The organism is Sulfitobacter sp. HGT1 (assembly GCF_013282155.1).
Classification (GTDB): Bacteria; Pseudomonadota; Alphaproteobacteria; order Rhodobacterales; family Rhodobacteraceae; genus Sulfitobacter.
On sequence record NZ_BLWI01000003.1, the window covers coordinates 1 to 57,671 of the forward strand.

Annotated in this window: 49 protein-coding genes and 1 pseudogene (1 of these 50 running past the window's edge); 26 read left to right on the plus strand and 24 right to left on the minus strand. The window is 56.6% G+C overall.

Annotation, left to right across the window (positions count from 1 at the left end; genetic code table 11):
* The 8 genes from HGT1_RS03695 to HGT1_RS03730 all read left to right on the plus strand — a co-directional run.
* Positions 1-261 (plus strand): hypothetical protein (locus HGT1_RS03695; protein WP_176248649.1); only part of this gene is annotated, 261 nt, incomplete at its 5' end.
* Positions 262-342: 81 nt separating this feature from the next.
* Positions 343-4,734 (plus strand): strawberry notch-like NTP hydrolase domain-containing protein, encoded by a 4,392-nt coding sequence (locus HGT1_RS03700; RefSeq protein ID WP_176248650.1) that lies wholly within the window; start codon positions 343-345, stop codon positions 4,732-4,734.
* Positions 4,731-5,753, plus strand: a complete 1,023-nt coding sequence (locus HGT1_RS03705; protein WP_007120939.1) for a toprim domain-containing protein — start codon at positions 4,731-4,733, stop codon at positions 5,751-5,753. The genes HGT1_RS03700 and HGT1_RS03705 overlap by 4 nt, the downstream gene beginning before the upstream one ends.
* 331 nt (positions 5,754-6,084) lie before the next feature.
* Positions 6,085-6,999 carry a DUF2493 domain-containing protein gene (locus tag HGT1_RS03710; RefSeq protein ID WP_007120938.1) on the plus strand — a complete coding sequence of 305 codons (915 nt, stop codon included), beginning with the start codon at positions 6,085-6,087 and terminating at the stop codon, positions 6,997-6,999.
* A 376-nt stretch (positions 7,000-7,375) separates the two neighbouring features.
* On the plus strand, positions 7,376-8,560 hold the full coding sequence (repA, locus tag HGT1_RS03715; protein WP_176248651.1) for a plasmid partitioning protein RepA: 1,185 nt from the start codon (positions 7,376-7,378) through the stop codon (positions 8,558-8,560).
* Positions 8,560-9,531, plus strand: coding sequence for a plasmid partitioning protein RepB (repB, locus tag HGT1_RS03720; protein ID WP_007120936.1), 972 nt, complete (start codon positions 8,560-8,562; stop codon positions 9,529-9,531). Before repA ends, repB begins: the two co-directional genes overlap by 1 nt.
* 170 nt (positions 9,532-9,701) lie before the next feature.
* Positions 9,702-10,754 (plus strand): helix-turn-helix domain-containing protein, encoded by a 1,053-nt coding sequence (locus tag HGT1_RS03725; protein ID WP_243254683.1) that lies wholly within the window; start codon positions 9,702-9,704, stop codon positions 10,752-10,754.
* 629 nt (positions 10,755-11,383) lie between these two features.
* Entirely contained in the window at positions 11,384-12,670 is a 1,287-nt protein-coding gene (locus HGT1_RS03730; RefSeq protein ID WP_007120934.1) for an ATP-binding protein, read from the plus strand.
* A 163-nt stretch (positions 12,671-12,833) separates the two neighbouring features.
* On the opposite strand, the gene HGT1_RS03735 is transcribed toward HGT1_RS03730, so the two are convergent.
* The 4 genes from HGT1_RS03735 to HGT1_RS03750 form a co-directional block, all read right to left on the minus strand.
* The gene (locus HGT1_RS03735) at positions 12,834-13,562 is read right to left on the minus strand and encodes a hypothetical protein (RefSeq protein WP_007120933.1); all 729 of its coding nucleotides are present in this window, start codon (positions 13,560-13,562) and stop codon (positions 12,834-12,836) included.
* Between the two features lie 206 nt (positions 13,563-13,768).
* Positions 13,769-14,323, minus strand: a complete 555-nt coding sequence (locus HGT1_RS18215) for an ankyrin repeat domain-containing protein (RefSeq protein WP_208855124.1) — start codon at positions 14,321-14,323, stop codon at positions 13,769-13,771.
* Positions 14,324-14,674: 351 nt separating this feature from the next.
* A complete protein-coding gene (locus HGT1_RS03745; RefSeq protein WP_176248652.1) occupies positions 14,675-14,833 on the minus strand; it encodes a hypothetical protein in 159 nt (52 codons plus the stop codon).
* 9 nt (positions 14,834-14,842) lie between these two features.
* A complete protein-coding gene (locus tag HGT1_RS03750) occupies positions 14,843-15,814 on the minus strand; it encodes a LysR family transcriptional regulator (RefSeq protein ID WP_176248653.1) in 972 nt (323 codons plus the stop codon).
* 67 nt (positions 15,815-15,881) lie between these two features.
* On the opposite strand from HGT1_RS03750, the gene HGT1_RS03755 reads away from it, so the two are divergent.
* The 9 genes from HGT1_RS03755 (at position 15,882) to HGT1_RS03795 (ending at position 27,588) form a co-directional block, all read left to right on the plus strand.
* Positions 15,882-17,399, plus strand: coding sequence for an ABC transporter substrate-binding protein (locus tag HGT1_RS03755; RefSeq protein ID WP_176248654.1), 1,518 nt, complete (start codon positions 15,882-15,884; stop codon positions 17,397-17,399).
* 69 nt (positions 17,400-17,468) lie between these two features.
* The gene (locus tag HGT1_RS03760; protein ID WP_176248655.1) at positions 17,469-18,386 is read left to right on the plus strand and encodes an ABC transporter permease; all 918 of its coding nucleotides are present in this window, start codon (positions 17,469-17,471) and stop codon (positions 18,384-18,386) included.
* Positions 18,387-18,391: 5 nt separating this feature from the next.
* Positions 18,392-19,300 carry an ABC transporter permease gene (locus tag HGT1_RS03765; RefSeq protein ID WP_176248663.1) on the plus strand — a complete coding sequence of 303 codons (909 nt, stop codon included), beginning with the start codon at positions 18,392-18,394 and terminating at the stop codon, positions 19,298-19,300.
* An 11-nt stretch (positions 19,301-19,311) separates the two neighbouring features.
* On the plus strand, positions 19,312-21,324 hold the full coding sequence (locus HGT1_RS03770) for an ABC transporter ATP-binding protein (RefSeq protein WP_176248656.1): 2,013 nt from the start codon (positions 19,312-19,314) through the stop codon (positions 21,322-21,324).
* Entirely contained in the window at positions 21,321-22,505 is a 1,185-nt protein-coding gene (gene dapE, locus HGT1_RS03775; protein WP_176248657.1) for a succinyl-diaminopimelate desuccinylase, read from the plus strand. Before HGT1_RS03770 ends, dapE begins: the two co-directional genes overlap by 4 nt.
* Positions 22,502-23,797, plus strand: a complete 1,296-nt coding sequence (locus tag HGT1_RS03780) for a CapA family protein (protein ID WP_176248658.1) — start codon at positions 22,502-22,504, stop codon at positions 23,795-23,797. Before dapE ends, HGT1_RS03780 begins: the two co-directional genes overlap by 4 nt.
* Before the next feature lie 62 nt (positions 23,798-23,859).
* The gene (locus HGT1_RS03785; protein ID WP_255200087.1) at positions 23,860-24,174 is read left to right on the plus strand and encodes a hypothetical protein; all 315 of its coding nucleotides are present in this window, start codon (positions 23,860-23,862) and stop codon (positions 24,172-24,174) included.
* Positions 24,175-24,257: 83 nt separating this feature from the next.
* On the plus strand, positions 24,258-25,133 hold the full coding sequence (locus HGT1_RS03790) for an SH3 domain-containing protein (RefSeq protein ID WP_176248659.1): 876 nt from the start codon (positions 24,258-24,260) through the stop codon (positions 25,131-25,133).
* A gap of 82 nt (positions 25,134-25,215) precedes the next feature.
* Positions 25,216-27,588 carry a mechanosensitive ion channel family protein gene (locus HGT1_RS03795; RefSeq protein ID WP_176248660.1) on the plus strand — a complete coding sequence of 791 codons (2,373 nt, stop codon included), beginning with the start codon at positions 25,216-25,218 and terminating at the stop codon, positions 27,586-27,588.
* A 347-nt stretch (positions 27,589-27,935) separates the two neighbouring features.
* Here HGT1_RS03795 and HGT1_RS03800 read toward each other — a convergent pair.
* From HGT1_RS03800 to HGT1_RS03810, 3 genes and pseudogenes are all read right to left on the minus strand, one after another.
* Positions 27,936-28,568: pseudogene (locus HGT1_RS03800) on the minus strand (tyrosine-type recombinase/integrase).
* 263 nt (positions 28,569-28,831) lie between these two features.
* On the minus strand, positions 28,832-30,148 hold the full coding sequence (locus tag HGT1_RS03805) for a type II toxin-antitoxin system HipA family toxin (protein WP_007120932.1): 1,317 nt from the start codon (positions 30,146-30,148) through the stop codon (positions 28,832-28,834).
* Positions 30,138-30,470 (minus strand): helix-turn-helix transcriptional regulator, encoded by a 333-nt coding sequence (locus HGT1_RS03810; protein WP_050770458.1) that lies wholly within the window; start codon positions 30,468-30,470, stop codon positions 30,138-30,140. Before HGT1_RS03810 ends, HGT1_RS03805 begins: the two co-directional genes overlap by 11 nt.
* A gap of 560 nt (positions 30,471-31,030) precedes the next feature.
* On the opposite strand from HGT1_RS03810, the gene HGT1_RS03815 reads away from it, so the two are divergent.
* The 7 genes from HGT1_RS03815 to HGT1_RS03845 all read left to right on the plus strand — a co-directional run bounded on the left by HGT1_RS03815 (position 31,031) and on the right by HGT1_RS03845 (position 39,697).
* Positions 31,031-31,369 carry a DUF736 family protein gene (locus tag HGT1_RS03815; RefSeq protein WP_007120930.1) on the plus strand — a complete coding sequence of 113 codons (339 nt, stop codon included), beginning with the start codon at positions 31,031-31,033 and terminating at the stop codon, positions 31,367-31,369.
* Between the two features lie 460 nt (positions 31,370-31,829).
* Entirely contained in the window at positions 31,830-32,495 is a 666-nt protein-coding gene (locus HGT1_RS03820; RefSeq protein ID WP_040701892.1) for a DUF6088 family protein, read from the plus strand.
* Between the two features lie 549 nt (positions 32,496-33,044).
* Positions 33,045-33,221 (plus strand): hypothetical protein, encoded by a 177-nt coding sequence (locus tag HGT1_RS03825; protein WP_007120927.1) that lies wholly within the window; start codon positions 33,045-33,047, stop codon positions 33,219-33,221.
* 512 nt (positions 33,222-33,733) lie between these two features.
* Positions 33,734-34,456, plus strand: coding sequence for a helix-turn-helix domain-containing protein (locus HGT1_RS03830; protein ID WP_007120925.1), 723 nt, complete (start codon positions 33,734-33,736; stop codon positions 34,454-34,456).
* The gene (locus HGT1_RS03835) at positions 34,449-36,377 is read left to right on the plus strand and encodes a relaxase/mobilization nuclease domain-containing protein (protein ID WP_007120924.1); all 1,929 of its coding nucleotides are present in this window, start codon (positions 34,449-34,451) and stop codon (positions 36,375-36,377) included. The genes HGT1_RS03830 and HGT1_RS03835 overlap by 8 nt, the downstream gene beginning before the upstream one ends.
* Positions 36,378-36,392: 15 nt before the next feature.
* Positions 36,393-38,306 carry a type IV secretory system conjugative DNA transfer family protein gene (locus tag HGT1_RS03840; RefSeq protein WP_007120923.1) on the plus strand — a complete coding sequence of 638 codons (1,914 nt, stop codon included), beginning with the start codon at positions 36,393-36,395 and terminating at the stop codon, positions 38,304-38,306.
* Between the two features lie 404 nt (positions 38,307-38,710).
* Entirely contained in the window at positions 38,711-39,697 is a 987-nt protein-coding gene (locus HGT1_RS03845) for a LysR family transcriptional regulator (protein WP_007120922.1), read from the plus strand.
* Here the strand turns inward: HGT1_RS03845 and HGT1_RS03850 are convergent.
* The 6 genes from HGT1_RS03850 to HGT1_RS03875 all read right to left on the minus strand — a co-directional run bounded on the left by HGT1_RS03850 (position 39,694) and on the right by HGT1_RS03875 (position 45,267).
* Entirely contained in the window at positions 39,694-40,950 is a 1,257-nt protein-coding gene (locus tag HGT1_RS03850) for a TRAP transporter large permease (protein WP_007120921.1), read from the minus strand. The genes HGT1_RS03845 and HGT1_RS03850 overlap by 4 nt on opposite strands.
* Before the next feature lie 12 nt (positions 40,951-40,962).
* Positions 40,963-41,535 (minus strand): TRAP transporter small permease, encoded by a 573-nt coding sequence (locus tag HGT1_RS03855; protein ID WP_007120920.1) that lies wholly within the window; start codon positions 41,533-41,535, stop codon positions 40,963-40,965.
* On the minus strand, positions 41,535-42,500 hold the full coding sequence (locus HGT1_RS03860) for a TRAP transporter substrate-binding protein (RefSeq protein WP_040701884.1): 966 nt from the start codon (positions 42,498-42,500) through the stop codon (positions 41,535-41,537). The genes HGT1_RS03855 and HGT1_RS03860 overlap by 1 nt, the downstream gene beginning before the upstream one ends.
* A gap of 73 nt (positions 42,501-42,573) precedes the next feature.
* Positions 42,574-43,326, minus strand: a complete 753-nt coding sequence (locus HGT1_RS03865; RefSeq protein WP_007120918.1) for an SDR family NAD(P)-dependent oxidoreductase — start codon at positions 43,324-43,326, stop codon at positions 42,574-42,576.
* Between the two features lie 49 nt (positions 43,327-43,375).
* The gene (locus HGT1_RS03870; protein ID WP_007120917.1) at positions 43,376-44,419 is read right to left on the minus strand and encodes a transketolase family protein; all 1,044 of its coding nucleotides are present in this window, start codon (positions 44,417-44,419) and stop codon (positions 43,376-43,378) included.
* On the minus strand, positions 44,416-45,267 hold the full coding sequence (locus HGT1_RS03875; protein ID WP_152467648.1) for a transketolase: 852 nt from the start codon (positions 45,265-45,267) through the stop codon (positions 44,416-44,418). Before HGT1_RS03875 ends, HGT1_RS03870 begins: the two co-directional genes overlap by 4 nt.
* 384 nt (positions 45,268-45,651) lie before the next feature.
* Here HGT1_RS03875 and HGT1_RS03880 point away from each other — a divergent pair, with 384 nt between their 5' ends.
* Both HGT1_RS03880 and HGT1_RS03885 read left to right on the plus strand, forming a co-directional pair.
* Positions 45,652-46,284, plus strand: a complete 633-nt coding sequence (locus HGT1_RS03880) for a tyrosine-type recombinase/integrase (RefSeq protein ID WP_040701957.1) — start codon at positions 45,652-45,654, stop codon at positions 46,282-46,284.
* A gap of 315 nt (positions 46,285-46,599) precedes the next feature.
* On the plus strand, positions 46,600-47,418 hold the full coding sequence (locus HGT1_RS03885) for a hypothetical protein (protein WP_007121049.1): 819 nt from the start codon (positions 46,600-46,602) through the stop codon (positions 47,416-47,418).
* 139 nt (positions 47,419-47,557) lie between these two features.
* Here HGT1_RS03885 and virB11 read toward each other — a convergent pair whose 3' ends face one another.
* From virB11 to HGT1_RS03940, 11 genes are all read right to left on the minus strand, one after another.
* Positions 47,558-48,538, minus strand: coding sequence for a P-type DNA transfer ATPase VirB11 (gene virB11, locus HGT1_RS03890; protein ID WP_007121048.1), 981 nt, complete (start codon positions 48,536-48,538; stop codon positions 47,558-47,560).
* Entirely contained in the window at positions 48,535-49,968 is a 1,434-nt protein-coding gene (locus HGT1_RS03895; protein ID WP_007121047.1) for a TrbI/VirB10 family protein, read from the minus strand. The genes virB11 and HGT1_RS03895 overlap by 4 nt, the downstream gene beginning before the upstream one ends.
* A gap of 2 nt (positions 49,969-49,970) precedes the next feature.
* Positions 49,971-50,702 carry a TrbG/VirB9 family P-type conjugative transfer protein gene (locus HGT1_RS03900; RefSeq protein ID WP_007121046.1) on the minus strand — a complete coding sequence of 244 codons (732 nt, stop codon included), beginning with the start codon at positions 50,700-50,702 and terminating at the stop codon, positions 49,971-49,973.
* A gap of 4 nt (positions 50,703-50,706) precedes the next feature.
* Positions 50,707-51,378 (minus strand): virB8 family protein, encoded by a 672-nt coding sequence (locus HGT1_RS03905; protein WP_007121045.1) that lies wholly within the window; start codon positions 51,376-51,378, stop codon positions 50,707-50,709.
* A gap of 19 nt (positions 51,379-51,397) precedes the next feature.
* Positions 51,398-52,411, minus strand: coding sequence for a type IV secretion system protein (locus HGT1_RS03910; protein ID WP_007121044.1), 1,014 nt, complete (start codon positions 52,409-52,411; stop codon positions 51,398-51,400).
* Positions 52,412-52,831, minus strand: coding sequence for a hypothetical protein (locus HGT1_RS03915; protein ID WP_254702678.1), 420 nt, complete (start codon positions 52,829-52,831; stop codon positions 52,412-52,414).
* Positions 52,831-53,598 carry a type IV secretion system protein gene (locus HGT1_RS03920; protein WP_007121042.1) on the minus strand — a complete coding sequence of 256 codons (768 nt, stop codon included), beginning with the start codon at positions 53,596-53,598 and terminating at the stop codon, positions 52,831-52,833. The genes HGT1_RS03915 and HGT1_RS03920 overlap by 1 nt, the downstream gene beginning before the upstream one ends.
* A complete protein-coding gene (locus HGT1_RS03925) occupies positions 53,595-54,707 on the minus strand; it encodes a transglycosylase SLT domain-containing protein (protein ID WP_007121041.1) in 1,113 nt (370 codons plus the stop codon). Before HGT1_RS03925 ends, HGT1_RS03920 begins: the two co-directional genes overlap by 4 nt.
* 199 nt (positions 54,708-54,906) lie before the next feature.
* Positions 54,907-57,297 (minus strand): type IV secretion system protein B4, encoded by a 2,391-nt coding sequence (locus tag HGT1_RS03930; RefSeq protein WP_007121040.1) that lies wholly within the window; start codon positions 57,295-57,297, stop codon positions 54,907-54,909.
* Positions 57,272-57,550, minus strand: coding sequence for a type IV secretion system protein VirB3 (locus HGT1_RS03935; RefSeq protein ID WP_007121039.1), 279 nt, complete (start codon positions 57,548-57,550; stop codon positions 57,272-57,274). The genes HGT1_RS03930 and HGT1_RS03935 overlap by 26 nt, the downstream gene beginning before the upstream one ends.
* A gap of 15 nt (positions 57,551-57,565) precedes the next feature.
* On the minus strand, positions 57,566-57,671 hold the 3' end of the coding sequence (locus tag HGT1_RS03940; protein WP_039965702.1) for a TrbC/VirB2 family protein. Its footprint extends 176 nt past the window's final position; the window shows 106 of its 282 coding nt (coding positions 177-282); the start codon falls outside the window, past its right edge; it ends in the stop codon at positions 57,566-57,568.

The window sequence follows — 57,671 nt, forward strand, 5'->3', positions numbered from 1 at the left end:
CCAGCGCATCGCGAAGGCGCTTTTGTCGTGACGAAGTTCACGATGATGGACAGCTACCCCGAAAAACGGCTTCAAGCTGCGGGAATGGACGACCTCATCGCGCAGGTCACCCATTTTGCGATGGAGCATGGCGAAGGCTGCCGTGCGTCCGTGCGGTGCCTCGCGGCCAGAAAGCCGCCGGGCTTCAAGAAGGCGACCGAGGATCTCTATTTCAACCTCGAGGACCGCACCGCTGAGAAGTTCAGTCGTCCAGCCGCCTGACATCCCCAAACCCACAAGTACAGGCGATCCGGATAAGCTGGATCGCCTCCTTTTCCTGCTTTCAGACATTGGAGACACGACATGAATGCACATCCCAAAACGGCTGCGCTTACCGACACTATTTACGCAAAACCGCCCTCATCTGAGACGGCGCATCGCCTAGTTGCCGCGGCAAACAGCCTTCTGCAGCATTTCGAAACTGGCAAACCCATCGATGCCAAAACGCTTCGTACGACGATGGAGGATGCCTTCAGCGCAAGTGACACAAACGGCGCATGGGTCTGGAAGGACGCCTATGATGCCGTCGAGATCGCCCAGATCATGATGATTGCGCGCTACGGCGCATTGATGCGAAAGCAGGCCGCCTCCCCTGCCCAGTTTCTCAGCATGGTTGAACGCCTTTCCGCGCTTGCGCCCTCACACACGCGCCGTTCTGAAGACAGTGTCCGTCTGCAACAGTTCTCGACTCCCCTGCCCCTCGCAGCGATTGTTGCTGAGGCCGCAGGGTTTCGCGCAACTGACCTCGTTCTTGAGCCGTCTGCGGGTACCGGCATGCTTGCCGTATTCGGGCAGATTGCTGGCGCAGTCATCGCCCTCAACGAACTGGCTGAGGTACGACGCGGTGTGCTGAGGTCGCTCTTTGCTAATGCTCTGGTTTCTGGACACGATGCCGCGTCCATCGACGACAGGCTTAATCGTGCGATTACACCTTCTGTCATCGTCATGAACCCGCCCTTCTCTGCCGCCCAACATGTCGACGGCAAGTTCCGCAAAGCAACCAGTCAGCACGTTCTGTCAGCTTTGGCACGCCTTGCCCCCGCTGGACGCCTCGTTGTGATCACAGGCGAAAGCTTCGCACCCAAAACCAAAAGCCATGAGTCGACCTTCAGAAGCATTGGCGAAGTCGCCGACGTTGTCTTTTCGGCAGCCATTGCTGGCAAGGTATTTGCGCGGCACGGGACGAGTATCGATACACGTCTTACGGTCATCGACAAACGATCCGCTGGCGAGGACGTGGCATTGACTGACGCAGAAGATGTCTATCATCCGCTCTGCGAAACCACAGGTGATCTGTTGGCCGCTGTTTTGGCCAATTGCCCGGAACGGCCCAGTGTGATGCCCCCCTGCCCCACTGGCGTGCGTCAGACCGCTGCAAAACCTGCGACACGGCTCAATCTGCACGCGCTGCGCGCTGCTGCTCGCCAGGAAACCCGTGATCTCGCTGCAGAGCGCGCCAAGCATCCGTTCGACAGCGTTGATGCGTGTCCGCTTGTGTATGAACCAAAGGACTGGACCGATCCCCAAGGCTCGTTGCAGGACACGGTGTACGAGGATTATATACTACAAGCCTTCGAGATTGAGGGTGCTGCCACCCATCCAACGTCACTGGTGCAGTCCGCAGCTATGGCGTCTGTCCCGCCGCCGCTGCCTACCTATCAACCCCTCCTTCCCACTTTATTGAAGCGTGATGGTGTTTTATCGGCGCCGCAGCTTGAGAGCGTCATTTATGCGGGCCACGCCCATGCTTGTCATCTGAAGGGTTGGTTCAAGCCAAGTGAGATTGCCGGTCAGCTGGTTGCCGCGGCTGAAACCGATGAAGGTGCCTTTCGCCTGCGCAAGGGCTGGTTCCTTGGGGATGGCACTGGCTGTGGCAAAGGACGGCAAGTCGCCGGCATCATCGTCGACAATTGGCTGAACGGCCGGAAGCGTGCGGTCTGGGTCTCAAAGAGCGATAAGCTCATTGAGGACGCCAAACGCGACTGGATGGCTCTGGGTGGGCGTGAGAGCGATATTGTCCCGCTGTCGAAGTTTCGCCAAGGCAGCGATATCCGACTAGCTGAGGGCATCTTGTTTGTCACCTATGCGACGTTGCGCTCCGCAGAGCGCGAAGGCAAAGCCTCTCGCCTTGATCAGGTGGTCACATGGCTCGGTGAAGGTTTTGACGGAGTCATCGCATTCGATGAAAGCCACGCCATGGCGAATGCCGCTGGTGAGAAATCAGCACGCGGTGACAAGAAGGCATCACAGCAAGGTCTTGCGGGGCTGGCATTGCAGAACGCCGTTCCTGACGCGCGCATCCTCTACGCTTCCGCCACTGGCGCGACCGTTGTCGGCAATCTCGCCTATGCATCCCGTCTTGGCCTGTGGGGCACAGGCGATTTTCCCTTTGTGACCCAAGCCGAATTCGTGTCCTCCATGGAAGCGGGTGGCATTGCGGCGATGGAGATGATTTCGCGCGACCTCAAAGCCTTGGGGCTCTATCTCGCGCGGTCGCTGTCCTATGCTGGTGTGGAATACGACATGCTGGTTCATGATCTGACGCCAGCCCAGGTCGCAATCTATGACAGCTATGCGGACGCGTTTCAGATCATTCACAACAATCTTGAAGCAGCGCTGGAAGCTTCAGGCATCTCGTCCGAGGGCGGCACATTGAACCCGCAAGCGAAATCCGCAGCGCGATCAGCGTTTGAAAGCAATAAGCAGCGCTTTTTCAATCACTTAATCACAGCCATGAAGTGCCCGTCTCTGATCAAAGCCATTGAGGGAGACCTCGCAGCAGGTCATGCCGCTGTCGTGCAAGTCGTCTCAACCAGCGAAGCGCTGATGGAACGTCGTCTCGATGGCATCCCCCCTTCTGAGTGGCATGATCTACAGGTCGACATCACACCAAGGGAATACGTCATGGATTATCTGGCCCATTCCTTCCCGACACAGTTGTTTGAGCCCTACACCGATGAAAACGGGGATCTGCGATCCCGTCCCGCGGTGGATGCGAGGGGCACGCCAATCATATGCCGTGAGGCCGAACAGCGGCGGGATGATCTGATCGAGCATCTTGGCGCATTGGCACCTGTGCAAGGAGCGCTGGATCAGATCCTATGGCATTTCAGCGGGGATGTGGTGGCAGAAGTCACAGGACGCAAGCGCCGGATTGTGCGGACGTTTGAGGGGCGCCTGAAGGTCGAGAATAGACCTGCCTCCTCCAACCTCGGCGAAACCCAAGCCTTCATGGATGATACCAAGCGCATCCTGGTCTTTTCAGACGCAGGTGGCACCGGGCGCTCGTATCACGCGGATCTTGGTGCGAAGAACCAGCGGTTGCGCGTGCACTATCTGCTGGAGCCGGGCTGGAAGGCTGACAACGCGATTCAAGGTCTAGGACGCACCAACAGGACCAATCAAGCGCTGCCGCCCTTGTTTCGCCCCGTTGCCACAAACGTCAAAGGCGAGAAGCGATTTTTGTCCACAATTGCCCGACGCCTCGACACGCTTGGTGCGATTACAAAGGGCCAACGTGAGACCGGCGGACAGAACATGTTCCGCGCCGAGGACAATCTTGAAAGCCCCTATGCGCGCGCGGCACTGCGCCAGTTCTTCTACAAACTGCGCGCAGGTAAGATCGATGCCTGCTCTTTCGCGCGGTTTCAGGAAGTGACGGGGCTAACCCTTGATGATGCCGACGGGTGCATGAGAGAGGTCCTTCCGCCCATCCAGCAGTTCCTCAATAGGTGTCTTGCGTTGAAGATTGGCATGCAGGACGCAATCTTTGACGCCTTTGGCGAACTGCTCTCCGCGATCATCGAAGATGCGCGACAGGCGGGTACGCTAGATGTTGGTCTTGAAACCCTGCGCGCCGAACGGTTTGTGATTGTCGATCGTAAGGTCATTTTTGAGCATGAAGCGACGGCCGCGACGGCAACAGCGCTTACGATTGAACGAACGGACCGCAACGAGCCGCTGACGCTCACCAAGGCGAAGTCCATTTGCGCCAGAACGCCAAATGCAAAGCTCTGTTGGAACGCCAATTCAAAGCGTGCGGGCCTGATGACGCAGGCGCCAGCATACATGGATGAGGATGGTGTTCCGATCCGTCGGATCAAACTGCTACGTCCAATGACCTATGATTTGTTCGAATTGGGTGAGTTCAACATGTCAAACTGGCAGGAAGTCGATGATACGACGTTTGAACAGGTCTGGCAGGCCGAGGTCGATGCCGTACCGGAGTTCACGACTTCCAAAATCACGCTGATCTGCGGCCTTCTCCTGCCGATCTGGGATCGTCTGCCTGCCGAAAATATGCGGATTTACCGTCTGCAAACCGAGGACGGTGAACGCGCTATCGGGCGGTTGGTATCTCAGGAGCAGCTGATCAACGTTTATGCGAGACTTGGGCTCGACAATGACATCCAAATGGAGCCCGATGAAGTTCTGCGCGCCGTGATGGAGACCCGTGCCACACTGAACCTCGTAAACGGCTTCCAACTGCGCCGCTCGCTTGTCATGGGCCAGCCCAGATTGGAAGTCATCGGTGCCACGGGCGCGATGCTCGCCGAATTGAAAACCATGGGCTGCTTTACCGAAGTGATCCAATGGAAAACGCGGGTATTTCTACCCTCAGAAAACACTGATGCATTGACTGCCCTCTTGGCGCGCTTTCCCGTTGGCATCGCTGTCGGTGACACGGCGCAATGACGGGGCGCGTTTCGGTTGCTGAGATTGCAGCAGACCTTGGGGCGCGAGCAGAGAGTTTCTGCCGCGCCTATTTCGCGGAGGGACAGCGTCAGGGCAATTATTGGCAAGTTGGCGATACGTCAGGTGCCGCGGGCCGCAGCCTTGTTATCCGCTTGAACGCGGGAGATGGGCGCAAGCCGGGTGGCTGGACGGACTACGCCACAGGTGAATTTGGTGACCTCATTGATCTGCTGCACGCCAAGCTTGGATCACGATCCCTGCATGAAACCCTTCTTGAGGCTCAGCACTTCCTCGGAAACGCGCCGCTTCCCGAAAAACGGACGTCCAAGAGGAAGTTGAAAGATGATGGTGCGGCCGAAACCAAACGCATTGCATCAGCACGCAAGCTCTTTGCTACTGGCAGGCCTGTCTTTGGAACTGCGGCAGCGGCCTATCTGCACCGACGCGCTCTCATGCGCTTCGGGCCTGCCTTGCTCTTTCACCCACGGGTCTACCTGCGAGGTGATGACTTAGACTCAAATCATCCGTGGCACTCCCCTGCCCTTCTGGCGAAGATCACGGACAATCAAGGCAACATTACGGGATGTGCTCGGACATATCTCGATCCGACGATTGGCGGGATTGCAGATCTGCGCAATCCCAAACGGATACTGGGACAGCTTCATGGCTACGCAATTCGGTTTTGGGCAGGGTCTAATCTTGGCGATTTGATCGTCGGCGAAGGTCTTGAGAACACGCTGTCAGTTGGCACAGCCCTTCCTGAGTTCAACCTCGCCTCCTGTCTGACCGCAACGCATCTTGGCCTCTTCATTCCACCGTCAGGCATCAAGCGCATCTGGATCGCACGAGATAACGACGTGGCGGGAGAACGCGCTGCGCAAACTCTTGCATCCAATCTGGGATTATCGGGCATTGAGTGTAGGCACTTGGTCCCAGAGCTTGGTGATTTCAACGAAGATCTGTTGGCATTTGGCAGAGTCGGGCTTCGCAACACGCTTCTTGCAGCCATGAAGGGATAAGTGTCTGAGAATATGAGGTAAAGCGTAGTCTTTGGGGTGTATTTTGTCAGTGGCAGGCGTTCCAAAACGTTCAATCCGATCCCGTTTGGATAAGGGGAGCGATGGGCCTACGGGTCGGAGCTGAGTGCTCCTCGCTCAAACCGCAATGCGCCCCCATCAGAAAATTCCCCTGCCCCGCCAAAGAAAGAAGGCGGGCCATTCCTCGCGAAACAATTTTCTGCCGTGTGCGCATTCTCCGCTGCGCTGCGATCCAAAGGGATGCGGTCCGGTCGCCGCCGGCCCTGTTATCGCCCAATCCAAATCGGGTCAGATCAAACAGAGGAACAAGACCATGCCCCTTCAAGACAAAACCAACCCCGAAGATCACGGCCTCACATCCGCAATCCTCGACCACCTCGCTCTTCATGGCGCAAAGCCCGGACCAGATGAGACCGATCATCGCCCCCTGCCCCAGCCGGATCAGGTCGAACTCGCCATGGCGACGCTCTTTGACACCACCATCAGCCTGCTCGACGACAGTCAGTTGGAAGACAACCTCGAAGAAATGCTCTGGTCCCTCACCTCGCTGTTTCATCGCCGCCTCACCCATCTGCAAAGGCGTCTTGATGACAATGAATGCGATGTCCGTGAAAGCATGAGCGCGCAAGACGGCTCCGAGGTCGCCTCGGTCGAGCTGGAACGCCTGCAAATGATCGGGTTGAAGCTCTGGGACCACCGCGACGCCTTCGAGCAAATGCGCGATCTGGCTTGTGACCACTTCTCAGCTGCGACAGGTTCGCCTTGGATGCCCCGAACCGGATCAAAGGTTTCGCACAGAGGTCTGACATCCGCAGTCGTAGACAGTCGGGCCTTTCTGTCAGCCAAGCGCCGCAAAGAAACCGAAGTGCATTGCCCTGAAGGCACCCGCATCGCGTTCTCAGGCGGGGACTATCAAGCCTACGATCTCATTTGGGCCGTTCTTGATGCGACGCATCAGAAATACCCTGACATGGTCTTGCTGCATGGTGGTACGCCCAAAGGAGCCGAGATGATCGCAGCGCGTTGGGCAGATGCACGGGGTGTAACGCAGGTGGTGTTCAAGCCCGACTGGAAAAGCCACGGCAAAGCAGCCCCCTTCAAGCGCAACGACAAGATGTTGGAAATCCTACCTCAGGGTCTCATCGCAACGCCAGGGTCAGGGATCACCGAGAACATCGTCGACAAAGCACGCAAGCTCGGGATCCGCGTGAAGAGGATTGGGGTGTAGGGTTGTGTGGATTGACTGAGTTAGGCGTCTCGCTTCAGCGTCAGTCGCCTCCCCCGCCCTTTCAGGCTCGGTGATATTGATCCAGAGTCGCTATTGCGAAATACCGTTCCGTCGTCGAAAAAACTTATGACGTTAGCCTCTTGGCCCAGCCAGATGGCCGCCAAATCCGATCGCCAGACAAATGAAGGACGCCCTCCAATGAGTTTACAGCTGTAAACTTCGACTGATTTGGTGGATAGTCAATAGTGTCTTATCTTGCGCGTTGCGCTATGATAGACACTAAATGTAAGAAAACCGTTGACTTAGAGAGGTGAATCGCACCTTTTATCCCCAAGTGGCGCGAAAAAAGCCACATTGAGCAAATTGGGGCAACCAGATGATTCCCGCGACACCGAGCGTAACAGACAGACCATCAGAGTTGGCAACGGATATATCCGAGCGGCTAAACCGTGCGATCAGTGAGCATCTGCTCTCTGCATTCGCGCCAGACAACACAAAATCCCTGCGCCTTTTTTCGGCCCCAGAGGCCGCCGAATTACTAGGCGTGTCGGGCCAGTTCATGCGTAAAGTCCACGGCGAAGGCACGATACCAGAGCCAAAAGACGTCCGCGCTGGCCGCCGATACTACAGTGCCCAAGAGCTGTGGGAAGCCCGCCAAATTCTTGAAAAAGCGTCTCGAACAAAGGGCAGATACGTCCCTGGCCGCAAAGAAGGCGAACGACTGCAAGTCTGGCAGCTGATGAACTTCAAAGGCGGCAGCAGCAAAAGTACATCGACAATTCACCTTGCGCACTACCTAGCCCTTCATGGCTACCGCGTGCTGGTGGTCGATTTGGATCCGCAAGGATCGCTGACGTCTATGTGCGGCATCAATCCAGAAATCGAATTCGATGGCCTCACCGTCTACGATGCGATCCGCTACGATGATCCGGTGCCATTTTCTGACGTCATTATGCCCACGTATTTTCCGGGACTGTCGCTTGCTCCAGCACGCCTGCTGCTCTCCGAATTCGAGACTGAATCAGCGGTAAACTCAAACCCTGACCAACCTTTCTTCCTGCGCATCCGCAATGCATTGGCCCAGGTAGAAGATCAGTACGACATCGTCTTGATGGACAGCCCTCCACAGCTGGGCTTTCTGACGATCTCCGGCATGGCCGCCGCAACGTCCCTTATCGTCCCTTTCACGCCCTCAATGCTCGACGTGTCATCCACGGCCCAGTTTCTTGAGCTTGCCGGTGCCTATATGGGTGTCATCGAGGATGCGGGTGCCGAGCTTCAGTATGATCACTTTAAGTTTCTGATCACCCGCGACGAGCCAACAGATGTGCCGTCACAACAGTTGACCTCATTCATGCGCGCGCTCTTTTTGGACCGCGTGATGACAGCCACTGCGCTCAAAAGCACCGCAATCAGCGATGCCACGATGCTCAAACAATCAATCTACGAAGTCGTGCGCTCAGAGATGACACGGGCGACCTATGACCGCGCCAAGCAATCCATGGATGCTATTGGCAGCGAGGTTGAAGCAATGATTCACCAAGCATGGGGGCGTAGCTGATGGCACGTAAATCACTTCAGGATCTAAGCGGCATTGCCAAGACGATTGCCAATTCCAGCCCGCAACCCAAAGATCGAACCACCAAACCCACAGCACCCGCCTTGGGTGCCCTGCAGGGGTCGCTGTCAGCCATTCGCGAGCTTGACCCATCGCTCATTGATGACTGGGGACCCAAAGATCGCCTTGATGGGTTTACAGCTGTAAACTCTGAAGATGATGGCGACGGCTTTGAAACCCTTAGATCCAGCATCAAAGACGACGGCCAACAGGTTCCGATTTTGGTTCGCAGGGCAGGGACCGAGGGTAGGTTTGAAATCATCTATGGCCGCCGAAGATTGCAGGCCTGCCGAGAGCTCGGCCTGAAAGTCCGCGCCAATGTTCAGGACCTCGATGACGCAACAGCTCTTCTCGCCAAAGGCCTTGAGAATGCGGCACGTCGCAACCTGTCGTTTTACGAAAAGGCGCGGTTTGCCGCCGTCATACGGGCGGCTGGTCACGATACCAAAACCATCCGCCAAGTTCTCAGCCTTTCCGCGTCTGGGCTATCCCACCTGACCAAGGTCACGGACAATATTCCCGACGATGTTGGCGATCAAATTGGAGCCGCTCCAAAGTCGGGACGGCCGAAATGGACCGCCTTGGCAGAAGCCTTCGCATCCAAGAAGGTAAATGCAGCATCATCCTTCGCAATCCTGTCAAAGTTGAACGCCGAGCTATCGTCAGATGACCGCCTTGAGCAGCTTATGAGAGAGATTACGCAGCGCGGCGCACGTCCAAGCGAGGGCAGGGAGGCAACACCGGTCCCAGGCGTCACAATTAAGTCGGGGCGCGGATCAATCGCGATGTCCATCAAGAGGGCAGGGGAGAACGCAGCATTTGCTGAGTGGCTCGACCGTGAGCTCGAAGGCATCATCAAGAAATCCTACCAGGAGTTTACAGCTGTAAACCCTGCGGATGACACCAGAGGCTAGAGCAACAAAGGAGGACGTAAGCAAAGAGAAACCCCCGAAACCGAAGCTTCGAGGGCTGAACGTATTTCTACGCTTCTCAGATTAGACACCTGAATCGTAGCAGTCACCGAATCGCTAAGCAATAAAAAACGCTCTTGGGCGAACGGGAAATCTTTGCCTGCAGGCAAATCATGAGAACAATTCAAGGAATGGCTCCTGCTGGAGCACACTCGTCGCACAAAGCGACGGGGCAGGGAGGTATTGCCCAAAACAAATGGCAACTCCTAAAGGTAATCGAAGACATCAGAGAGCCGCTTGGCTTAAAAGGCACATCCATCTCTCTCCTCAGAGCGATGATCTCGTTCCTGCGTGTAGATCAAGTCGATGCAACACGCGACGACGGGCATATTTGCTTTGCTTCAAATGCCTCCCTCGCAAAACGCGCCCATGTCAGTATTCAAACCGTTGAGCGTCATATTGCGAAACTGGTGTCCTTGGGCCTGCTGACGCGGCGATCGAGCGGCAATGGCAAACGCTGGGCCCGCCGAGACCGTCAGGGCAGCATTGTCCTTGCTACAGGCCTGTCACTTCTGCCGCTCGCAGAGCGTTACCCTGAATTCCTGCGCATGGCGCAAGATCACCAGGATCATCAAAACGAACTGGGACGGCTCAGAGACATGTGCTCAGCCGCCCTGAGCAACCTCAAAGCACATCTCATGCACGTCAATTGGGATGAAGGCTTGCTCTCAAAAGCACGCAATCTATTGAGACGCCAGCCAGACAAGCAAGCTTTAAGCGATCTTCTGGATGAAATCACTGTGGAAATCTCGAAGATAAGCTCTGCAAAACCAGATGATTTGAGGGCCACTGACCCCGAAATTGAGGGGCACAAAGAGACTTCCAAGACTCAGTATGTTAAAGAAGAAAATTCTTTTCAGATAGAAGTAGGCCAAGATGAGATGGAGCGCGCCTACCCAAGGCTCTGCGCAGAACTCAGGTTTGCTAAGAACCAAGAAGACTGCCGTCGCTTAATGGATGACATTGCTGGATATCTCAACCTTGGGAATACTTGGTTTTCGATTAAGGATCTTGGTCCAGCGCTCAGTTTCATGATCTTAGGATATCTTTTGGAACGCACAGAGACGATCAGCAATCACCGTGGTTACGCGTTCAAATTGTCCCAAGACCTTGCGAATAAGAGCCTTAATTGGCGTACGCTCCTGAAGAAACCGAGGTCAAAATAGGACTGATAGCATGACTGCGTTCTGGTATTTTGTACTATTACCTTCGCAATGTGATGAATTTTGCGTTTCATTTCTGCTGGAACGATTTCAATGCCTTAATCGTTTCGCTTTCTCAGACTTTCGTTTCATGGTTCTCACAGACTAGGCTGTCATGGATTTCAATGCTGCGCACCCAAATGCGGCCGCGAGGTAATCCGCAAAGGCGTTGCTCAAAAAGCTGGGAGAACGACCAGTTCGCACTCTTTGAAAAGCCTTATCGAGGGCGAGCAATTGTAAATCTCGGAGAAGGGCGTACAACCAGTTATGGCATCACAGGAGCATCAGTGGACCGCGCGCATTTCGCCGCGCCCTACACTCAATGCCCTTCCATGTTTTACCACTAGAAAATTCTTGGTGATCTTCGAGAAATATCGCTCACGTGACCTGGCTAAGCCGAGAGAGCGAGTGAATGTGAACTTTACGAAATTCCCAGAAAACCTGTGTTCTAGGCAAACTGTAGATGCACTAATGAACAAATGGTGAGGCATCTAATAGACAAATGGTGGAGCCTCTAATATGCATTCTGTAACAAGGAAGCGGACCTCTTTTTCGGTTTGGGCTTCATCAGGCGAGAGAGAGACCAAAGGTTCATGACTGATACAGAAAGATATCTGCCAAGGCACCTCATCCCAGAGCTTGAAGATGCACTTGCATCAGCACGTGTGGTCAACCTCATTGGTCCAAGGCAAGTTGGCAAGACAACACTTGTACGAGACTTGTTTGGCAATGGCCGTTTCATCACATTGGATGACGCAGCTGTCTTGGCGGCCATTGAAGCGGACCCGGAGGGGCAGCTTACCAGCTTAATGGAAAATTTGAACGGCGAGCCGCTTATCATTGACGAGGCCCAGCGATCCAAAAAACTAGCTCTCGCGATCAAGAGGGTCGTCGATACCAATCGGCGTAAGGGGCAATTTGTACTTACCGGCTCCTCCAACGTATTCACAACCACTGATGTGGCTGACTCGCTTGCGGGGAGAATGCGAACACTTAAGCTCTGGCCCCTATCCGTCGCTGAAGTCAAAAAGGCACCCGTCAATCGCATCATGGATTGGGCGATGCAGGACGAACCGAAACTAGGGCAGGTGGGTGATCCAGAGCAGGTCAGTCGAGGAGACTACATAGATCTCATCCTAGAAGGTGGTTTTCCAGAGGTGAGAGAGTTGTCAATCAGATCCCGTCAGCGGCAATATCGGGATTACATTGACGCAGTGGTGGAGCGCGATGTCGCTGATATCATGCCGGTTCGAAAACCGGATGCGTTGCGTATCCTGATAGATCAGATGGCGGCACGCTCCGCGCAGGAAATCAGCACGTCCGAGCTTTCCAAACTGACGAAACTGCAACGGGTTACCGTCGATCAATACCTTGATATTCTGCTACGGCTGTCAATGTTGACCAAGCTGGGTGCCTGGACATCAGGCGAGGGCAAGCGGGAGATCAAGAACCCTAAATACCATTTTGCAGATACGGGCATCGCCTGTGCCCTTCGGCGTTTCACCCAAGATACTTTTACTATCGACAACACACCGCAGGCGCTTGGCGGCCTGCTAGAAAGCTTTGTTCTGAACGAGATCCAGCGTGCCGTCCCAATGCAGGACGCTGACTACCGGCTCTATCACTGGCGCAGTGCAGACCAGCGGGAAATTGACATCCTGATCGACGGTGGCAGCCACTTGGTCTGCGTTGAGATCAAGGCGTCTGCATCAGTCACTGGAGATGATTTTAAACACCTCAAATGGTTTTCAAAAGACGGGCCTGGTCGTAGTAAAAAATGCACGGGGATCGTGTTCTACCTAGGCCAAGAAAAGCTCACCTTTGGCGACAGGAACTTCGCCCTTCCGGTGAGCGCGCTTTGGAGCACGATCAATTTTTGATTATGTTTCAAATGCCCTGATCCCCGGCTTGATCTGTTTGCTTCGTGTCATCGAGATTGCAAATGATCACTGGTCTGCCGCAAAAATAGATGATGCGAAGACGCTTACGCAAAGCAAGGAGGGCAGGGGGCTCAATTTTGATGCCAACAGCTTGAGTGAAGCCTTAGTGGCGATGTGGTACGTCGACCATACCGTCGGTTTCCAGTTGCAGACACGCCCGCCACAATGGCGTTTTCCAGTAGGTGCGATCTGTTAGTCTCCCACCGTCGGATGTTTCCTCCAGAAAACCAATCCAGCTGAGTGGTTGCAGGACATGCGTGAAGATGAACCCGGCGTGGTCATAGTATTCCCGATCAATCACATGCGCACGTTTTTCGAGACCATAGAGTGTCTTGACGAGATGCGCTTCTGTGAGGCCTTGTTCGGCCTCGACGTTGATGATGTTGAGGAAGATGTCCCAGTTTCCGGGAGCTGTGAACTCTGATCGGGCATTTCGCGCGTGACTATATTCGAACAGGTAAGTTTCTGAGATCTTCGCGAAGAACGCACCACGCTGGCTGGCAAGGTCTTGCGCCTTTTTTGAAACCTGGAACTTTCCCTTTGTATGACGCCCGAACTTGGCGACAGTCATCAAATCGTGGACGACCATCGCGTGCGGCACGTCCCATTCGTTCAAGACTTTGTTGAGTCGCATCAGTTCATCAGTATGATATTGCGGCCAGGGCGAATGATCTGCCATCCAATGGGCAAACTTGCGGTTGAAGGCCTTGATTTGCGTAAGCCCAATCCCGCCGTGCGCTGCGGCATATTCGAATGCGTTTTCCATCGCTTTCAGAAGGCGGGAGTGATCGAGTACTGGATCACCATCAGCAATGTCATGGAACTTAATCATCTGGTTGCCTACCACTTTGGCCGAGCCAATGTCGATTGAAGCAAAATTTGAAGGTTGCCTACTTCAATAATCAATCGTCTGACTCATGCAACCAATGATTGTTGCTTGCTGTAACCGTAGACCGGCCATTCGGCGCGGTCGCAACGAAGGGGAAAGAAGCGGACGAAGGGTGAATTCGCTGCGGGTGCGCTAATAGCCGCTATTGGTCAGACTTCGAAATTTGAAATAAAATCGGCTGATCTGATGTGACCGAGATTCCGCGCCTCGTCTTCGGCGTTGGCATCGTCGTCACAAAGCGTCGTAACGGACCTGTCTGAACCAGCTTCAAGAAGCATGCGCATCGCCGTTTCGTCGTCCCGCATTGCCGCCAGATGCAGCGGCGTCCAACCGTTGATCCCACGTTGATTTAGATCGGCTCCCGCCTCAATCAGTAGTTCAAGGATCCGATGTCTGTTTTGAACCAAGTCGTCGAGGCATTCCATCAACGGTGGAAAGCCTCCCGTCTTTTTAGGGCTTAGATCTACGCCCTTTTCAATCATCCATTTAACAGATGCTACAGACCCGCTTCCAACTGCGTGACAAATCCAGCTGCTGTTAAGCCAGCTATCCTCGCCGTGTGGAAAACTGTCGACCACTTCCAACGCAAATTCGAGGTTAGACAAATCTCCCTCTGCAAGCCAGGCTCCAACCTCCAACAGTTCTTTGTATGAAGGGTCATCCTCCTTCTTAAATCCGTAATCTGCCCAACCTGTTCTGGCCATTTGTAGACTTGTCCCTACCGACGAATATGGTTCGATTTCAATTTATCTACTTTTGATAACAGACATTCGTGCGTAGCGCAGCATTGGTCAATTTGGGCTCTTCAGTAGCATTCGCTGCGCGAACCACGAGTGGCCGGTTGGAGAAACAGCGCCTTTCGCTGCGCGACCCACGAACTGGTAAGTTGCGGACAATGCGGCCAATCGTTTTTCGCACTTCGCTGGCGCAGCATTCGTTCAAAGACGCGGCACACTCAACGCTGCGGCGCAGTGTATGTCGCCAAACCGGTCGTTGACAGCCGCCAATATCACTCAATCGGAAACCCAGCTTTCGCCGCAGCTCGAACCTAAAACTCAGATGCGGACACAACTGACCTCGTCCGCCAGTTCTGGAATGATCGCTTGCGAGTCAAAACGCAAAACGTTCACTCCGATGCAGGCCGATTGCTGATACAATTCACAAGTATCGTTCACCGTGCCAGCTTCGATACCAATGCATCCATGCAGCTTCATCCTACACTTCTAGGCGAATTGAGTCGTGCGGATGCCGGCCTTGTTGGCAGCCTCGGAAACGACTGTGCGCAGCCATTGGTGTCCAAACTCTTTGGTCCGGGTTTTGTGCCAGACCTGAAAGATCTTGCGCAGCGGTGCCTCGAATGGCAATTCGGACATTTGCAGGCCAAAGGCTTGCTCGGCATGTGGTGCCAGGATCCGGGGCAACGTGTAGATAAGGTCCGTTTGCGCGGTTGCGCTGAGGGCTGCGGAATAGTGCGGGACTCGCAGTTGAATATTCCGTCGAATGCTCTTCTTTGCGAGGGCTTCGTCAATTCGGCCATATTCAGCGTCGAGCGTCGTGAACATGATGTGACCAAACTGGGTGTACTGTTCCAAGCTCACTTTGGGACCGAAACTTGGATGTGAGGCACGTGCTGCACAGACGAAATCACTGGCCCCGAGCAGCTCACGGTCGAACCGTGAAGGTGTGTCGAAATCCTGGATAATCGTCATGTCTATGGTACCGGAATCGAGGTCGGAATAGGCATCGCTCAGGCTCTTGTTGATCTCAAGCGTGTGCAGAAACCTTAAGGATACGTTCGGGGCCTGATCTGCTGCCATGGCTGTCAAACCGGGCACCAGAAGTGTCGAGAACAAATCGTTCATGCCAATCCGATAGGTGGCCTGCAAGTTTGCCGGATCGTTTACCTCTTTCACCGTCAGAGCATCTTCGAGCATTTTCAGGCTGGCTTCGATGGCGGGGGCCAGCTCGCGGCAACGCTCGGTCGGCTGCATTCCGTCTGCCGCGCGAACAAACAGGTCATCGTCCATCAGATCTCGCAGTCGGCGAAGAGCGTGACTCACGGCGGGTTGGCTCAATCCGACTGAGTCCGCAGCCTTGGTCACACTGCGTTCTTTCGCGAGGGCCGCGAAAACCTTTAGCAAATTCAGATCAATAGAGTTGATATTCTTTTGGTGCATGAGAGTGATATGAAACATTCATTTGGCTGATGTAATGCCCGACTCTTAAAGTCTTCGCAACCACACTCAACAAGGGAGATTCTGAATGTCGATCAAATCCATACTGCTAGCCTCGGCGCTTGCGTTCTCAACTGCATTGCCAGCCTTTGCGGACAAGGCGAATGATACGCTGGTCGCTGCGTTCAACAAAGAGGTGCAAACGCTTGACGGTCTGTATTCGACTTCCCGCGAGAACCTGATCCTGTCATACCTGACGTCTGACCAGCTGGTAGAGATCAATTTGGAGACCGGTGAATACGAAGGGGCCTTGGCCGAAAGCTATACCTGGGTCGACGATCGCACCATCGACTTTACCCTGCGCGAGGGGCTGACGTTCCATGATGGCGCGCCCGTGACGGTCGAAGACATTGTCTATTCCTTCGACTGGATCGCAGATGAAAACTCGAAAACACGGCGCGGTGCATTCATTCGCGGTTGGTTTGATAGTGCTGTCGCCGTGGATGACCGCACGGTCCGGATCACGGCAAAGAACCCTTATCCGCTGATGCTGCGCGATATCGCTGTTTTTGTCCTGACCCGCAAGGCTGGCAGCTATGCAGACGGCAACCCCGATGCTCTGACGCAGAATTTCAATGGAACTGGTCCTTACAAGGTGGTCAGCTTCGACATGGGCGCAGGCGTCACGCTAGAGCGTTTTGACGGCTACTACAGTGGCGGGCCGAAGGCAGCCGGATCGATTGAGAATATCGTTGTACGCCCGATCCCCGATTGGGGCACTGTTACGGCAGAGCTGCTGTCCGGCGGCGTGAATTGGTCGTTCAATGTACCGGACGACACCGCGAAGGATCTGGGCAACCTGCCGATGGTGGATCACACAACCGGCGTTTCGACCCGTGTGTCTTTCTTTGTGTTGGATGCGGCTGGCGTGTCCGATCCCGAAGGCCCGCTGACAAACAAACTTGTCCGTCAGGCACTGAACCACGCGGTGAACCGCGAAGAGATCGTGGAATTCCTTGTGGGCGGCTCGGGCCGGGTGATCCATTCGACCTGCAATTTGGGCATGTTCGGCTGCGATGTCGATGTGACCGAATACGACTACGATCCCGAACGCGCCAAGGCCTTGCTGGCTGAAGCGGGCTATCCAGATGGGTTCGAATTTGAACTGACGACCTATCGCGAACGCCCAATTATGGAAGCGGTGGCTGCTGATCTGGCCGAAGTGGGCGTGACCGCCAAAATCAACCACGTTAAGTTGTCGGCATTGTCCAAGTCGCGGGCGGAGGGCCAGCTTGAAGCCTTCCAGAACGCCTGGGGCTTCTATGCCACGCCGGATGTGGGGGCGATCTCGAACTACTATCTCGAAGGGTCGAACCGCAACCTGAACCATGATGCCGAGGTTCAGGGCTGGTTCAAGGCGGCACTGGAAACCGTGGATCAGGACGAGCGCGCGGCGCTCTATGCAAAGGCACTGAAGAAGGTTGCTGATGAGGCTTATCTTCTGCCGATCTTCCAGTACTCGCAAAACTACGTGCACAGCGTGGATGTGACTTTCGATGCGCCGATGGACGGTCTGCCGCGCCTCAACGAAATGAGCTGGAAGTAACCCCGCTCTCATGATGGGGCGCGCGCGAGCCGCGCCCCATCCTCCTTGCCTCCCACAGGAGCCTGTCCGATGCTGAAATTCATTCTCAAACGTCTGGCGCTTGGTCTGGCGGTCGCCTTCACCGTGTCGCTTGCCACCTTCCTGATGCTCAACCTTGCTGCTGATCCGGCGTCCATGGTCGCAGGCGAAGATGCCACGCAAGAGGCCATCGAACAGATCCGTGTGCAGTATGGTTTTGACCGACCGCTGTACGTTCGGTTTTTCGAATGGATTGGGCAATTGGTCACCGGCGATTTCGGTGACAGCTACTATTGGAAGCAGCCTGTGTTCGACCTGCTGATCGACCGGGCGCCCGTGACGCTGACCCTTGCCGCAGGCGCGCTGACAGTGACCGTCGTTCTTGGCCTGACGCTGGGCGTGCTCGCCGCGCTGAAGCCGAACGGCTGGCTTGATCGCTTCGCGCTCAGCTTTGGTACGGCGGCGCAGGCTGTCCCGAACTTCTGGTTCGGTCTGATCCTGATCATTCTGCTCGGGGTAACCTTCCCGATCTTCCCGGTTTCGGGCGACAGCACCTGGATGCATTTCGTGCTGCCCTGCTTCGTCCTTGGAACTTCTGCTGTGCCGCAGGTGCTGCGCCTGACGCGAACAGGCATGATCGAGGTGCTGGGATCGGATTATATCCGCACCGCGCGGGCCAAAGGGTTCCGGCCGCGCCAGATCCTGTTTCGCCACGCGTTGCGCAACGCGCTTTTGCCCATCGTCAGCGTGATCACCATCCAAATCGGTTACAAGCTGGGTGGTTCGGTCATCACCGAAAGCGTCTTTGCACTCAACGGTCTGGGGAGACTGGCTTACGAGTCGATCCTTGGGGCCGACATCCCGACCGTGCAAATGCTCGTCTTTTTCTTCGCCCTCGTCTTCATCATCCTGTCGATCCTGGGCGACATCCTGAACGCGTGGCTTGATCCGCGCATGCGCGTGGAGTGAAGCCAATGCAGACGACCGCCAACGCAGTGGCCGCCATGGCCGACGACATCATCGACCTGACGCCGAAAGAGCGGATGATCCGCAAGGCAAAATCCCATCTCGGATTTCAGTTCGGTGCTTTCATCGTCATCTCCTTCGCGCTTATCGCGATTTTCGCACCGCTCTTTGCCCCGCACGACCCCTACGTGCAGGACCTCGCCAAGCGGCTTGTGCCGCCGGTCTGGGCCGAGGGTGGTTCGTGGGAGCACATTCTGGGCACCGACCATCTAGGCCGAGACTATCTGAGCCGACTGATCTATGGCGCACGGGTGTCCATGGGTGTGGGCTTTGGTGCAGCGACGTTGGGGTGTATCATCGGTGTCACCATCGGCCTTGTCGCGGGCTATCTGGGCGGGCGTGTCGATCAGGCAGCTTCGTTCCTGTTGACCTGCCAACTGGCGCTGCCGTCACTGCTGCTCGCTATGGCTCTGGTATTTTTCGTGGGCTCTTCCGTAACGACGCTGATCGTGGTTCTGGGAGTGTTGCATTGGCAATACTACATGGTCGTCACGCGCACATTGACCCGGCAGATCCGTTCGCTGGAATACGTGTCAGCCGCACGGTCCATCGGCTCCAATGATCGGCAGGTGCTGTTCTACGAAATCCTGCCGAACCTGTTCAACCAGATCATCGTGGTGTTCTCGCTGGAGATGGCCGTGGTCATCATCCACGAGGCCTCGCTGTCCTTCCTTGGCGTGGGCGTGCAACCTCCGACCGCGTCCTGGGGCCTGATGATCGCCGAGGCCAAGACCATGATGTATTTCAAACCCTATCTCGTCGTGATCCCCGGCGCTGCGCTCTTCCTGCTGGTCCTCGCAGTGAACCTGCTGGGCGACGGCATTCGCGACATCACCGCCCCCGAAAGCCGGAACTGAGGAGACAGACCATGACAGCCCTTCTGGAAGTCCAAGATATGTCGGTCACGCTCAAGCTGGCCGAAGGCGAAATGACCGCCGTTCAGGACGTGTCCTTTACGGTTGATCGAGGCGAAACACTGGGGATCGTCGGCGAAAGTGGATCAGGCAAGTCGGTCTCGTCCATGGCGATCATGGGGCTCTTGCCGCGTGGCACGCGGACAGACGCCACCACGTTGCGTTTGGGCGATGTCGACCTGCTAAGCGCGTCCGAAGACGAAATGGCGCGGATGCGGGGCAACAAGATCGCGATGATTTTTCAGGAGCCGATGACCTCACTCAACCCTGTCTACACAATAGGGCGGCAGATGACCGAGCTGATGCAGTTGCACAAGGGCGTGTCGGGGGCGCAAGCGCGCGCCAGGGCTGTGGACCTTCTCGAGAAGGTCGGGATCACTGCTGCCGAAAGCCGATTGTCGCAATATCCGCACCAACTGTCGGGCGGCCTGCGTCAACGGGTGATGATCGCGATGATGCTGATGAACGATCCCGAGTTGATCATCGCCGATGAACCGACAACGGCGCTGGACGTCACCATTCAGGCGCAAATCCTGAACCTGCTGAAGGACCTGCAGAAAGAGCTCAACATCGCGCTTATCATCATCAGCCATGACATGGGCGTTGTGGCGCGCGTGTCTGACAAGATCGCGGTGATGTACGCCGGACAAGTGATCGAGACCGGACCAGTGTCGGATGTGCTGCACGCACCGGTACATCCCTATACGCAAGGATTGCTGGAAAGCATCCCCGTGCCAGGCCAGATCGAACCGGGCGGCGCACTGGGGTCGATCCCCGGTCTGGTGCCCTCGCTCAAGACCCGGTTCAAAGGCTGCCGTTTTGCCAATCGCTGCCAGCGCGTGCATGACAATTGTCAGCAGGGGCCGGTTGCTCTGCAGGAGGCAGGCAGCGGCCAAGCTTATCGCTGCGTTCTGACGCCTGCGCAGTTGCGCGATGGCACCCCCAGTCTTTCGGCCCGCGACGCGGGTGATGGAAGCTATGGCAAAGGCATCAATATGGATGCGTCACCTGTGTTGCAGGCCATAGACGCCGGATGCACCTTCCAGGTCAAACAAGGGATGTTTTCTGCCGCCAAACCTCTGCGCGCGGTGGACAATATTTCGCTCGATCTACGGAAAGGCGAGGTCGTCGCCGTGGTTGGGGAATCCGGCTGTGGCAAGTCCACTCTGGCGCGGATGTTGCTGGGGCTGCAAGAACCCACGGCGGGCAAGATCATACTCGGGGGACAGGACATCGCGGGGCTGTCGGATATGGAACGCTCCCGCAAGCTTCAATCGATCTTCCAGGACCCCTATTCCTCGCTGAACCCACGCCGCACGATTGGCGAGATCATCCGCCGTCCCTTGCATCTGCACGGCGTCGGAAACGTGGCAGAGCAACGCGCCAAGGTCGACACGATCATGGAGCGCGTCGGGCTGCCGCGCAGCTTCTATTACAACTATCCCAACCAGCTTTCGGGTGGCCAAAGACAACGTGTGGCCATCGCCCGTGCCCTGATCCTCAATCCCGAAATCGTGGTTTGTGACGAACCCACCTCTGCGCTGGATGTATCTGTTCAGGCACAAATCCTGAACTTGCTTCTGGAACTGCGCGCCGAGATGGGCCTGACCTATCTGCTTATCACCCATGACATGGCAGTGGTCGAACATATCGCGACCCGTGTTGTGGTGATGTATCTGGGCCGCGTCGTCGAGGTGGCGGACACGCACACGCTGTTCTCGAATCCACGCCACCCCTACACAAAAGCACTGCTGAAATCCGTGCTGACCCCTGAACCCGGTGCAGGCGTGCCCAGCGTCGATCTGGGCACAGCCTATCCCAACCCGATCAACCCGCCCTCAGGCTGTACCTTCCACCCGCGCTGCGAATTCGCCTCGGACATCTGCAAGGCAAAAGCGCCCGTGTTGGAAAGCCTCTCAACGACACATCAGAGCGCATGTCACATGCTTGAAGAGGAAATGGCATGAGACCGCTTTCTGCGCCCGTGATCGAGACAACGGTTGATCCGGTCAAACTGACGGCGGACCTCGTGCAGTGTCAAACGGTGACGCCGGCCGAAGGTGGCGCTTTGCAACTGCTGGACAAGCTACTCAGCGCGCATGGCTTTGAGTGTCACCGTGTTGACCGGAGGGGCATTCCCAACCTCGTGGCGATCTGGGGAGATGGCCGCAATGGGCAGACCTTTGGCTATAGCGGTCACACGGATGTGGTTCCGATCGGGGACCGCGATGATTGGTCTTGTGATCCATTCGGTGCCGAAATCCGGGACGGCATGCTCTACGGGCGCGGCGCCACGGATATGAAGTCGAGCGTCGCCGCCTTTTGCGCCGCTGCTATCGAGTTTGTAGACAGCACGCCTCCTGACGGACGGTTGATCTTGGCGATCACCGGAGCCGAGGAAACCGGCTCGCCCGACGGCACCCGTGCGATTGTCGACTGGATGGAGGCCAAGGGCCTGCAGGCCGACCACTTCCTTGTCGGTGAGCCCACGAGCGTCAAGAAAATTGGCGACGCCATCAAGATCGGGCGGCGCGGTGCTGTGACCGTCTACCTGACGGTAACCGGGGTTCAGGGCCATACAGGTTATCCGGAAAAAGCGGTGAATCCTTTGCCCGCTCTGGTCGATCTTTTGCATGTCTTTGAGGGCAGCACGCTGGATGAGGGAAGTGAGAACTTTGCTCCGTCCACACTGGCCATCACGACCGTCGATACGGGCAACCCGGCGCGCAACATCATTCCTGGGGCTTGCAAAGCCACGGTCAATATCCGCTTCAATGACAATTGGACATCAGACGCAGTGCTCGACTGGGTGGCGGAGCGCGTTGCACGGGTCGCCGATGAACACGGCGTCACAATTACGAGTGACCACCATGTGTCGGGCGAGTGTTTCTTTTCTCCGCCGGGTGAATTCTCCCACATGGTCCAGCGGGCGGTGCAGGCAGAAATTGGGCGCATTCCAGAACTAACGACCACAGGCGGCATCTCGGACGCGCGGCATCTTGTATCCCATTGCCCAGTCGTTGAGGCTGGCTTGACTGGCGAGACCATGCATATGGTGGATGAGCGCGTGTCGGTCGCGGAGGTCAACATACTCAAGTCGATCTATTCCCGCATCCTGCGGGATTACTTTGACGGAGGCGCATCATGACCACATTGGCCCTGACCGGAGACAGCATTTTGCAACGCCGTCTCCTCAGCATGACAGATCCCGAGATCAAACCGCTGTTCGATCTGATCCGGGGTTGCGATGCGGCGTTCACCAACCTCGAAGTCTTGCCCAATGATTTTCACGGCGATCCGGCCTTTGACAGCGGCGGCTCACATTTCGGCGCGCCCTCCTGGGTGCTGGATGAGTTGATCGAGGCAGGTTTTGGCATGTTCTCCACAGCCACCAACCATACGCTCGACTATTCCATTTCCGGTCTTGAATACGCGCTTGATCAGCTCGACAGGCGCGGGCTCTGCCATGCCGGTGCTGGCAGGCACCTCGAAGAGGCCCGCCGCGCCGCCTATTTTACCACCCCCAAAGTGACGATTGGTATGGTGGCTTGCGGATCAACCTTCACCAAAGGGCAAGAAGCCGCGCGCCAGACCCACGCGATGCAGGGACGCCCCGGCCTCAATCCGCTTTGGCCCGATAGCACATATGAAGTGACACCTGATCAAATGGCCGTGGTTCAGCAGATGGCCGAAGGCTTGGGGCTAGAGAAATTCCGCCAGTTTCGCATTGGCACAGGCTTTGCCTTCGAAGCGCCAGATGGGATATTCCCGTTCAACGGCATGAATTTCCGTGTTGGTGAGTGCACTCGACACGTCCGCCATCCCAATCCTAAAGACCTGGCTGCGATCATTCGTTGGGTCGAAGAAACGAAACTGGCCTCTGACATCGCTATGGTCAGCATCCATGCCCATGAACACGCCAACGAAAAAGATGAACCCGCCGATTTCATCGTAGAGTTTGCCCATGCCGTGATTGACGCCGGCGCGGATATCGTCGTTGGCCACGGCCCGCATCTTTTGCGCGGGATGGAACTCTACAAGGGCAAGCCGATCTTTTACAGCCTCGGCAATTTCATCGGCCAGAACGAAATGGTTCGCCAGCTTCCAGGCGAGTCCTACGATCGCTTTCGCGCCGATGACCAGCTGACACCCACCAAACTTTACAAGCAACGCACGAAGGATGATCAAAAGGGGTTCCCGTCCGACATTCGCTATTGGCAAACAGTGGTCCCCATCTGCCGCTTCGAGGGCGACACCCTCGCAGAGGTCACGGTACATCCCGTTTCGCTTGGACTGGGAGAAAAGCGCCATCGCCGAGGACGACCACGGCTTGCAAGCGGACAAGAGGCCGAGAGCATACTGAAGAGCTACGCGATGCTTTCTGAAAGGTATCAGACCAACGTGAACGTAGAGCCGGACGTTGCCACTGTTTTGATCTGAGGCCGCAGTGGAAAGAACCAAGTCGGACAACCTTATTCAATCGAACCAAAAGGAGACGAAAAATGAGAAACATCTTTCTAATGGGAGCATCCGCAATTGCGGTCTTTGGTCTGGCAGGGTGTGTGGACATGACTGACGACGTCGCCCAAGAAACCAGCGCCTTGAGTGCATCAGAACAACAAGCCCGATCTGTCTGTGTCCGTGACGTTCGTGGCGTGACAGGCAACAATGATGTGGTGGCGCAAAGCTCTGCGTTCTCCGAAGCCGGCACCCAGGTGATCCTGCGGGTTGGGGGCACAGGAACATGGAATTGCATCGCATATCGTGACGGAACGACAGCCGGCATTATGTCTGTGGCGAACGAGGGAACCTTGTAGGGGCCAATCCTGACTGACACGGAATGGTTGAAACGATAGACGGCTATGTTCCAAGAAAAATTGCCCTATCAGGAGGAGATGAAATGAAAAAATTTCAGTTTCTTGTGTGCGTCGTGACTCTTGCGTGGGGTCACATGGCCCTTGCTCAGGAGGCGGTTGTGAAAAGGGTTCAATTCCCAGCCGGACAAAGCGGCACCTCCATCAGTGAAAATCTGACAGGGTATCAGTCTGTCGAGTATCTGCTCGGCGCCCGTGCCGGACAGAGTATGGTTGTCGAATTGGCTGCGTCTAACCCCTCGACCTATTTCAACATCTTTGCTCCAGGGGATCGACCCGGGGAAAGCGCGGCGATGTATGTCGCGGCAACGAATGGGCTGCGCTACGACGGTGTTCTGCCGAGCGATGGCGACTACCGGATACAGGTCTTTATCAATCGCAATGCCGCCCGCCGGAACGAGAGCACAAAATACACGCTAAACGTCAGCATCGGAGGCAACGCACCACAGCAGGATTACGCTGACGGATTGTCTGGTGGGCCTGACTTCTGGGAAGTCGTCGGAGTGTCGCAAAGCCTCAACGTCCGCGCAGCGCCCTCCACCAGCGCCCCCGTGCGGATTGGTCTGTTGAAGGGCACGGTCGTTCGCAACTTGGGATGTCGCCGCAATGAGGGACGTGTTTGGTGCCAGGTCAGCCAGCTTGGTGGTGGTGTGACGGGCTGGACAGCAAGCCAGTATCTGCGCGAGGCAACGGCGCCAACGGCGACCGTATCACCTGCTGAGCAGGCCTGTCTGAGGGCTGTAACTGTCGAGACAAATAATCCCGATGTCGTTCTGCTCAGCTCCGCCTTTTCCGAGGCTGGCACGGAAGTCATGGTGGGGGTTGGCGCGCAGCGCGCGCCTTGGCAGTGCATCGCCTATAGCGACGGCTCGACGACGCGGCCCATGTCGATGCAAAACTGAAGCACGCAAGGAATTGTGGCCTGGCGCGCCGTATTGCGCGTTGGCCACGCCCCAAATCAAGCGCCAAACATAAGGACAGCGATTGGAAAAGCGACGGCCCCACTTATTTAAAAGAAAACCTGCGCCGGGCACTCTCGCGGCACTGTTTTTCGGTATGCACTCTGCCAATCGCGAGACATACACGGGGGCCTTACGCTGCTCTATCCTTCTCATTCTTGCATGCATCTGTCTGCCGATTACAGCGAGCGCTGTACTGGCACAGCCGTCGCCTGACTGGACGGGACGCTGGGATACATTCTGGCGCGACGGCGCGGCAGTTGTCGAGTTGGAGGTCGACGGCACCTCAGTCACCGGTACGTATGAGCCAGGCAGTGGCCGGATCGAGGGGCAGATCGAAGGGCAGGTTCTGCGCGGCCGTTGGTTCGAAGATGACGTCAGCGGAGGCCTGATCTTCGGGATATCGGACGATGGGCAAAGTTTCACCGGGCGCTTCGACACCGGGGAGTGGTGGAATGGACGCCGATCCGACCCGGCAGGTGAGCGCCTGGTAACTGGCGATGGATCCCCGAGGCAGACGCTCCAATCGATCGTCGCATCGGTGAGTGATTTCCTGGTCGGCGGAGATGTGGATGCCTTGCGCTATACCCGGACTCTTCTCGAGTTCGAAGGAGGCGAAGCACCGGCGAATACGCTGCGCCATCGCCAAGCCCTGCTTTGGGATATCATCGATCTGTCGACCTTCCGGGTCTACGATGCGCCAGCGCGTCCCGAGACCGACACCGCCACATTCACAATTGCGCTCGATGGGACCGAAACAACCTATGATTTGCGGTTCGTCCAAGCGAGCGATGGCGGTTGGCGGCTCGTTGTAGAAGACGCCGAGACGCTATCCGCCACCGTCCGGCGCTATCTCAACGCACTTGGACAGCCTAATGTAGCATCAGCCAAGGCCGCCATGGCGCATTCCCCGCGTGGCGTCATGCAACGGTTCTTGTTCGGGGTACATGATTGGGAGGGACCGGGACGGGACGCCGTGTTGTCGACGCTGGACCTCTCCATGCTGCCGGACCACCTACACAAGGCCGAGGGACCATTGCTGGCGGACTATCTGAAGAATGTTCTCGACCGCGCTGGCTTCATTTTTTTGCAAGAAGTTCCGAACAACCCAAACCGGACAACGCCCTACGTCCACTATGCGCATCCCGTTGGAGACATTGTCATCGCGCGCATGCCGACAGAAGGCGAAGATGCACCCGGTCAATGGGCCTTCGATGCAGAAACACTGCGCAACTTGCCTGCGCTCTATTCAGCCATGCAAAGCCTTCCGCTGGCCGAAGGTATCCCGCCGAGCGAACCTCTAACACAGTTTTTCTCGCTGCGAGAGCGTATCCGGGACGTCTCCCCGGGTCTGTTGAACCGAGCCGCGGTAATCGAAAACTGGCAATGGATCGCTATCGCGGCGATGGTTGGCGTGGTCATCGTTCTGGTTGCATTGCTGGGTCTTTTCATTTCAAAGGCACAGGTGGACGAAGACGCAGCCAAGACCGGCGCATCCCAGAAAAACGGGTTGGTTCTGGCGGCAAGGCTCACTATGTGGAGTCTGATCCTTGTTTGGGGTTTCAGCCTGGTTGGGATCATTGAGACGCCGCTCGCTGCGCTGCACACGCTCGTCTCTGCAGCGGCAGTCATTGGCGCGACTTGGTTCGCGGTTCTCGCGACCGGCATGATCGGAGCCTTTTTTCAGCGCAGAGCCGCCACCACAGTGAGTTATGCCGACGAAATCGTAACAGCGATGGCGATCGGCATCATCAAACTGGCCTTGATTACGGTCGGTCTGCTTCTGCTCGCAGAAATTGTCGATCTGCCCTACGAAGGCGTTCTGGCGGGTTTGGGTGTTGGCGGCCTGGCCCTGGCGTTTGCCGCCCGCGAGACGGTGTCCAACGTACTCGGCGGAATACTCCTCCTGACCGACCGACCGTTCCGGCGTGGCGACCTGATCGAAACACATGGTCAACTCGCAACGGTCGAGACAGTTGGCGTACGATCCACGCGGCTGAAGCGGCTCGATGACACCGTGATGATCATTCCAAACGCACAGTTGAGCGATCAGGTCATCGTGAATTGGGGATTGCGCGAACGCCGCCGTATCGACCTCTCGATTGGTTTGACCTACGACACCCCGCGTCAGAAATTGGATCAGTTCATCGAAGAGCTGCGCGCCGCAATGTTGCGGCAACCAAGCGCTGATGCACAAGACTGCTTTGTCGGGCTAAAGGACTTTGGAGAGTCCGCTATTGAGATCGAGTGCCGTTGTTTTGTATTCGTCTCGAACTACGACGAGCAGGTGGCAGTGCGCTCTGGCCTCGTTGCCGACATCGTCGATCTGGCCAAGCAAGTTGGAGTGGGCTTCGCTTTCCCGACAAGGACGATCCATCTCGTCAACGAGAAGGCGTGAAGCAACTCGGGAGAGCTAAGTTTTATTGTTTCTACTTTGGTCTGTTATTTCCGCACAGGGTATCATCGGTAGGGAGCGATGGAACGCTGATCATCGAAGGCGGCTGTTTTAAATCTGCGTTACAGACACGAACGGCGCGATTGCGAACCGTATGTCTCGGTCAACAACCTCAATGCGGATGGTCAGATTAGGACCGATCCATGTAAGGAAATGTCCGCAAAGCGCACCTCGCCCCGTTCGAGCATTCCGCAGCATTTGTCGATTTGGGCTCTGCACCGACTAACGTTGCATGAGATACTGATATCCGCATTGAAATGGCGAACGGCAGGACCGCTCGCCAAGTTGCACTAGATGTGAATTCGTTCTGCGATGCTCAGGGCATCTTCGAGTTCCACGCCAAGATTCCGAACAGTACTGTCAACCTTGGTATGACCAAGCAGCAGCTGGATTGCGCGAAGGCTACCTGTTTTTCGACAAAATCTCCGCTGCCTTTGTCCGGCAGAGGGAGTGCGTGCCGTATCCGCTCGGCTCGAGGCCAATCGCAGTTACCAATCACGAACGTGCCGACCATACTGGCGGGTTGAGATGTGTGGCCGGTCATGGAAACGGCTTGGGAACATAAATGGGCACGCAAACATCTCAGGGGATTTGACCCAGGATATCACGGTTTCCCGCGTGTTTTCCGTCAGTTCGAACTGCACAGGTCGCTTGGTCTTGCTCTGGATCACGGAAACGCGTTCCCGAACGCGGTCGTCCTTTTCAAGGTCTGACACGGCCAGTTTCACAAGATCACAACCGCGCAGCTTGCTGTCGATGGCGAGGTTAAACAAAGCCAGATCGCGGAGATAACCCGCCAGTTCGAGCCGCGCTCGGATCGCCCAGACCTGTTTTGGTAGGAGGGGACGTTTCTGGCCGATGATACGTCCCTTGTTCCAGGCCCTGCGTTTTGGGGTGACGGCGGGTAGTTGGACTCTTGGCATGATATGCCCTCCAATCCTCCCTCCATACCCAGACATCAACACAGCGCTGACTCTGAGAACGTAGCATCTGTTTGGATGACCGCTTCGGCTGCTGCGGTGCCGCAAATGAACTTTCGCTTATGCCGCATATTTTGCGCTGCGTGCGCCCGCAGCAGGATTTAAAGACTTCCGCTGTGGGCTCTTCTGTAGCATTCGCTGCGCTATTTACGAACGGCTGCTTTCGCTTACCGTAAAGGCCAAATACCTATCGAAACGACCCCTGACTAAGCTAGCAATTGCCCTCGCGACCCTTCAAATTGATCAGTCAGAGTATCATGATCCGAACTCAAGCCTTCGATACAGTACGGATTCAGGAATTGTCGCCCGCCAAACAGGGCTTTGTCTGTTGCGCTGAGGTCTGCGAGCTCACAGACCGCGTCCCATTTACGGGCAATCGTGATAATCTGTTGCGTGATGACCTCGATTGCGTCGTCGTCGGTGAGTAGGAAATCTGGTGCGGCGGTTAGACAACTGGCCAAAGTGCTCATCCGATTGTCGCCCTTGATTAGCATCGCCTGCGTCGCTTCATTCCCGGTGCGGCCTTGAGGGCAGATGTCATAAGCGGGGGAGAGCGTAAGCATTTCGCCGTCCCAAAAGGCTGCATGATTGCGGGCGTGATCGTCCGTATTGCCACACAGCACGTTAAAGCAGATTCGGCCAAACAGCTCTCGCAGCGTCTCCTTGGGCTTGGCGAAGCGGTGACGAATGATCTCGGCCAGATCCTCGTAGGAGGCATAGCGCGCCATCATCTCATCCAGCCCAAGGATTGTAAGTGCAGACACCATCGCTTTGCGATGCCAGTCCTCACCTGCGCGGGTCCGGTCAAAGCGCTCGATCAAGAGCACGTCTTTGCCGCCAGCTTCAATCATCGAGACGGGCGCGACGTCTAGGCCGCAGGCAGCCGCGAGCTTCATCGCGATGAATTCCGCTTTGACGACGCTATAGAGGTCGCCGCTTGCCGAGAATTTGGCGATCAACTTGCGATCTCCGCGATCGATCAGCGCCTTGGGCCGCGCGCCACCGATTGATGTACCGTGATTGAGCGCCTGATCTAGGCCAAGCGTCAGGGGCGCGCCTTTTTCAATGAGACTGGCTGCCTCGATGAGTTCCTCATATGTGGCTTCGGATTTCCGGCGCGGCACATACTGCGTCGCCGACGCTTGGAAATCGAGGGCACCGATGCGGTCAGAACCGGATGCAAGCAGGTAGGATATTTCTGTGATGTTGCCGACTTCGGCTGTACTCGCCTTTGCGCCCACCAAACGATTGATGATGACACGCCGCCCCCATGCATCCGGAGAGCCGTCGCGAATGCAGCTGGCCATCGAAAGACCGGCCTGAGGTTCGATGATGCCTCGACGCAGCGGGAGTTCGGGTGCGTATATCGGTATTGCATCGGTGCGCTCGAGGTAGCTTGCACCGTAATTGAATACGAACCGGTCCGCATCTTGCGTGATGCGCCCTGCAACGACAGGGGCGGTGCTTTCGGGCAGCCATATCCAGACAAAGGCCTCCGAGGCTTGGGCAAAATTAGAAGTCATCGTCGACCTCTTGCTTGGATGCCCGGACGCTCTTTGGCAGGAGTGTTAGTTTTTCATCAAGGCGGGCATTGTGCATTGCCAGCGTACTGTCATCGGCATCAAACAGACGCACGCCAACAAGCGCTGCGACCTCGAAGACCGTGCCGATCTCAGGGCCGGGTGCACCTTTTTCGATGTTATACAGTGTCGTGCGGCTAATGTTTGCACGGTCCGCAAGGTCTTGCGCTGTCATGCCGCGTTCCGTGCGCGCGACGCGGATCAGCTTGCCGAAGGTAGACAAAGCTTGCTTCGTAACCCGTGAGTAACTTCTTTTGCGTTTCATGTGCGCTGCCATTGTCTGATTAGATGAACGTGAGATGTCTTACGTCCAGTATATTGGACAAGTATTATCAATCTGGCGTCGAGTCAAGATGTTGTCCAGTATTCTGAACGTAATGAAGCGAATGTTCAGGTAAGTGAACGAAACTGGTCTTTGGTGCATCCATTCCAGCAAACCGGCCCCACCAGAGCTTGGGGGGAGATGGAAGAGAGCGAGATGTGTCGTTCCCAGGTCTGACGGAGGCAGGGTCTTTTGATCGGCGCGTTGTCAGTCAAATTGGAAATGAAGATGCCTTCCCGCAATTTCTTTTGTCAGTGTTCACTATCAGCGACGTGGCCATAGGCTTTCTCCTGATGTGTTGAGTTGCTCGATAATTCTGGTCGCAGCTGTCGCCCCGTCCACAAAGGTTGTCCCCGCTCTTTTTCCCCTGTCCCTGCGGGCCATTCTTCGCGGAACAAAAAGAGCGGGGCCTGCCCCTCTCCGCTGCGCTTCGCCTTCGGTATGTCCGGGCCTTGGCCAGCTGCAAGGTGACCATCATTGCAACGCAAACAAGGAGAAAAGCAATGACCACGAACTGCATCAAATTCACCAGCGACGACATCGAAACAGCAAAAGGTATCGGCTCAATTTCAACCCTGACATTCGACCTCGACATCACAGTCGAGCCCGTTGCCAGCAGCAACCCTATGGCACCAACGCATCGCGTCCTCGGCCGCTCCCCTCGCGGCAAACTGGTTGAATGCGGTGGCATCTGGAAGAAGCAGAACAAAGACACCGGTTCTGACTACTTCACCCTGACGGTCCGCGATCACGCCTTCAACGCCAACCTTGGCAAGGCCGCGAGCCAGGATGACATGTCTCTGCAAGCCATCATCCCCTGGGGCCCAAAAGAGGCCGCCTAACACACGGGCCAGACCGCTTCGGCGGTCTGGCCACTTTCCCGCACGGCAGAGAGCATTGCTCATGTGGAATAAGCGGCTGATATGCGCAGTACATTTTCTGCAAAGCGCGCGGGGGTCGAATAGTTGAAGAGATGTTTGATTATTGTTCTCGATCAAATTAACCAGGCAAAAGGCAGGAAACTGTCGGCGACCCGTAATGCTGTGTGCAGTGCGAGCGCTGCGGTGACCCAAGCCCCAAAGGCAAGGTTGCAAGCCGCAGTTACAAGCTTATCTCGGAGCAGCTCTTTTTTACTGAGTTATCTGCATGACCGAGTGTGCTGCGGTACGAACCAATTTTACCGATTGTGACAGCATCAAACCGATATGGATGATCTGGTTGCCAATTTGAAAGCCATCGTCGTTTAAGGCGGTACATCAGCTTGAACTCGCTTCTGTCCGAATTTTGCGGTATATTTCGGACATGATCGGATCTGCACAATTGAAAACTTTGCCAGACCGCCTACGCGCTCGTGTAGATGACGCGCCGCGACAAGTGTGGACGCCAGCTGATTTTGCCGACATCGGGGGTCGCGCAGCTGTCGATAAGGCACTGCAGCGCATGGTCACGTCCGGTCAGCTGCGCCGCATCCAGCGCGGGCTCTACGACAAACCATCCCAGAATGCGCTGACAGGCAAATCTACCGTACCAGACTACCGCGCCGTCATCGATGCAATCGCGCGTCGCGATCAGGTTCGCTGGTTGATCGATGGTATGACGGCTGCCAACACGCTCGGCCTCACCAACGCGGTGCCGGCCAAAATCGAAGTGCTTGTTGATGCGCGGTTAAAGCCTGTCACTCTAGACAATCAAAAGATCGTCTTCAAACAAGCGGCACCTAGTCGGCTGTATTGGGCAGGGCGCCCTGGCATGTATCTGGTGCAGGCCTTGCACTGGCTTCATGACGTCATGTCGAGCGACGAAGAACAGGCGGCTGTTCAAAGCGCAGTGCGTCGCCTGCTAGCCAGCCACGAAACTGGCCCGGCACTGTTGGACGATCTGAAAAGTGGTTTCGCTGCTACGCCAATTTGGATGCAGGACATTTTGCGTGGGCATCTGTTTGGTGCGGCTGCGGGTGATCGAGGCTGAGCATGGAAGGTTTGAACGCCTCGCTCTCTCCAGATGATGAAATGGCCGCTCGGATGATCGGTGATTACCAAAATGCTGAGGCCATGATCTTCGGTGAGGCTCCATCCTTTGATGCAATCCTGGCGTCGACTGGGTCTCTCGAGGACCAATTGAACCAAGCTTGATCTTGTGGCTTTGAAGCTGTCGTTCGGTTTTTTGGAGCGGCTTGGTTGAGATCAGGTGAGCAGCAACTTCGTATCTGAGTGTGGGATACCGTCCTCTTTCGCCTGCAGGAAAACTGGTGAGAGACGGTTCAATTCTTCACCGTGTTGTGCTCTTCCCATTGACCTGTTGGCCCATCAGATCGCTAGCCCGGAGGCGAGCGGGCTGCAACGCTTGGGCAAGGTTTCTGGACGGCTGGCGCCTTGCGCGCTGCTTTGCATCGCCCACAACAAAAATCGCCCTTCACGTGCTCCATTTCATTGCGCCCCAAGTTGGGTGCAGCCCGCTCTGATGCCTCCGGTCTTTTCCACGATCCGTCCAACGACGATCAATGGAAAGGATCACAACATGACATTCGAACAATCTCTCGACCTCGCAGAACTGCAAGCTGACATGGCCTTTGAAACCTACCTCTCAGCCTTTGAGGAGGGTGACCATCCTGAAGTCATAGACAGCCTCGCAACCGAGGCTCTGATTGCCCAAGATCGCTGCGCAGATTTGCGCTCTCAGGATCTGGCTCATTGAGCCAGATACCCCTGCGGATTGAGTGATCCGCAGGGGAGGGCGACCTCCTGTGGGAGGCCCCAGACAGGCAGTTGTAGAAGCTGACACCGACGCGGTCGGGCGTCAGCTTTTTTGCTGTTTTCATGTTGATCACTCGATGCGCCTTGGGGGCGCATATCCTTGCGTATTGTTTTGTATGTGAAGGCCCGCGCTCGCTTTGTGCGAGCTGCCAACAGGGTCAGTCAGAATGTTTCTGATAGTTGGTGTGGCCTCTGGGAGGCGGCGTGAAGCGCATAGAAATTGAACTCATGCAAAAAGATAAATTGCACAATATGTATTATTGATATATGAAGGAAGGAGAAGAAAAGGACGTTGGCAGGATATGCCACTTGTCTGCGACATTTGTCCGAGGGGTCTGAGAGCGTGCCACGCAAGAAAGAATCCACCAACACGCGCGAACGCGCTTGCAAGCAAGCGCTGCCTCGCACGCGCCGCCGGATATTTGATTTTGAATGTAGCGAGGTGCACTTGTGATGAAGACAGGAAGACCAAAACGCCTCAAGCTGGAGCAGCGCATTGAGCTGGCGCGGCGCTATCATGCAGGTGAAACCCCAAAGGTATTGGCGGAAGCCTATGGCGTCTCTCGCAGGCATGTGACGCGGCTTGCAAAGGAAGAGCAGGGCGAAGGACTGGCGGTGCGTGATCCCTCTGAACGGGTCAGTTTCCGCGCCTCAGCGTCAGAGCTCGCAGCCTTTGATGCAGAGTGGCAGACACGTGGTTTCGCCAACCGCTCCCAAGCCCTCAATGCAGTGCTGCGCGGACGGTGTGGGTTCCTTGATGTGCCGCGCGATCTAGTTGCTGAATTCTGTGCCAGTTGGCGACAAGCCAAGGACGTCAGTGATGCTGGTTTGGCGCTCGCAAAGGCTGTGCATCGCGGCAAGATTTCCGTGTCGCTTGAGGACCGCGCATTGCTTGTAGACCTGCTTGATCTTGCGCAGTGCATGAGCCGTGAGCTCGGCCAGATGAAGTATGCAGCGCAGGTCCGACGCAAGCAGGATTGGCCGTTAAAGGAAGAAGGGGATGCCACCCTGCGGGCGCATCCAGATGAGACTGCGCGCGTGGCATCGGGACTGAGATTGGTGGCAGGGGAGGGTGGCCGCGAAGGGGTGCGGGAATCGGCTGCTTTGGTTCCGAACGGCGGGTCTGCGCTGCAAGCGGGCGCGATCGTGATTGATCGGAACATCTCCAATGGCTGATCCGCTCGCTCTTTACAGTTCCGTCATGGGGAAGCTCTGGGAGGATGAGCGGATCCGGGGCAAAGCCGCGGCGCGGATTGATGCGCGTATCGCGGGCCGGCGGCAAGGGCGCAGCTTTGGGCGCGTCGGATCCATGTCGGCGCGCAACGTCGCCAAGGCTGCCAGTGGCCAGAGCCAGGCGGCTGTGTTCAAGCGGATCAGGGCAGGGGGGTGCAAAACACAAGCCTCTCTTGGCAATCAGCTTGCCTATATCAATGACAAGGCCGTCTACACTTATTCGACCATGACCAATGCGCTGACGGATGACGCGGTGCTGTCTGAAGATCAGAAGTCAGATATCATCGAGGCTTGGTCGGAGACCTGGCGCGGATCGACCAAGCTCGGGTTCACCTCACACATGCTGCTGTCGTTCCCGACAGACGTCACCGTCGATCAGGTGCGCGACATCGCGATGGACTGGACGGAGCATTTTTTCGAGAGCGGTGAGTACGGTGATCAGTGGGATTACGTTCTCGCCGTACATGACGACCGCGCCCACAAACATGCGCACATCATTCTGAACAACCGTGGGCTCGATCAGGGCACATGGTTTTCTTGCTGGGCTGAGGGCGTGATGTCGCCGCAGCTAATGCGCGAAAAGCAGGCCGAGATCGCAGAAGGCTATGGCGTCATACTCGACGCGACGACCCGTCTCGAGCGGGGTATCTTTGAGAAGCCAGCGGGTCTTGCTGAAATCTACCGCGCCAAAGAAGAAGCGCGCTTGCCGCGCGAGATCATCATGACGGCCGAGGAATCCGCCGTCGCACAAGCGCAGGTCGTGGGCTTTGCCAAAGACTACACAGAGTTTGCCGAGCTGCTGGACCGCATGGACCAGCGCCATCTGGCCCGCGCCGTGCGCGGTATGGCCGCCAATCTGGGCACTGGCACCCCTTGGACATTCACCGAAGGAGAGATCGATATGAAAGACATCAAAACCGTTGGTGATGCCATCGACTATTCCGAGCGCACGATCGAAGCGTTGCGGCTGAAAGCCGAAGAGCTTGATGTAACCGAGCGCGCCGCGTTTGAAGCCAAGGCCGCTCCCGTCATTGCGGACTTGTCACAGATGGTGCCCGATCCAGAACTGCGCGCGCGGTTTGGCAAGCAGCTTGAAGAGCCCTATCCGCCCGGTGCTGGAAACGAGGTGCTGACCGCAGCGCTGCAGTCTGGCAATGACGACGCTTTGAAAGATGTCCTAGCGCAAGCCGATGAGGCGGGCATGGATAGCAATGAGTTGGTGGCGCGGATTACAGCTGGCGGCACGAAGAATTACGGCATGGCGCAAGACTGGGTTGAGCGGGACATGAATGCCGTCCTCAGCAAAGATGGACTGACGGTCGAGAGTGCGAATGATGAGCAACTCGATGGGGCGTTGGAACGTGTCGATGGGGTGATGGAAGCCCTGACCGAGCGGGCCAAAGAACTCGGTGTCGCAATCGGGTTGAGCCTTGCAGAGGAAGAGGCGGCAGATCTGCCCTTGATCGATGAGGATGATCGCAGCCCCAATACCTATCTGCAGGATCTGGCGGATATGTTGCGCGATGGGCAGTTGTCAGAAGTTCAGGAAGAAACTGTTGAGCGCACTCTGCAGGCTGAGCTGTTCAAAGAGCTGGGCGAGGAAGGCCTCGGCGAGCTGCGGCGCGGGAACTACGAAGTCCTCAACGACGTGCTGCCGGGCAAGATCGATCAGATCACCGTCACACAAGAATTCCTAGAAATGACCTTTGAAGAAACCGGCGACCAGGTCTTCACTGATCGTGCATCCAGTCTGCAGCAGGACAAGGCAACCGAAGTGGCGCAGCTCAAAGGGCAGCAAGAGGCGCAGACCTTAGGCAAAGACCTTGGGCGTGATCGTGGTCTCGACGACGAGATGGAATTCTAGAGCGAGGATGAACACATGAACAAAGCATTTCCTCTTTGGGCCGCACTGCCCTTTGGCGCAATCTGCGGTGCGATCCTCGGGACCATTGTCGCAAGCTTCTATTTGGCATTGGCGCTGCGAACGGGGTTTGGCAATTTCGACATGCTGGCTGTGTGGAACGCCAGTCCTGGATTGCGCGCGGCACACCCTGAAGCCTTCAAGGTGGCTTACGGTGCAGTTGGCTTTGGATCCATCGGGCTCGGTGGCCTTGCACTTGCTTGGACCTGGAAGAAAGAACGGGATGACTACGGTTCGGCCCATTGGCAGACCAAACCAGAGCTTATGAAAAACGACATGCTGCATAAGCCGGGGAAGGGGTTTGTTTGCGGCAAGCTCGGACTGCCAAAGTCAAAGGGCGGATTTATTTCTTCTGCGGCAATCCCGCATGTGATGATGGTGGCGCCAACGCGGGCGGGTAAAGGTGTGGGCTTCGTGATCCCAAACCTGATGGCCTTCGCAGGATCTGTGGTGGTCCTCGATGTCAAAGGCGAGAACTTCGAGAAAACATCCCGCTTGCGTGCACTCAATGGCGATGAGGTTTATCGCTTCAGCCCGTTTGATTGGTCCAATGCCACGCACCGTTACAACCCGCTGTCGCGCATCGCCAAAGCGCCAACCTTTGCGCAGCGGTTTACGGAAGTCAGCATCTTGGCTGATCTGTTCCTCGATAAGGACAACAAGACGCTGGATACGTTTTCAGAGGCAGGCAAGTCGATCTTTGTGGCAGCCTGTCTGCTGGCGATCCAGCGCGGCACAGCAAACCTTGGCGAGGTGAACAAGATCGTTGCGGGTGGTGAGTACAAGAACGCCCAATACAAGACTTATGCCGATGAGGCGGAGGAAGCTATTCTGCGCGAACTTTGGACCAACGCGGCCAGCGCGTCATCGCGGTTGCTGACCTCAAATATTCAGGCGCTGATGACGGCGGGCTTGAAACAGTGGGACAATCCGGCGGTCCGCTCAGCCACTCAAGTCAGCGATTTCGATTTCGCGACGTTCCGCAAAACACCGCAGTCACTCTACATCGCGGTTTCAGAAGACCACATCGCGACGCTGGCACCACTATTGCGGCTGATGTTCGCGGACTTGATTGCATCGATCCGTCTCAAAGAGCCAGAACAAGATGAGCCGTGGCCAGTCATGATGATGATTGATGAATTCCAGCAGATGGGCGCAATGCCGTATTTGGAACGCGCGATCCATTCGCTGGCGAGCTATGGGGGCAGGGTAGCGATGATCGCGCAGTCGCTGGCATCGTTGGATCGCATCTATGGGTCCGAGGGCCGTGAAAGTTTGGAGAACGGTGCAGGGCTGAAGCTTTACATTACGCCGCGGGATCAGCGCACGGTAAAGGAGGTTTCGGTGGCTGTGGGCAGCACGACACGGGAAGCGGTGACGCGGATGTACGGGCGGAACAAAGGGATACTTGGTGCGACGTCGACATCTGCCCGATTGGAGGAGCGGCCGCTGCTATCGGAGACAGAGGCGCGGCTGATGGATCCCGACGAGGTAATAATCTTGGCGTCGCCGCAGCATCCGATCAAAGCGCAGCGCATCAAGTACTACGATGATCCGCTTTTTAAGGCGATGGACGCCAAACAGAAGGACAAGCCGTTTCCTTATCCGCCAAGTGTGGAAGGTGTTGGGCCATGGGGTGTTGGGAGTGACGAGAACAGAGCGCAGGGGGCAAATGAAACCGGGGGCCATCCGCCGGCGCGAGATCGTGCGGAACGGCGCGAGGCGCGGGGGATGCGGGTGATGGGTGAAGGGGTTGAGATGGAACAGCAGCCTGCGCCAGAGGCGCTCGAGCGAGAGGCGGATGTGCCGAAGGCTTGGGAGCAGACGCTGGATATGCGGGAAGAGCTTATCGAGGAATTGTTAGGGTACTAGAGGCTGTTGTCGCGAACAACAGCGGACGTTGGAGCAAGCCGTAGCGGATTCACAATTCGAGCCCGAGGCGGTCATTGCTATTTCTCGCTGCGCGCGCTCGCAGCAAGAAAATCGCTGCATCAGCTTTGCTCATGGCGCTGCAAGGCGGCGGGAAAACCGGCCATTGGTGCAAGGCGCAGCAAAGATTGAGGCGGCAACTCACAGGTTGCGAACAAAGGGTGAATTCACTGCATGCGCGACAACGGCCGGTCGATGAGCATCGCGACTGCATTAGATGTAGGTCGGGCAGCGCTCCACGAGATCCCAACGTATTGGCCGCCCCTTCGTTTGTTAGGAGTGCTACTCGACAATTTCAGCCCATCTTAATAGACTCTACTCTCTAAGTCCTCAGGGTCCGGCGTCAAATGCGTGACATAAACATCAGAGCAACCGAATACTTCGAATCCGTGGCGCGGCTCGGGACGGTTACGAAGGCCGCGCAGGAACTCGGCGTGTCGCCATCGGCCGTAAGCCAGCAACTACGAATCCTAGAAGAGCAATTTGGCGTCAAACTTTTTCGCCGCGAAAAGCGACGGCTTATTCTGACACTGGACGGAGATCGTCTGTTTCAAACCACGACCCAGGCCTTCAGTGCCATCCGAAACGCCCGAGGCGCGATCTCGCGCCAGCGGGATACACGCAATCTGACCCTTCGGGTCAGCCCCAGCTTCGGCGTTCGTTGGCTTGGTCCAAAAATCGCAAATTTTGCGACAGAAAATCCCGACTGGAACATCCGCATTGACGCAACGCCCGACTTCACCGCATTCGATACCGAGGCGGTCGATTTTGACCTGCGCTACGGTTTGGGCGGTTGGACGGGCCTGACAGTCAACAACGTCATACATGATCTTGTGCTTCCGCTGTGCAGTCCGGATTACCTTGCTTCGTTGCAGGAACACTCCGACGATCCGCGCGAACAGATCAAGGCGGCGCGCCTGATCGACAGCGTGAAGATGCTGTATCGTTGGGATCTATGGCTTGCTTCGAACAAGATCGAGATCGAGGGCCTGACATATCCTTTTCGCTTCGACCGATCCTCGATGTCGATTGAACTGGCAAAGCAGGGCGGCGGGCTTGCGCTTGACAGCGTGACGCTCTGCCTGCCGGAATTACAGCGCGGTGAGCTTGTACCGTTCTCGACGAATTTCGACGTTATAGATTTCCCGGCCTATTGGTTCGTTTGTCCGCCACGCCACTTCAACCGCCGTATCGTGAGCCGATTTGCGAGCTGGCTTCAGTCCAGTGCAGACGAGCACGAAGCCGGCGCGCGCAAGTTTCTGACCGGCTTGGGGTGCAGCTTTCGGCCCGAATCCGGGCCGGAACTGATCGATGTGAAACCTTGGGGTATTTAGTAAATCGTCAAGGCGGGTACGTAAGAGATGAGCAAAAGGACCACGATTGCCACACCGTAGAACGGCAGCAACCACTTCACGGTCTGGCCAATACTCGCACCCGAGATCGCCGAGGATATGAACAAAGTCGTGCCAACAGGCGGGGTGTAAAGACCGATCGCCAAGTTGACGACCATCATCAGACCAAGCTGCACAAGGTCCAGACCGATCGCATTGCCGATCGTGACGAATAGTGGGCCGAGAAGAAGAACTGCGGCAGGCAGATCGAGAAACGCGCCAACGATCAGCATCACCACATTCAAGGCAAGGATAACCATCCAGGGTTCTGAGAAGGTCAGTTGTACCCATTCAGCAAGCTCCTGTGGGACTCGCTCGGCTGTCAGAACCCACTGGATCGTCGAGGATGCCATGATGATGATCATGACTGCGCCGGTCATCAGCCCGGTGTCGACCGAAGCCTGCCAGATTCCGCGCCATGTGAGGTCGCGATAGACAAGACCGGACACCAGAAGTGCGTAGGCCACCGCCATGACGCTGACCTCGGTCGGCGTGGCGACGCCGAAGCGCAGGGTGCCGATCACGAAGATAGGCATAAGCAGCGCGGGGATCGCTGCGAAAATCTGCGACTTAAACGCCCGGAATCCGCCTTCGAGCGGCGAGCGCGGCAGGTTCTTTATTCCCGACACCACGGCGACTGCCGCGAACATACCAACGCCGAGCATGACACCCGGCAGGATACCGGCGATGAACAGGTCAACGATTGAGACATTGGACACGAGGCCAAACAGGATCAGCGGAATAGACGGCGGGATCAGGACCGACACGGTTGACGAGGCCGAGTTGATCGCGGCCGAAAACCCGGCCGGATAACCTTCTTTCTTCTGCACCGGGATCAGCGCATTACCAAGCGCGGAGGCATCGGCCACCGCCGAGCCAGAGACGCCGCCGAACATCACCGAACCGATGATCGAGACCTGGCCCAGACCCCCTTTGAAATTGCCGACAATCAGTCGTGCGATATTGACGAGATAGACGCCGAACTTGCCCGACATCATCAGGTTGCCAGCGAGGATAAAAAACGGGATCGCCAGCATCGGGAAGCTTTGTGTCGGCGTATAGAGTCGCTGTGCGATCACCGCCATCGGCTTGCCGTCGAGCCAGAGCGCAGCAGCGACCCCGCCCAGCATGGCATGGGCGACAGGGACCGAAATTGCCAGCAGAATGAAGAAAATCCAGACGAGGGGAGCGGTCATGATGGTCTCCTTTCAGCTCAGGCTTGCGTGTTGGGGATCGTGATTGGCAACATCTTCGCCGGACAGCGCCCTAAAGAGGTTAAGCGCGGCAATGAGCGCCATGGCCGCGAAAGCGTAGACAAGACTCGAATACCCCCACACCTGCTTTATGCCGAGGGTCGACAGGGTCTGGAACTGCGAGGCCTTCAGGATTGGCTGGCTACTCCAGAGAACACTGATGGCAATGATCAGGATAATCGCTTGGATGATCAGATTGAGCCCGAGAAGCGCCCGGCCTTTCAGCAGATCAGAAAGCAGCGTGATCGCAATATTGCGCCCGCGCGCTGAAGCAATCACGAGCCCACCAGCCACCAACCAAGGCAGCAGGATCGCATGTATTTCAGAAGCCCATGGGATGCCGGAGCCAAGAGCGTAGCGTAGGATCACATTGACGAGAAGTGCTACGAACATTGACGCGAGACAGGCTGCCACGATGATCCGGCCGCTCCAGTCCAGTACGTTAGTAGCCCCGCGAGCCAGGCTGAGGAAGGGGCTGTTCTGCCCCTTCCCGCCATTCTCCGGGGACTTGCGGTCCCCGGCGGACATCACAGGCCCGCCGCTTCGCGTAGTGCCGCAACGAGCTCAGGGTACTGCTCCGCGTACTGGTCGTAGACGGACTGCGTTGCTTCTTGATATGCCGCCTTGTCGGCTTCGGCGAAGATCGCGCCTTCGGCTTCCATCGTCGGCCGAAGCTCCTCGTCAGAGGCCAGTACCAGATTTCGTTGAAGCTCGCCAGCTTCGGCCACGGCGTCGGTGACACAGGTTTGCGTCGCCTCGTCAAGGCCCGACCACCAAGCCAGACCCGCGACGACCGGCGTGGATTCGTACTTGTGGCCGGTCAGCGTGACGTAGGGGGTAATTTCGTGCAGGTTGGCCGAGTAGATGTTCACAAGCGGGTTTTCCTGCCCGTCAAAGACGCCGGATTGCAGCGCGGTCGGCAGTTCTGACCATGCCAGAGGAGCTGGAGATGCACCCAGAGCCTCGAAGATGTCGACCGTCATCTGATCGGGGGGGGTGCGGATCTGCATGCCCGACAGATCAGCAGGGGTTGGAACGCCCTTCTCAGTATGAGTGACGTTCCGGATGCCGTTGTCCCAGAAACCCAAAACCTTGAGGCCTGCGTTGTTGGCGCGTGCGTCGATCATATCACCGACCTCCCCGTCAAGCACGGCCCAAGCGGTCGGCAGATCCTTGAACAGGAAGGGCAACCCCAAGAGGCCCACTTCAGGTACGATCTGGCTCATTGCGCCTTGGCTATTCGCAGTGATGTTGATGACACCTGCCGTGGCAGAGGTTAGCATCTCGGAGTCGTCACCCATCGTAGCAGAGGCTGCCACGTTCACGGTGTGCTCGCCGCCCGTGCACGCGGTGAAAAGTTCGGCGAACTTCTCTGCTGCGACATAGCGCGGATTGCCTGGGTTGGAGCCGTGGGCGAAGATGATCTCGTCCGCTTGTGCGGTGCCCGCGATTATGGTCGTGGTGGCCAGAACGGCCATTAGTGTTGTCTTCATTGTAGGTTCCTCCCTTTGAGAAGACTTCAGGTTTTGGCGCCATTCCTCATGACGCCGGCTTTTAGCTCGGGGATCAGTGGATCAAAGAGCCTCCGTTGACGTCGACCTCAGTGCCTGTGCAGTAGGCGGAAAGGTCGGACGCAAGAAACAAGGCGCAGCCGGCGACGTCTGACGCCGCTCCGGCTCGGCCCATGGGAATGCCGTCCAGCACCATCTGTTGCTGATCAGCGGTCAGCTTACCTGCTGTGATGTCAGTGGCGATGAAGCCGGGACAGATGGCATTCACGCGCACGTTGTCGGGGGCCAGCTCACGCGCCATTGCCTTGGTCAGACCAAGGACACCGGCTTTGGCTGCGGAATAATGCGGCCCGCCAAAAATACCGCCGCCGCGCTGCGCAGAGACGGACGACAGGTTGACGATGGAGCCGGATTTCTGCGCTATCATCCCGGGGATGACGGCCTGGCTCACATAAAGCGTGCCGCGCAGGTTCACGTCTGTCACCGCGTCATAGTTCTGCGGCTCGATCTCCATGATCTTGAGTGGCTGGGTGATCCCGGCGTTGTTGACCAGAATGTCAATCCGGCCCCAGCTGTCCATCAGCGTCTGGATTGCCGCATTGCAGGCATCTTTGTCAGTGACGTTACAGGCGAGACCGACATGACCCTTACCGAGGTCCGCCGCTGCGGCCTTTGCCGCGTCAGCGTCGAGATCAAGAATGGCAATTGTTGCGCCGTGTTCGGCGAACATTTGCGCTGTCGCCTTGCCGAGACCTCGGGCCGAGGCCGCGCCGGTCACAATGGCGTACTTGTTCTTCAGAAGCCCCATAGCCTCTCTCCTCCCTTAAATTGTGTTGGACTGACTAAACCCTAATTCGTCATAGCCAATCTTTGATCTTCGCCGCGATCTGGCTGACTGTCATGCCGTACATCTCGTGCAAAGTCGGCAAAGCGCCCGCTTCAAGGAACTCGTCTGGAAGACCAATCATTCGGAACGTCGGGGTTACTCCGTTCGTCAGCAGGGTCCGCGCAACCGCCTCACCAAGCCCGCCAACAACGGTGTGGTTTTCGGCCGTAACGACCAGACGACCGCCCTTCTGCGCTTCCGCAAGGATTGTCTGGGTATCCAGCGGCTTAATCGTCGGGACATGCAGCACGGCAGCCTCTACCCCATCCGCCTCAAGTTGGACGGCGGCGTCCAGCGCACGCATGGTCATGAAACCTGTCGAGATGATTAAGGCATCCTTCCCGTCGCGTATGATCTGCGCTTTGCCCAGCTCGAACTTGTAGTCTGGTTTGTGGCGAGTCAGAACGCTCGGAACCTTGCCCCGTGGCAGTCGCGAATAAACTGGACCGTTATGCGCAGCAATCTGCGGCACCATGCCTGCGATATCGTCAGCATCACACGGGTCAATGATCGTCATGTTCGGCAGGCCCCGAAAAATCGCCAGGTCCTCTGTCGCCTGGTGGCTGGGACCGTAGCCAGTGGTGAGTCCTGGAAGGGCGCAAATGATCTTGACCGGCAGGTTTTCTTCGGCAATCGCCATTGCAATGAAGTCATAAGCGCGCCGCGAGGCGAAGACAGCATAAGTCGTGGCAAAGGGATTAAAACCTTCCCGTGCCAGCCCGGCGGCGGCCGACATCAACAACTGTTCCGCCATACCCATTTGGTAGAACCGGTCCGGCATCGCTTTGGCGAAGATATGCAGATCTGTGTATTTGGCGAGATCGGCGGACAGACCGACAATCTTGTCGTCTTTCCGGGCGGCCTCGACCAGGGCAAGGCCGAAAGGCGCCGCCACCGTGTCATAGCCCTCTGCCGCCAAGGAGGCGATCATCGCGGTCGTTGCAACCTTCTGACCGTCCGGGCCCAGCCGGACCGTGCGCGGCTCGTATTTGCGCTTCATCGAGGCGAGGGTCATTGCGGCTTTCCTTCTTCCAGCTTGGCCAGGGCTTTGGACCATTCGTCGGCTTCCACGCGCACGAAGTGGGTGATTTCGCGGCTTTCCAGGAAATCTACGCCCTTGCACATGCGTGTGTCGAAAATGATGACACGCGGTCCGGCATGGTCGGTGTTGCGTGCCTCATCGAATGCGGTCACGACGGCATCAAGATCGTTTCCATCCACCCGCTGCGCGTGCCAGCCGAAGGCGGCCCATTTTTTCTCTTCATCCCCTTGCGCCAGCGCCGCGCGCGTCGGCCCGTCAGCCTGCTGATTGTTGAAATCGACCAGACAAATCAGGTTGTCGAGCTTCCACTGAACGGCAGACATGACCGCTTCCCAGGTCGATCCTTCACCCAGTTCGCCGTCCGACATGAGGTTGTAGACGAAGGCGGGGCTTTCCTTGCGCTTTAGGCCAAGAGCCGCGCCGACAGCGATGCCCAGACCGTGACCCAACGATCCACCGGTAATTTCCATACCGGGCGTGTAGGACGCCATGCCAGACATGGGCATCCGGCTATCGTCCATACCATAGGTTTCAAGCTCGTCCTCCGGCAAGATTCCTGCCTCCATCAACACCGAATAAAGCGCGATGGCATAGTGACCGATAGAGAGGTAAAAGCGATCCCGACCTTCCCATTCAGGGTCTTCTGGCCGGTATTCGAGTGCATGGAAATACGACGCGGCAAGTACGTCCGCCACGCCGAGAGCCTGGCCGATATAGCCTTGTCCCTGAACCTCGCCCATCAAGAGCGCTTTGCGCCGGATGTTCCACGCGCGTCGCTCGAGCGAGACGTTGGATTCAGAATGTCGACGGACTGTTTCCATGATTTCCTCCCTTTGCCCAGTTGGGCGTCGGAGGAATTGATAGCAGAGCACACTTCACCGGTCTTTTATCTAAATTTACAGACTTTGTTAGCTCAGCTTAAATGATTTTCATAATCTACGGAACGACTACAGCCAGACCGGCCGCTCTCAAATCAGGTCGTTGGCATCGGCCAAGTTTGGCCGCTGCAATGTCTGTCTGACACGGATTGTACCAGTTCGCGCCCGACGCAGCATTGGTCAAAATGCGCTCTTTGCTGCCGAATGCGTCTGCGGCGTGTCCCAAAAAACAGGCGACCTGACAACGGCCATTCAAACTGCCTGTAAAATTTAGGTGTCAGCGCGGTGCTGATGTCTGGGTTTGGCGGGAGGATTGGAGGGCGTAATATGCCAAGAGTCCAACTTCCCGCTGTCACCCCGAAACGAAGACCCTGGAACAAGGGCCGGATCATCGGCCAGAAACGACCACTGTTGCCGAAACAGGTCTGGGCGATCCGCGCGCGGCTCGAACTGTCGGGCAACCTGCGCGATCTTGCGCTTTTCAACGTGGCCATCGACAGCAAACTGCGAGGATGCGATCTGGTGAAACTGGCGGTTGCTGATCTGGTCAAAGATGACCGCGTGCGGGAGCGAGTCTCTGTGATCCAGAGCAAAACCAAGCGGCCCGTTCAATTCGAACTGACGGAAAACACGCGCCAAACTGTCCTGGCTTGGGTCAAGTCGCCCGAGATGTTTGCGTGCCGGTACATGTTCCCGAGTCGGTTCCATGACCGCCCACACATCTCGACGCGCCAGTACGGTCGGCTCGTCCGCGACTGGGTGACCGCGATTGGTTTAGAACCGAGCGGGTATGGCACCCATTCGCTTCGTCGGACGAAAGCGGCCGAAATTTACCGAAAGACTGGCAATCTTCGCGCAGTTCAGCTGCTCCTTGGTCACACCAAAGTGGACAGCACTGTGCGCTACCTTGGCGTTGAGCTGGAAGACGCTCTGAGCATCGCCGAGCAGATCGACATTTGAGCCACGTTGGCGGACGGCATGTGCCGTTCGCCAATCCAGACCGGACTTGCGTACGCGGCGCAGCGGTGGTTCTGATTGAGCCCTCTTTGCCGAATTTCTGCGATGCAGCTAAAGTCTGCTATCCCGGTGGAGGCAAAAACGTTCAACAACCACTTGGGTTTTGAACGGGGTTTAAGGCAGCATCGAACGAGGAGTTTCGTGGTTGTGCCAAAAAGGAGGGTTTTTGGAACAAGGCAGAATTTAAATCTACTTGAAGAGAAACAGTGCATCGACCATCAGTGATCAGAGCACGTCAACGACATGGAAGTTTAAGGAATGATGAGCGCCGATGTCCGCAGGAATGCGAAGATCCCTGCAGCAATATTTACGGTAGTTGCCCTTTTTGTCGGGCTTGCACTTTTAGCGTTGCAGATGATCCTACGGATGGAGTTGATGGCCCCTGGGCTTCAGTATATTTGCGCTGAGGGCCAGTTAACATTTTGCTTTGCAAATGTTGATCAAGCCAGCGCGATTTCGCGCGCCCCTTTGGCATTCCTAGTTTACTTGGCTCTGATTCCCGCATTCCTCGCAGTGCTTGTGATGCGCCTACAAAAAACCATGCCACTTCATTTCAAGGCATGGGTCGTTGCGGCGATGTGGCTAGCTCTTGCATGTTACCTCGCCGTTCCAATCACCAGTATAAATTTCCCCTCATCGTTATCGGGTCCTGTCGCGCCAGATGGCTGGACGCTTTATCCACCTTTGTCGTCATCCTCCTCGTCTTATCAAATTGATGCGATCCTTAATTCGCTACAAATGAACAAGGTGGTAGTTGCGATACTCTTAGCCCTAAGCCTGTTCGGTTTTACAATTGCCGGATTTAATCGACTGCGCTCCACCTTTTCAAAGGTCGTGCGAATAGGTTTCGCCACTTTGATGATCTGGATGACCTGGATGCTCATCTCACGGCTAAGCTATTTTCTGGGATTCATAAGTATGGATCGGAATTTTGGGACCGTATTTTTTGACCCCGCCTTGCAGCCGGACAAAGACTTTCCGACACGTTTTTTAGAACTTTTGGACGGCCCAGAAATATGGTACATAGCGCCGGCACTCTGTTGTTTGGTTCTTTGGTTTTTAGCTAGACGAACATAGCCTTCCAAAAAGGACCGTTTGTTGAACGGTTCGCTGGACAGGACATTCGCGCACGTGCAGCGAAGGTCTGAAATGTCCCGCGTAGTGTAAGTTGATACGGTGCGCAGCGAATGGCCGCAATCGTCGCGCTTTATTGAGCCTAGTTGGGCAAATAGAACTCAGCGATTCCACGTTTCCCGTCCATTCGACCCAATTGGACGATAACATCGATCGACTTCTGAATGTACTTCCGCACCTCAGCGAAGGTGAGCGGCGTGCCCGCTTGTAAGACCATTATGGCTAACCGATCGATTGCCAGCTCAGCTGTTTCCGCATGGATGGTTGAGACTGACCCACCATGTCCGGTGTTGATCGCTTCGAGGTAAGTTAAGGCTTCGTCCCCGCGCAGTTCCCCAACGATGATACGGTCCGGGCGCATCCGCAAAGACGCCTGCAGAAGCGCGTGAGCGCTTCTCTGTGATCCAGTGCTGCGACTTGCCAGCAGGGCTACGGTGTTGGGTTGGCTAGGGAACAGTTCAAACGCATCTTCAATCGTGATCAGCCGTTCGCCATCATCGACATGAGTAAGAAGATGTCGGGCAAAGGTGGTCTTGCCAGTCGATGTGCCACCACTGATCAATATATTGAGCCTTTGATGTACCAAGGCCTCTAACGCGGCTTCGAGGTTTTCTTCAGCTTGGCTGGCAATGTCTTTCATCTTTTCAGCTCTCAGTTGGTCGAGCGAGACAGCTTTGCCAAAAAGATAGGATGGTTTGTACCCCTGCACGCCCGCTGTAGCGAACAGACGGATAGTGATCGAGGCACCCTGTTCAATGGCAGGTGGAACCGCGACCTGAACTCTCAGAGGTCGGCCTGCATATTCAACTTTGCCAGACACCAGCGGGTTTTTCTCTGATACGCGGGCATTGGCATCACCGACGATTGTCTGCGCCATATTGAATGCCGTGCTACGGTCAACTGTCTGACCTTCATGACGCATTGCCGCGTCACCTGCGGCTTCGACCCAGACTTTTCCATCAGGGTTGATTGCGATTTCGACGACATCGTCGCGCAGCAGCAAATCGCGAAACGGCTCAAGATATCGCTCTAAGTAGGACGCAGGCAGCGGGGGTTGGCTCAATAGATCACCACATCGCGGTCGACGAGAACTGTCACGGATGCACCTTGATCAATATAAATAGTGGGTGAGATCGAAACCTGCTCGGCGATCACAGACCCCACAGCGTCTTCCAGATCTCCGGAAACCCCCTCAAGCACTTCGCTGGCTGTTTCATTGTCAGTACTGTTTGCGGCAACTGCTGGTGCTGCGCCAATGAGGGAGATCAGCGCGGCCCCACCAAAACGTTCAGCAAACTTTGTGTCGACGATCCCAGTTAACCCAGAGCGCCCAAGCTGGTCGCCGCCAACAGAGGCAATTTCAATCGACGTCCCATCTGGGGTTAGAACGCGGGTCCATAGGATCAGGATACGTTTCTGGTTCAACTCAATTCCAGACCGATATTGGCCAAAAAGACGCGAGCCGCGCGGGATTAGGATTTGATCGCCAGAAAAGGCAGGCACCGGTTCAGACACAACCGCCACAACAGAGCCCGGCAAGTCGCTGTTGATAGCTGTTTGCAAGGCAGCTTGAATGACAGAGCCTTGGGAGAGCGTTCTCTCTGGAAAGGCCATCTGGGACGCTTCTTGAATTTCCAGTGGCCTTGCGCCTTGCCGGAGATACTGTTCGTTTTCGGTCAGGGTGGGTCCATCTGTTCCTGCCACAGCAGCATTTGGACTTGTTCCGTCAGCGGATGCGGTCCGTGGGCCATCTGCATAAACGACCGAAGGAGAAACGATCTGGGCGGTCAGCAATTCTTGCGCAACACGTTCGGCTTCACGCTGACGCTGCTCTTCCTCCTGCCGCTGGCGTTCTTCAAGCAACCGTTGATCTGCAATCAGACCATCGCGCGCCATTTCTGCCTCAAGACCTTCGCGCTGCGCACGTTCAGCGTCCAGCATGGCCTGCAGGCCGGCCAAACGTGCTTCGTTCTGCCGCTGCGCGTTTTCTATTTCGGTGTCTTTGGCGGCAATGGAGGCTTCAAGCGCATCGGTTTGGACTTGGAACGCCTCTCGCAGATCAGAGACGGCTTCCTGAATTTCGGCGTTGCGGGCAGATTGGCTCGCAGCAAGCGCTTCCCTCAGTTTCGCGATTTCCTCCAGCACCGCTGCACTGGGTTCTGCGGGTGCCGGCGCAGGGGCCGGCACATCGAGCGCCTCTTCAACTGCTATAAGTGCATCGTTGACCCGTTGTTCCGCTTCATCCGGCGGAAATTCCAACCGCCCACCATTTCCGGTGCGTTGATCCTGAAAGGTCTCAACGTCAGACGTTTCTAAGCCTTTGGCTCTTTCTTGCAGATTTGTTGCCAGAAAGTAGGCAGCACCACCGCCGCCAAGCGCAAGCGCGATCGCCAATGCCCCGACACCTATATTACCGCCACGGCGTTTGGTCTTGTTCTTCTGGCTGAACGTGCTCAGGCGGTCCTGAAGGTCGGGTGTGTTCTCATCAGCCATGATCAGTTGCTCACATAAATTGCGCTGTCATCGCGCAAGGCGCAGATGGCCTCGTCGCCAATCCGCAAGGTCCAGAATTGGTTCACGCCAAGCACGCGCACGATGTTGCCTTGTTGAGTCCAGTTCACGGTGCGCTCCCGGCCTTGATCGTCGGCCTTAAAGACTGCGGGTTGGCGTCCGTTTTCGGGGAAGGTGAAGTATGTGTACCGCCCGTCATCGTAGATATGGGTTGGACGGAAATCCCCTTCGCCCGCGACGCGGTAGCTGTAGTTGCGCGGGGCCTCAAAGCCTTTGGGTTGGGTACTAGCAGCTGCCGCGCGACGCTCATCCTCTGGATAGAGAAACCGCACCTCAAAAAACATGCCCGAGCGACCCGGAATGGCCCCTTCGCGCAGATGGAAGGAATAGGTCCTGCGGTTGGTGATCACTGTCATGTTGGTCGAGGCACCTTGCACATGCGGCTTGATGGTCAGCACGTTTCCGAGCTCGGGGATCGGATCGACTTGGAAACTCTCGGTGTCGCCAACAATGACCGCATCAAACCGTTCGCCTGGCCCGAAGTGGATAGTTGTTGAGTGGCGCAGATCAGTCTCGATGACGAAGACTTGGTTTTCGAAGTAAGTGGCGATGCGCACACGATCGTCGAGCGCGCCGCTGCGCGGCACGGACTCTGACAGGGCAGGGGACGCCGAAAGCAATGCGGCAGCGCAGATCAAACGGGCAGCGATATTCAAGGGATCAGTTCTCCAAAGTCTCGGCGTCGACGCGGTATGAGGTGACCACGAAGCCCAAGGGGTTGGCCCAGACATCCTGAAGGCGCTGGCGAGTTTCTGGTTCAAAGGCGTAGCCAGCAGTGGCCACATAGCTGCGCGTCACGGTGCGGGTATCGCGCGTGCGGCGCAGGGTGCGGGTAAAGCGGATCTGTGCGACGCCAGGTTCGATCTGGTTCACGGACTTGATCACAACTTCGATGACGGCATCGCGGCCATAAACAGCGATTGGGTAATCTTCGTTGGACGAGGTCCAAAGGTCGCGCAGGGTGCGTGCGGCATCTCCGTCGGATCGTTCAAGAACGGAATTGATCCGTTGTTCGCCGTCGGTCAGGTCATAGGTTTCTCGGTCATCCACATAAGCCACAAGGTTGGCCTGAATAATGGCATCGCTCTCGGACAGGGACAGTGCTTGGACTGCAGCCACTCGGTCCATTTGGCCGGTTTCCTTGTCCACGACGACAACGAATGTCTCGATCGACTTGAGTGGAAACACACTCGCTCCAGCGACAATTCCTGCCAGCCCGACCAGAACGCCAGCGGCGGCCACAAAATAGGCAAAGCGTTCGCGTCTTCGCGGGCCGTAAATAAAATCCACTGCAAAAGCGTCACTTTGATCTTGGCTTGTTTGGCTTTTCATTTTTGGTGTTGGTCTTTCATCATGAGGCGCGGAAGGATTTGACGGTGTTCAGGGCTGAGGCTGGTGTTCTGCGGATCGCTTCGCCGGTTTTGACAACGCCGCTGTTCACCGCTTGCTGGAGCTCTTGCGGTGATTTGCCTGTTGCGAGGCGCGTGGCACTGCCCGTGCCATAATCGCTCGTGTTGACGATGCCGCGACGTGCCAGCCCCGTCAGGCCGACAGCGTTGGAGGCGATGCCCATCACGCCGGTTAGGTTGGAGGCGATGTAAGGGACGGATGCCATAATCCCGGCGCTGAGGAGCAGAATGACCAAGAATGGCAAGATGAGACTGACGGTTTCGACATCGACGGGATCGGCGGACGCATCGCCAATGGCTTCTGCGATCGCAACGATAATGCCAGCAGCACCTGCAGCGGCGACGGGCATCAAGGCGTAGCCGATAGTTGCACGGCTCCAGGCCTCAAAGAGAGACTGGGTTGGCTTGAACAGCGATGTGATGATCATGAATGGGGCAATCACGATCATCAGCGCAAAGACGATTTTGGCGAATGCAATGATCCCAGCAGTAACGGCTGCGAAGAGTGCGGAAAGAACGAAGAAAATTGCGCCAAGCACAGCCCCAAAGACCCAGCCGGCTTGATCGCCGATCGTGTCGCCGTAGGCCGTGATCCGGGCCACCATGTTGTCGAGACTTTCGTATACGCCGGCCTCATCGCCAGATCCCGTGAGAGCGAGAATGGATGCGCCGACTGAGTCCGGTACTTGCGTTACAATGCCGTAGATAACGCTAAAATTATCCCAACTCTGGGCGAAAATGGCGACCAGCGAGATTTTGATCCCAAATGCAAATGCGCTGCCAAAGGTCATGGGCTTGAGTTGCATCACAACATTGATGCCCAGCAGTATCAACAACAGGACAGCACCTGCTGTGATGACATTGCCCACTGCTGCAGCCGACGAGATGAAGCCATCTTGTGCGACGCTGTCTACAGCTGCATCGACCTGGTCGAGGATATCGCTGATAATCCCCATCTATTCGGCACAACCCTCGGCGTGCTCAGCCTCGAGCGCATCGGCCATGGCATAGAGGTCGAGGACTTTGAACGGCAGGCGCGGATTGTCGGACGTTCGAAAGCGCGGCAGCTCTGCGAGAGCAATGTCCCATGTGAATTCTCCCAAGAGGCAATCACAGGTTTCGGTTTCCAACTGCCGTTCGGCAACGAGAATACGCAATATTGCGCGGTATCCGTTGCGTAGATAAGCCGTCTCCGCAAGATCTACCGGAGGACGCGGAATGCGGCAGGCCTCCCCAGCATCAGGGGTAATAGCCATCGAACTGAATGGCTTTGGCCCACCGGATGTTGAATCAGGTGTTTCAGCAAAAGCGGAGACAGGCAGCGCGATAAGCAGCGCTGCAACTGTAGACCGAATTGAACGCGGGAGGCGCATCATCACGGATCCACCGCCATTGATCTGAACCGGCGCTCATCGGCCAGTGTCGCCGCATCAACCACACCGAGCTGTCCTGCGCTAACACCTTGTGCCGCTTCCAAGCGCCAGATTTGCGTCAGGATAATCCCGAGTTCGATAGTGACCCGCGTGTTCAAATCAACGGCCGCTTTCAAGCCGTCTTGATCGTCGATCAAGCCAACCATTGTTTCAAGGCGTTCCAGACTTTGGCCTGCTTCTGCATGGCTTTCTTGCGCGGCTACCGACAACATAGCGCTGGCGCCTGCGGACGTCGCAATGCGGTTGTCAGCAGGTTGTGGCGATGACGAAAGAGTGCTGAGCGTCTCAGGCGTGAACCCACTGCCGGAGAGCACACGCTCTACTGATGCTTCCAGTTCCGCGCCTGGATTAAAGCCACTCAGGAAATCTCCGCTCGCCAGTGAGCGCGCTGTATTTAACGGGCCAACAAGTTTGCCCCGCAAGGCGCGGAATTCTTCAACCGATGCAAAGAGACCGCTCAGCCCGCTGCCTTCGATAAGAGATGCCAACTGGGCGTCCAAGTTAAGAAGCTGGGAAAGCTGGGTCTCGAGCTCCAACCGCATGGTGGCCAGCTGTTGCAGCTGAACATTCAGGTCTTCGGCCATGTGCTCAAGCTGCGCGACCAACTGGCCAAGCTGTGAGCCGTCAAACGTTGGCACGCCTTGTGCGCGCGCTGGCGTCGAAAGGCCAAGGGCGGTTATCGCCGCGACCGAAAGAAGAAGCTGTTTCAATTTGGCACTCCCATTTGCATGAATTCACGCTCGGATAGGCGGTCCGCGACCAGATGTTGGGCATGGGTCGCTTCGCGTTGTTGATTGGCTGCCATCAGCCTGACGCGCAGATTTAGGATGCGGGCGATTTCAGCTTTGGCGTAGGTGTTGAGTTCCCACGCGGCTTTCGCATTTGGTTGGGCGTCGATTTGCAGAATGATCGCGCGCAGGCGGTTGATGACCTGCATCGTCGTGGCGTGGCTGCTTGCCGCATAATAGACGCCTGCATCCGAGATGTTGGCGTATTCAGCGAGGGCGAAATCTGAGGATGACAATGTGCCAAGCGCCTCCGCACCACCGACAACGGCAAGGTATTCGTTGTAGAATTTGGAGATATTGCGCACATAGCCTTGGGTCTCGGTAAAAGGCGGCACGCCGCCATACTCGATCACGCGTCCGGGGCCTGCGTTATAGGCTGCGAGCGCATGGGGGATGTTGCCAAAGCGGTTCAGCTGGGTCGTGATGTAGCGCGCGCCACCACGCAGGTTGTCCATAGGATCGTAGCGATTGACGCCCATGTCCGATGCGGTGCCGGGCATGAGCTGTGTCAGTCCGTAAGCGCCAACATGGCTTTCGGCGGTGATATTGAAGCGGCTTTCCTGTTTGATCAGTGCCTGAAACAAGCAGCGCCATTGCGTGGCGGAAAGACCAGCCCGTGCGACGCCTGGTGCGCCAGCATATTCGCCTGCAACGCGCACAATCATCATTTCGACGGTTTCGCGGCCCTCGCCAAAGAGGCGGCTGTTCATCGGACTTGTATCGGTGTTGGGATAGACGGAAGCGACCCCAAAATCAGCGTTGCCTTCAAGGGCGCTGATATCAAAGCCCGGACCCGTCATAGCGGCAGAAATTGCCTCGAGCGTGCGCAGCTGATCTGCCTGCACCTCGGCGATGGAAGAACGCTCGGCTTCTTTGTCACCTTGGGTTCCCAAATCCTGAACCAATGCGGTCACACGCGCAATGGTTTGCCCGATTGCGGCGTTGTCTTGCGTTGGTACACCTTGGGCGAAGCCCGAGGTTGCATGCAGGCAAAGCCAAAGCCCAGCAGATATGATGACGGGGCGGATCATTCTGGGCGCGGCAGGGCTTCGAAAGTACAATCTTTGCCGCTCGCAGCTGAAACTGGTGCCGTGGCCGCGAAGGATAGCGTTGCGCGTGTCACCACCGGGTCACCGCTTCGGTTAAAGCATGGGGACGTTTTCTCGGTGTATTGCGCGCAGGCCGATAGCAACAGCGCAGCCGAAAGCACAAGAATGGTTTGGGAATATCTCATTGTGGTCTCCAAAAATCTGGGTTTGAACGCCAGTCGGCTGGCACGCGGGCCTCACCTGTGGCACCGCCGCCCAAGATTGGCAGCAAGTCGCCAAGGGCAGAGAGGTCAGCATCGACAAAGACGCTGTCACCCGCGGAGCGCACCAGCGCGATGCGTTGGCCAATGGTGGGTTGGACGAGCAAAGCAGCTTCCTTGGAGTTCACGCGCAGAAAATCGTAATCGGCCACCGTGGCGCGGTCGTTGGGAAACAGGATCTGCGTCGGGACGGTTTCAACAATGGTTTTGCCAACGCGGCTGTCGCGCAACTGGCTGGGGTACTGCGTCATCATGATCACGACGCAGTTCATCTTGCGCAGGGTCACGAGCCAGTTTTCCAACCGTGCGCCGAAATAAGGATCATCCAGTAGTTTCCACGCCTCGTCCAAGACGATGATGGTGGGTCGACGGTCTTCAACTACGCGTTCAATCTGGCGGAAAATGTATGAAAGCACAGCCATGCGCTCCGTTGTCATGTCGAGGATCTCAGTCATATCAAACCCGACGATGTCGCCAGAGAGATCGAGGCGCTGCCCACGGTCGGGTTCATCAAATACCCAGCCAAACCGACCGCCGGGGGCCCATTCTGCGACGCGGGACTGCAGCTCGCCATCATCATCCAAGGACTGGAACAAGGTTTCAAAGCTGGCAAAGCGCTGTAAGGCTGCGCCAGCATCTGCATTCTGTGTTACCGCACCCTGGATGTGGCGCGATTGTTCTCCGGATAAGGCACCGCTGCGCGTCAGCAAGGTGGCCAACCAATCGGATAACCAAGCGCGTCCGCGTTCATCGATTTCAGAGGCGAGCGGGTTGAGGCCTGTGGGCACGCCTGCGCGGATTTCATTGTAACGGCCACCCAAAGCTCGGACTGCCATTTCCAAGCCGCGATCTTTGTCAAAGAAGAACAGGCGTGCGCCGATCCGTTGCGCTTGCGCGGTGAGGAAGGCAGTCGTCAATGTTTTGCCAGTTCCCGTGCGCCCTAAAACCAGTGTGTGGCCCACAGTAGGTTCTTTGCTTGCAGAACCCGCTTCGTGGAAGTTGAAACGGTAGCCTGATGTACCCACTGTTGGCAGAACCGCAATGCTCTGACCCCACGGGCTCTCGTCATTGCTACGCCCTTCAACACTGCCGTGAAGGGCTGCAAAATCAGAAAAATTGGTCGATGAGATTGGTGTCTTTCGGGCGCGATAGCCAAAGTTGCCCGGGCTCTGTGCAAAATAGGTGGCTTTCAGCGCCATGTTTTCGCGCACGATCACAGCCATGATTTCTTGGCCGACCCGTTTGATCTGTGCGGCGGCGCGTTCAAGTGTGTCGCGGTCAGGCGCATAGACGGCGATGGAAAGGTGATGGTCGCCAAAGGCGATGCGTCCCGCCTCTTGATCGTCTGCAGCCAAGGCCAATTGGTCGCGCAATGACACGGCGGCATCATCTGACGCATGCATCTGTCTGATGATGCGCTGGATGCGCTCGGCCATGATGTTGTTCGGGATTGGACTGAATGAATTGGTCAGTACGATATCGAGAGGCAGATCTAACGCATCGAGAAGCGTCACGTCTGTCAGTGCGGGATAGGATTTGATGCTAAAGAGCGCGCCATATTTGACGGCACCTGTTGTGGCACATGTAATCGTCGCCACATCTCCATCGAACGTCGCGCGGCAATCACTGATGGTATGAGACAGGGGCAGGGGGCTTTGACCAAATGCGATGGGTGAAAAGCTGCCTGCGTTGAGCGTGTTCAGATACCCGAGCCATTCACCGCCCGTCTTTGTTAAGCGAACAGGGTTTGCCGAAGAGAGGGCCACCGCAAAGAAGCCCATAACCTCGTTGAGCTCTTGAACACGCGCTGCGCGGTCTTTGACCCAAGCTTTGCGGGCGAGTGCGCGCAAAAATGGGATGCGGGCTGCGAGATTGGGGCGGCGAATGACGCTGAGATACATCTGCCGCTTGGAAGGTCGCAGGCCTTTGATGTGAGCTGCCCAACGGGCATCGACTTGGGACGCGAAGGTATCACCCTCGACGGGCTTAAGGTCTAAGTTTTGTGGAACAGAGACGCGGTGGATGTAAAAACCGAACGTATTCCCGGTTTGGGCCACGATTGCGGCAACCGCGCGCTTGAGCGCATCAAGGCGATCGTCCTCGGTAGTCATCGGGTTCAGACCATCAAGGCGTAGGGTTGCCAGAAGATCGCCTTCGCGCAGCACCATCACATCGTCCGTTGCCAAAGCAAAATAGGGCAGGTGCTCCGCAAGGTAGCTTTCACGGGCAAATCCTGTTCCCCCAGCTTCACGCACCGCAGGGCCGATGCCGCTCAAAGTTCCACCATCAAGCGCCAAAGCTGTCACCCCCATGATGTGCGCGGTTTTTGGTCGGGCGCACGGTGCCAAAGGAGATGCGCAGCACTTCAAAGAAATGAGGCTCTTTGTCCGCAACGAACCAAAGGACTGGATAGGCAATGATCCCGATCAGGAAAAAGATCAGAGATTTCGTCCAGATAAATGGCAGAACGACCCCCATGGCCAAGACCACCAGATATCCGACAGGGAGACCCAGATACTTGGGTGGGCGTGCGAGGCCGAGGAAAAGTGGGGAACGTTCTGCCATCTGCTCTGCCTGCTCTTAGGTGAAGCCGTCGACGATGGTGCCCGCCGAGAAAATCAACACGATCCCGATGATCACGGAGGCGAACCATCCCCAGTTCAGCCGCCCCATCATGCACATGAAG

What these genes read in the sequence shown, in the direction of transcription:
- HGT1_RS03700 (WP_176248650.1), top strand. Translation starts at nt 343, where the DNA reads ATGAATGCACATCCCAAAACGGCTGCGCTTACCGACACTATTTACGCA.
- HGT1_RS03705 (WP_007120939.1), top strand. Translation starts at nt 4,731, where the DNA reads ATGACGGGGCGCGTTTCGGTTGCTGAGATTGCAGCAGACCTTGGGGCG.
- HGT1_RS03710 (WP_007120938.1), top strand. Translation starts at nt 6,085, where the DNA reads ATGCCCCTTCAAGACAAAACCAACCCCGAAGATCACGGCCTCACATCC.
- repA (WP_176248651.1), top strand. Translation starts at nt 7,376, where the DNA reads ATGATTCCCGCGACACCGAGCGTAACAGACAGACCATCAGAGTTGGCA.
- repB (WP_007120936.1), top strand. Translation starts at nt 8,560, where the DNA reads ATGGCACGTAAATCACTTCAGGATCTAAGCGGCATTGCCAAGACGATT.
- HGT1_RS03725 (WP_243254683.1), top strand. Translation starts at nt 9,702, where the DNA reads ATGAGAACAATTCAAGGAATGGCTCCTGCTGGAGCACACTCGTCGCAC.
- HGT1_RS03730 (WP_007120934.1), top strand. Translation starts at nt 11,384, where the DNA reads ATGACTGATACAGAAAGATATCTGCCAAGGCACCTCATCCCAGAGCTT.
- HGT1_RS03735 (WP_007120933.1), bottom strand. Translation starts at nt 13,562, where the DNA reads ATGATTAAGTTCCATGACATTGCTGATGGTGATCCAGTACTCGATCAC.
- HGT1_RS18215 (WP_208855124.1), bottom strand. Translation starts at nt 14,323, where the DNA reads ATGGCCAGAACAGGTTGGGCAGATTACGGATTTAAGAAGGAGGATGAC.
- HGT1_RS03745 (WP_176248652.1), bottom strand. Translation starts at nt 14,833, where the DNA reads ATGAAGCTGCATGGATGCATTGGTATCGAAGCTGGCACGGTGAACGAT.
- HGT1_RS03750 (WP_176248653.1), bottom strand. Translation starts at nt 15,814, where the DNA reads ATGTTTCATATCACTCTCATGCACCAAAAGAATATCAACTCTATTGAT.
- HGT1_RS03755 (WP_176248654.1), top strand. Translation starts at nt 15,882, where the DNA reads ATGTCGATCAAATCCATACTGCTAGCCTCGGCGCTTGCGTTCTCAACT.
- HGT1_RS03760 (WP_176248655.1), top strand. Translation starts at nt 17,469, where the DNA reads ATGCTGAAATTCATTCTCAAACGTCTGGCGCTTGGTCTGGCGGTCGCC.
- HGT1_RS03765 (WP_176248663.1), top strand. Translation starts at nt 18,392, where the DNA reads ATGCAGACGACCGCCAACGCAGTGGCCGCCATGGCCGACGACATCATC.
- HGT1_RS03770 (WP_176248656.1), top strand. Translation starts at nt 19,312, where the DNA reads ATGACAGCCCTTCTGGAAGTCCAAGATATGTCGGTCACGCTCAAGCTG.
- dapE (WP_176248657.1), top strand. Translation starts at nt 21,321, where the DNA reads ATGAGACCGCTTTCTGCGCCCGTGATCGAGACAACGGTTGATCCGGTC.
- HGT1_RS03780 (WP_176248658.1), top strand. Translation starts at nt 22,502, where the DNA reads ATGACCACATTGGCCCTGACCGGAGACAGCATTTTGCAACGCCGTCTC.
- HGT1_RS03785 (WP_255200087.1), top strand. Translation starts at nt 23,860, where the DNA reads ATGAGAAACATCTTTCTAATGGGAGCATCCGCAATTGCGGTCTTTGGT.
- HGT1_RS03790 (WP_176248659.1), top strand. Translation starts at nt 24,258, where the DNA reads ATGAAAAAATTTCAGTTTCTTGTGTGCGTCGTGACTCTTGCGTGGGGT.
- HGT1_RS03805 (WP_007120932.1), bottom strand. Translation starts at nt 30,148, where the DNA reads ATGACTTCTAATTTTGCCCAAGCCTCGGAGGCCTTTGTCTGGATATGG.
- HGT1_RS03810 (WP_050770458.1), bottom strand. Translation starts at nt 30,470, where the DNA reads ATGAAACGCAAAAGAAGTTACTCACGGGTTACGAAGCAAGCTTTGTCT.
- HGT1_RS03815 (WP_007120930.1), top strand. Translation starts at nt 31,031, where the DNA reads ATGACCACGAACTGCATCAAATTCACCAGCGACGACATCGAAACAGCA.
- HGT1_RS03820 (WP_040701892.1), top strand. Translation starts at nt 31,830, where the DNA reads ATGATCGGATCTGCACAATTGAAAACTTTGCCAGACCGCCTACGCGCT.
- HGT1_RS03825 (WP_007120927.1), top strand. Translation starts at nt 33,045, where the DNA reads ATGACATTCGAACAATCTCTCGACCTCGCAGAACTGCAAGCTGACATG.
- HGT1_RS03830 (WP_007120925.1), top strand. Translation starts at nt 33,734, where the DNA reads ATGAAGACAGGAAGACCAAAACGCCTCAAGCTGGAGCAGCGCATTGAG.
- HGT1_RS03835 (WP_007120924.1), top strand. Translation starts at nt 34,449, where the DNA reads ATGGCTGATCCGCTCGCTCTTTACAGTTCCGTCATGGGGAAGCTCTGG.
- HGT1_RS03840 (WP_007120923.1), top strand. Translation starts at nt 36,393, where the DNA reads ATGAACAAAGCATTTCCTCTTTGGGCCGCACTGCCCTTTGGCGCAATC.
- HGT1_RS03845 (WP_007120922.1), top strand. Translation starts at nt 38,711, where the DNA reads ATGCGTGACATAAACATCAGAGCAACCGAATACTTCGAATCCGTGGCG.
- HGT1_RS03850 (WP_007120921.1), bottom strand. Translation starts at nt 40,950, where the DNA reads ATGACCGCTCCCCTCGTCTGGATTTTCTTCATTCTGCTGGCAATTTCG.
- HGT1_RS03855 (WP_007120920.1), bottom strand. Translation starts at nt 41,535, where the DNA reads ATGTCCGCCGGGGACCGCAAGTCCCCGGAGAATGGCGGGAAGGGGCAG.
- HGT1_RS03860 (WP_040701884.1), bottom strand. Translation starts at nt 42,500, where the DNA reads ATGAAGACAACACTAATGGCCGTTCTGGCCACCACGACCATAATCGCG.
- HGT1_RS03865 (WP_007120918.1), bottom strand. Translation starts at nt 43,326, where the DNA reads ATGGGGCTTCTGAAGAACAAGTACGCCATTGTGACCGGCGCGGCCTCG.
- HGT1_RS03870 (WP_007120917.1), bottom strand. Translation starts at nt 44,419, where the DNA reads ATGACCCTCGCCTCGATGAAGCGCAAATACGAGCCGCGCACGGTCCGG.
- HGT1_RS03875 (WP_152467648.1), bottom strand. Translation starts at nt 45,267, where the DNA reads ATGGAAACAGTCCGTCGACATTCTGAATCCAACGTCTCGCTCGAGCGA.
- HGT1_RS03880 (WP_040701957.1), top strand. Translation starts at nt 45,652, where the DNA reads ATGCCAAGAGTCCAACTTCCCGCTGTCACCCCGAAACGAAGACCCTGG.
- HGT1_RS03885 (WP_007121049.1), top strand. Translation starts at nt 46,600, where the DNA reads ATGATGAGCGCCGATGTCCGCAGGAATGCGAAGATCCCTGCAGCAATA.
- HGT1_RS03895 (WP_007121047.1), bottom strand. Translation starts at nt 49,968, where the DNA reads ATGGCTGATGAGAACACACCCGACCTTCAGGACCGCCTGAGCACGTTC.
- HGT1_RS03905 (WP_007121045.1), bottom strand. Translation starts at nt 51,378, where the DNA reads ATGAAAAGCCAAACAAGCCAAGATCAAAGTGACGCTTTTGCAGTGGAT.
- HGT1_RS03910 (WP_007121044.1), bottom strand. Translation starts at nt 52,411, where the DNA reads ATGGGGATTATCAGCGATATCCTCGACCAGGTCGATGCAGCTGTAGAC.
- HGT1_RS03915 (WP_254702678.1), bottom strand. Translation starts at nt 52,831, where the DNA reads ATGATGCGCCTCCCGCGTTCAATTCGGTCTACAGTTGCAGCGCTGCTT.
- HGT1_RS03925 (WP_007121041.1), bottom strand. Translation starts at nt 54,707, where the DNA reads ATGATCCGCCCCGTCATCATATCTGCTGGGCTTTGGCTTTGCCTGCAT.
- HGT1_RS03930 (WP_007121040.1), bottom strand. Translation starts at nt 57,297, where the DNA reads ATGGGGGTGACAGCTTTGGCGCTTGATGGTGGAACTTTGAGCGGCATC.
- HGT1_RS03935 (WP_007121039.1), bottom strand. Translation starts at nt 57,550, where the DNA reads ATGGCAGAACGTTCCCCACTTTTCCTCGGCCTCGCACGCCCACCCAAG.